The organism is Pseudoalteromonas sp. NBT06-2 (genome assembly GCF_002276045.1).
GTDB lineage: Bacteria > Pseudomonadota > Gammaproteobacteria > Enterobacterales > Alteromonadaceae > Pseudoalteromonas.
In genome coordinates this window covers 57,672-101,469 of sequence record NZ_NQMR01000015.1, presented here as the reverse complement: position 1 = coordinate 101,469, position 43,798 = coordinate 57,672, and the positions used below count along the sequence as shown (strand labels likewise).

At 32.9% G+C, this 43,798-nt stretch carries 42 protein-coding genes and 1 pseudogene (1 of these 43 running past the window's edge); 19 read left to right on the top strand and 24 right to left on the bottom strand.

Annotated elements, in window-relative coordinates:
* Positions 1 to 78 precede the first annotated feature (78 nt).
* From CJF42_RS05160 to CJF42_RS05140, 5 genes are all read left to right on the top strand, one after another.
* Positions 79 to 744 (top strand): hypothetical protein, encoded by a 666-nt coding sequence (locus CJF42_RS05160; RefSeq protein ID WP_095365654.1) that lies wholly within the window; start codon positions 79 to 81, stop codon positions 742 to 744.
* A gap of 527 nt (positions 745 to 1,271) precedes the next feature.
* The gene (locus CJF42_RS05155) at positions 1,272 to 2,033 is read left to right on the top strand and encodes a Cthe_2314 family HEPN domain-containing protein (RefSeq protein ID WP_095365653.1); all 762 of its coding nucleotides are present in this window, start codon (positions 1,272 to 1,274) and stop codon (positions 2,031 to 2,033) included.
* A gap of 24 nt (positions 2,034 to 2,057) precedes the next feature.
* Entirely contained in the window at positions 2,058 to 2,429 is a 372-nt protein-coding gene (locus CJF42_RS05150; RefSeq protein WP_095365652.1) for a phosphopantetheine-binding protein, read from the top strand.
* Positions 2,430 to 2,665: 236 nt separating this feature from the next.
* Complete coding sequence (locus CJF42_RS05145) at positions 2,666 to 3,442, top strand: hypothetical protein (RefSeq protein WP_095365651.1); 777 nt, start codon at positions 2,666 to 2,668, stop codon at positions 3,440 to 3,442.
* Between the two features lie 53 nt (positions 3,443 to 3,495).
* Positions 3,496 to 3,906, top strand: a complete 411-nt coding sequence (locus tag CJF42_RS05140) for a site-specific integrase (RefSeq protein ID WP_252097527.1) — start codon at positions 3,496 to 3,498, stop codon at positions 3,904 to 3,906.
* 184 nt (positions 3,907 to 4,090) lie between these two features.
* Here the strand turns inward: CJF42_RS05140 and CJF42_RS05135 are convergent, their stop codons facing one another.
* Positions 4,091 to 4,744 (bottom strand): excalibur calcium-binding domain-containing protein, encoded by a 654-nt coding sequence (locus CJF42_RS05135; RefSeq protein WP_095365649.1) that lies wholly within the window; start codon positions 4,742 to 4,744, stop codon positions 4,091 to 4,093.
* Between the two features lie 205 nt (positions 4,745 to 4,949).
* Between CJF42_RS05135 and CJF42_RS05130 the strand changes: the two genes are divergently transcribed.
* From CJF42_RS05130 to CJF42_RS28440, 3 genes are all read left to right on the top strand, one after another.
* Positions 4,950 to 5,525: a phage integrase gene (locus CJF42_RS05130; RefSeq protein ID WP_095365648.1), complete on the top strand. Its 576-nt coding sequence runs from the start codon at positions 4,950 to 4,952 to the stop codon at positions 5,523 to 5,525.
* Between the two features lie 182 nt (positions 5,526 to 5,707).
* Positions 5,708 to 5,905: a hypothetical protein gene (locus tag CJF42_RS28445; RefSeq protein ID WP_252097526.1), complete on the top strand. Its 198-nt coding sequence runs from the start codon at positions 5,708 to 5,710 to the stop codon at positions 5,903 to 5,905.
* Positions 5,906 to 5,979: 74 nt separating this feature from the next.
* The gene (locus CJF42_RS28440; RefSeq protein ID WP_252097531.1) at positions 5,980 to 6,195 is read left to right on the top strand and encodes a tyrosine-type recombinase/integrase; all 216 of its coding nucleotides are present in this window, start codon (positions 5,980 to 5,982) and stop codon (positions 6,193 to 6,195) included.
* A gap of 11 nt (positions 6,196 to 6,206) precedes the next feature.
* Here CJF42_RS28440 and CJF42_RS05120 read toward each other — a convergent pair whose 3' ends face one another.
* The 7 genes from CJF42_RS05120 to CJF42_RS05090 form a co-directional block, all read right to left on the bottom strand.
* Complete coding sequence (locus tag CJF42_RS05120) at positions 6,207 to 7,178, bottom strand: hypothetical protein (protein WP_095365647.1); 972 nt, start codon at positions 7,176 to 7,178, stop codon at positions 6,207 to 6,209.
* Between the two features lie 872 nt (positions 7,179 to 8,050).
* A complete protein-coding gene (locus tag CJF42_RS05115) occupies positions 8,051 to 8,311 on the bottom strand; it encodes a hypothetical protein (RefSeq protein WP_095365646.1) in 261 nt (86 codons plus the stop codon).
* A 473-nt stretch (positions 8,312 to 8,784) separates the two neighbouring features.
* A complete protein-coding gene (locus tag CJF42_RS05110) occupies positions 8,785 to 9,561 on the bottom strand; it encodes a helix-turn-helix domain-containing protein (RefSeq protein ID WP_095365645.1) in 777 nt (258 codons plus the stop codon).
* A gap of 1 nt (position 9,562) precedes the next feature.
* On the bottom strand, positions 9,563 to 10,216 hold the full coding sequence (locus tag CJF42_RS05105) for a hypothetical protein (RefSeq protein WP_141235480.1): 654 nt from the start codon (positions 10,214 to 10,216) through the stop codon (positions 9,563 to 9,565).
* A gap of 74 nt (positions 10,217 to 10,290) precedes the next feature.
* On the bottom strand, positions 10,291 to 10,488 hold the full coding sequence (locus CJF42_RS05100) for a hypothetical protein (RefSeq protein WP_095365643.1): 198 nt from the start codon (positions 10,486 to 10,488) through the stop codon (positions 10,291 to 10,293).
* Between the two features lie 460 nt (positions 10,489 to 10,948).
* Entirely contained in the window at positions 10,949 to 14,200 is a 3,252-nt protein-coding gene (locus CJF42_RS05095) for a fibronectin type III domain-containing protein (protein ID WP_095365642.1), read from the bottom strand.
* A 380-nt stretch (positions 14,201 to 14,580) separates the two neighbouring features.
* Positions 14,581 to 15,450, bottom strand: coding sequence for a hypothetical protein (locus CJF42_RS05090; protein WP_095365641.1), 870 nt, complete (start codon positions 15,448 to 15,450; stop codon positions 14,581 to 14,583).
* A 178-nt stretch (positions 15,451 to 15,628) separates the two neighbouring features.
* On the opposite strand from CJF42_RS05090, the gene CJF42_RS05085 reads away from it, so the two are divergent.
* A complete protein-coding gene (locus CJF42_RS05085) occupies positions 15,629 to 15,910 on the top strand; it encodes a peptidylprolyl isomerase (protein WP_095365640.1) in 282 nt (93 codons plus the stop codon).
* Positions 15,911 to 15,927: 17 nt separating this feature from the next.
* Here the strand turns inward: CJF42_RS05085 and CJF42_RS05080 are convergent, their stop codons facing one another.
* From CJF42_RS05080 to CJF42_RS05070, 3 genes are all read right to left on the bottom strand, one after another.
* A complete protein-coding gene (locus CJF42_RS05080; RefSeq protein WP_095365639.1) occupies positions 15,928 to 16,212 on the bottom strand; it encodes a hypothetical protein in 285 nt (94 codons plus the stop codon).
* A 239-nt stretch (positions 16,213 to 16,451) separates the two neighbouring features.
* Complete coding sequence (gene gabT, locus CJF42_RS05075; protein ID WP_095365638.1) at positions 16,452 to 17,732, bottom strand: 4-aminobutyrate--2-oxoglutarate transaminase; 1,281 nt, start codon at positions 17,730 to 17,732, stop codon at positions 16,452 to 16,454.
* Between the two features lie 71 nt (positions 17,733 to 17,803).
* Entirely contained in the window at positions 17,804 to 19,291 is a 1,488-nt protein-coding gene (locus tag CJF42_RS05070; RefSeq protein WP_095365637.1) for an NAD-dependent succinate-semialdehyde dehydrogenase, read from the bottom strand.
* Between the two features lie 109 nt (positions 19,292 to 19,400).
* Between CJF42_RS05070 and CJF42_RS05065 the strand changes: the two genes are divergently transcribed.
* The gene (locus CJF42_RS05065; protein WP_095365636.1) at positions 19,401 to 20,327 is read left to right on the top strand and encodes a LysR family transcriptional regulator; all 927 of its coding nucleotides are present in this window, start codon (positions 19,401 to 19,403) and stop codon (positions 20,325 to 20,327) included.
* A gap of 63 nt (positions 20,328 to 20,390) precedes the next feature.
* On the top strand, positions 20,391 to 21,404 hold the full coding sequence (locus tag CJF42_RS05060) for an adenosine deaminase (RefSeq protein WP_095365635.1): 1,014 nt from the start codon (positions 20,391 to 20,393) through the stop codon (positions 21,402 to 21,404).
* A gap of 91 nt (positions 21,405 to 21,495) precedes the next feature.
* Here CJF42_RS05060 and CJF42_RS05055 read toward each other — a convergent pair whose 3' ends face one another.
* Both CJF42_RS05055 and CJF42_RS05050 read right to left on the bottom strand, forming a co-directional pair.
* A complete protein-coding gene (locus tag CJF42_RS05055; protein ID WP_095365634.1) occupies positions 21,496 to 22,107 on the bottom strand; it encodes a fumarylacetoacetate hydrolase family protein in 612 nt (203 codons plus the stop codon).
* 230 nt (positions 22,108 to 22,337) lie between these two features.
* Positions 22,338 to 23,222: a LysR substrate-binding domain-containing protein gene (locus tag CJF42_RS05050; protein ID WP_095365633.1), complete on the bottom strand. Its 885-nt coding sequence runs from the start codon at positions 23,220 to 23,222 to the stop codon at positions 22,338 to 22,340.
* Between the two features lie 102 nt (positions 23,223 to 23,324).
* Here CJF42_RS05050 and CJF42_RS05045 point away from each other — a divergent pair, with 102 nt between their 5' ends.
* Entirely contained in the window at positions 23,325 to 23,639 is a 315-nt protein-coding gene (locus CJF42_RS05045) for a hypothetical protein (RefSeq protein ID WP_095365632.1), read from the top strand.
* A gap of 36 nt (positions 23,640 to 23,675) precedes the next feature.
* Here the strand turns inward: CJF42_RS05045 and CJF42_RS05040 are convergent, their stop codons facing one another.
* From CJF42_RS05040 to CJF42_RS26630, 5 genes and pseudogenes are all read right to left on the bottom strand, one after another.
* Positions 23,676 to 24,731 (bottom strand): GGDEF domain-containing protein, encoded by a 1,056-nt coding sequence (locus CJF42_RS05040; RefSeq protein ID WP_170940479.1) that lies wholly within the window; start codon positions 24,729 to 24,731, stop codon positions 23,676 to 23,678.
* 90 nt (positions 24,732 to 24,821) lie between these two features.
* Positions 24,822 to 25,025, bottom strand: a complete 204-nt coding sequence (locus CJF42_RS05035; RefSeq protein ID WP_095365630.1) for a hypothetical protein — start codon at positions 25,023 to 25,025, stop codon at positions 24,822 to 24,824.
* 220 nt (positions 25,026 to 25,245) lie between these two features.
* Positions 25,246 to 26,292, bottom strand: coding sequence for a tetratricopeptide repeat protein (locus CJF42_RS27220; RefSeq protein WP_170940478.1), 1,047 nt, complete (start codon positions 26,290 to 26,292; stop codon positions 25,246 to 25,248).
* Between the two features lie 86 nt (positions 26,293 to 26,378).
* A pseudogene (locus CJF42_RS05020) lies at positions 26,379 to 27,026 on the bottom strand (IS630 family transposase); the annotation flags it as partial.
* 12 nt (positions 27,027 to 27,038) lie between these two features.
* A complete protein-coding gene (locus tag CJF42_RS26630; protein ID WP_141235479.1) occupies positions 27,039 to 27,263 on the bottom strand; it encodes a hypothetical protein in 225 nt (74 codons plus the stop codon).
* 845 nt (positions 27,264 to 28,108) lie between these two features.
* On the opposite strand from CJF42_RS26630, the gene CJF42_RS05005 reads away from it, so the two are divergent.
* Positions 28,109 to 29,668 (top strand): HD domain-containing phosphohydrolase, encoded by a 1,560-nt coding sequence (locus CJF42_RS05005; protein ID WP_095365627.1) that lies wholly within the window; start codon positions 28,109 to 28,111, stop codon positions 29,666 to 29,668.
* Positions 29,669 to 29,695: 27 nt separating this feature from the next.
* On the opposite strand, the gene soxR is transcribed toward CJF42_RS05005, so the two are convergent.
* From soxR to trhO, 3 genes are all read right to left on the bottom strand, one after another.
* Positions 29,696 to 30,142, bottom strand: coding sequence for a redox-sensitive transcriptional activator SoxR (gene soxR / locus CJF42_RS05000; RefSeq protein ID WP_095365626.1), 447 nt, complete (start codon positions 30,140 to 30,142; stop codon positions 29,696 to 29,698).
* A gap of 287 nt (positions 30,143 to 30,429) precedes the next feature.
* On the bottom strand, positions 30,430 to 31,767 hold the full coding sequence (locus CJF42_RS04995) for an MATE family efflux transporter (RefSeq protein ID WP_353651673.1): 1,338 nt from the start codon (positions 31,765 to 31,767) through the stop codon (positions 30,430 to 30,432).
* Between the two features lie 264 nt (positions 31,768 to 32,031).
* Positions 32,032 to 33,015 carry an oxygen-dependent tRNA uridine(34) hydroxylase TrhO gene (gene trhO, locus CJF42_RS04985; protein ID WP_095365623.1) on the bottom strand — a complete coding sequence of 328 codons (984 nt, stop codon included), beginning with the start codon at positions 33,013 to 33,015 and terminating at the stop codon, positions 32,032 to 32,034.
* Between the two features lie 497 nt (positions 33,016 to 33,512).
* Here trhO and CJF42_RS04980 point away from each other — a divergent pair, with 497 nt between their 5' ends.
* Both CJF42_RS04980 and CJF42_RS04975 read left to right on the top strand, forming a co-directional pair.
* On the top strand, positions 33,513 to 34,967 hold the full coding sequence (locus CJF42_RS04980; protein ID WP_095365622.1) for a protein adenylyltransferase SelO: 1,455 nt from the start codon (positions 33,513 to 33,515) through the stop codon (positions 34,965 to 34,967).
* Between the two features lie 76 nt (positions 34,968 to 35,043).
* The gene (locus CJF42_RS04975; protein WP_095365621.1) at positions 35,044 to 35,757 is read left to right on the top strand and encodes a tRNA (adenine(22)-N(1))-methyltransferase; all 714 of its coding nucleotides are present in this window, start codon (positions 35,044 to 35,046) and stop codon (positions 35,755 to 35,757) included.
* Here the strand turns inward: CJF42_RS04975 and CJF42_RS04970 are convergent.
* Positions 35,724 to 36,197 carry a LabA-like NYN domain-containing protein gene (locus CJF42_RS04970; RefSeq protein ID WP_095365620.1) on the bottom strand — a complete coding sequence of 158 codons (474 nt, stop codon included), beginning with the start codon at positions 36,195 to 36,197 and terminating at the stop codon, positions 35,724 to 35,726. The two genes, CJF42_RS04975 and CJF42_RS04970, sit on opposite strands and share 34 nt — an antisense overlap.
* Before the next feature lie 97 nt (positions 36,198 to 36,294).
* On the opposite strand from CJF42_RS04970, the gene CJF42_RS04965 reads away from it, so the two are divergent.
* Both CJF42_RS04965 and CJF42_RS04960 read left to right on the top strand, forming a co-directional pair.
* Positions 36,295 to 37,455, top strand: coding sequence for a hypothetical protein (locus tag CJF42_RS04965; protein ID WP_095365619.1), 1,161 nt, complete (start codon positions 36,295 to 36,297; stop codon positions 37,453 to 37,455).
* Positions 37,455 to 37,883, top strand: a complete 429-nt coding sequence (locus CJF42_RS04960; protein ID WP_095365618.1) for a hypothetical protein — start codon at positions 37,455 to 37,457, stop codon at positions 37,881 to 37,883. Before CJF42_RS04965 ends, CJF42_RS04960 begins: the two co-directional genes overlap by 1 nt.
* Positions 37,884 to 37,957: 74 nt before the next feature.
* Here the strand turns inward: CJF42_RS04960 and CJF42_RS04955 are convergent, their stop codons facing one another.
* The gene (locus tag CJF42_RS04955; protein ID WP_095365617.1) at positions 37,958 to 40,087 is read right to left on the bottom strand and encodes an EAL domain-containing protein; all 2,130 of its coding nucleotides are present in this window, start codon (positions 40,085 to 40,087) and stop codon (positions 37,958 to 37,960) included.
* 178 nt (positions 40,088 to 40,265) lie between these two features.
* Between CJF42_RS04955 and CJF42_RS04950 the strand changes: the two genes are divergently transcribed.
* Both CJF42_RS04950 and CJF42_RS04945 read left to right on the top strand, forming a co-directional pair.
* Positions 40,266 to 41,489, top strand: a complete 1,224-nt coding sequence (locus CJF42_RS04950) for an ABC transporter substrate-binding protein (RefSeq protein ID WP_095365616.1) — start codon at positions 40,266 to 40,268, stop codon at positions 41,487 to 41,489.
* Positions 41,490 to 41,504: 15 nt separating this feature from the next.
* A complete protein-coding gene (locus tag CJF42_RS04945; protein ID WP_095365615.1) occupies positions 41,505 to 43,343 on the top strand; it encodes a sensor histidine kinase in 1,839 nt (612 codons plus the stop codon).
* A 99-nt stretch (positions 43,344 to 43,442) separates the two neighbouring features.
* On the opposite strand, the gene CJF42_RS04940 is transcribed toward CJF42_RS04945, so the two are convergent.
* Positions 43,443 to 43,798 carry the end of a sigma-54-dependent transcriptional regulator gene (locus tag CJF42_RS04940; protein WP_095365614.1) on the bottom strand. 1,087 nt of this gene lie beyond the right edge of the window, so only the last 356 of its 1,443 coding nucleotides appear in the window; its start codon lies beyond the right edge, outside the window — the gene reads right to left on this strand; it ends in the stop codon at positions 43,443 to 43,445.

The window sequence follows — 43,798 nt, the reverse complement described above, 5'->3', positions numbered from 1 at the left end:
AAAATAACTAAGTCTGCTCGCTTATTTATATTTTTATATAATTAAAATTATATTGCACTTCATTTTACAAGGCGAAATATGAGAACTATTGAATGTACTTTATGCGCTAAAGTTATAAATAAAGCTACAAATGAACACTTACCCCAAAGATCTTTATACCCTAAGAAAATAAGGGACAGTATTAACTTTAATACCGTTAAAGCTTGCTCTGATTGTAATAATGGTTCTTCTAAGAGTGATGAGATTTTTAAAGTATTCATAGGTTTAATTGCTAACCATGAGCATAGCAATGAATTATTTTATAGTGTTAATAAGACATTAAATAATAATAATAAGCTAAATCGAGATATTGTTAACAACTCAACATTAACAAAAGATCATGGTCACTTAATTAGTCATTGGAATGCAAGAGATTACACTGATATTGTTTTAGAATCTGCTGAGAAATGTGCGAAGGGATTTTATTTCGATAAATACAATGAGGTTCTGATAAAAAACAACTCTATTTCACCTGTTCCAACACCTTTTATTTATGAAAAACATAAGATTGAAATTGAAGAGAAGCTTCAAAGCGCAGAGTGGTTAAGTGTGAATGCTGGCACTGTTAATTTTACTTTTTTGGATATGAAAAATACTGACATTATCATTATCATTAATTTTTTCGATAGTGCTGAATTTGTATTCTGCATAAGAGATAAAGAATACAATAAAAAAGTTAATTTAGGCTTAATAAATTTAAGTTAACAGAATACCCCCAGACTGATGCGGCTATCCGCATCAAAATAACTAATGTCTGCTCGGTTTGGCCGAGCAAAATATAAAATTAAGAAAAGCCCCCGGGCTGAACTGGGGCTTTGATCTGGTAATTGCTTAACTGTACCTATGCTGCTTCGGATCAACAGTATGGGTATATACTTTATACTATTGATTTGTGTGTTAGTTATGTGCATTTTGTGAAGTTGAGAGGTATTTTTCGTTAATAAATTTAATAAATAGCATCAAAATAACTAAGTCTGCTCGCTTTTGCCGAGCAAAATATAAAATTAAGAAAACCCCCACCATTGAATGCAAGATTGTAAATGTGTCTTTGATAGACGGAATAATTCCGTCTATCACGCAACAAGAAATCTAACAATATTTATCAAAGTCTTTGATAAAATTAGAAAAGAAGAGTATTTTATTGAAATTAAAAATCATGATAAGCGGAAAAGTACGTGTTTAAATATGGTATAAATCCGCCTATTAAGCTGTTATATTTTCAAGGAAGTTTAATGCACTTAATCAATAATATGATCCTTCTTGATGAAGATAACCCTATAAGAAGAAATCTAGAGGTTGTTGACTCCAAGTTGTCTGTGAAGACTGAAAGCGACCTAGATTATTATCTTCTTTCTTGTTCCAAAGCCTATTCGTCACTTTCTACATCGATTGATAAATCGAAATTATCGATTCAACTTTTAGATTATGATTATATTTTGAAAATTGAGTCTGAGCAGCATGCCAAGAGCGAATATATTGAACTTTTCATTGAGAATTCAATTATCAGAGTACAGTCTATTTATGATCGGGTTCTGATATTTGTTAATAGACTTTTAGAGCTTGGAATTAGTAACGAAAGTATTAACCATGGCCTAATAGTGACAAATGATAATGTTAAAAAATACGGTCTGGATAGCACACTAAAAAGTTTGAATAAAACATGCAATGAGTATCGAAACATCCGCAATACAATTATCCACCATGATAGATACACTGAAGAGAACCTTGATATGCTCGGTGTGGTTCATCAAGCTGAGCACTTAAGCAGGATTGATGGGCGTAAGGCACTAATTAAAGAGGAAACATTGGATAATTTAACTTCAGAGTTCATGCTTGATTATCAAACTGATCTTCAGGAATACTTTGAGAAAATCGAAGCTAAATTAAACGCCATTTACGATAAGGCCATGATTGTATATGCCACTAAGAAAGTAGCGTACAACAAATATAACAATTCAAGCCAAGGGACGCAGCAAAGCTGCGCCCCTGCTTGAGGCGTTGGTATCAAAGAGGAAAACATGAAATATCTCAAACTTGTGTTGTATTCAGTGTTAGCAATTACGTACTCAAACTTCGTTTGGGCGAATATTTGTGATGCAGTAGACCATAAAGTATTAGATGCAATGGCTAAGACCCTCGATGTTCGCGTGGATGAAATTGCTATTGATAAGACATTCTATGCTCAAAACTTTGATACTGATGTTTTAGACCTCATAACTGTAGTTGTTAATATGGAAGAAACTATAGGGCTTGAGCTTAAAGACGAAGATGTAGTCGATCCGGTAGTTTATTTTGATGAAGAAGAGTTTGAGCCAAAAATTAAAGACAAAGTAACGGTTCGAGAGTTTCAAGAGACAGTTCACAAAGCCTGTGTTAACTCTTTGCTCTAATTGTTGAAACACCTAACAAATAAGGATAGGTGTCGCGTAGCCGTCACCTTATCTGGGTGTTGAACAAGCCCGAGCTTAGGTCAATATTAAGCAGCCGCACAAAATACCCCCAGACTGATGCGGCTATCCGCATCAAAATAACTAATGTCTGCTCGGTTAATAGTAAAAGTAGGGAGTATAATTTAACCTCTATTCAATTTAAAATACGCCTATAAAATTTATAAGAAGCATTTAATATGACTTTGGTATCAAATAAAAAAACAGCTGTTGGTATAAAAGAAGTGCCGTACTTTCTGCTTTCAGATTCGGCATTAAACATTAGAAAAAGCTTATTACTTTTTAGTTTTATAGGTATTCTTCTCTCATACTATAATATCCAATTATTGGATATTTCTTTAGCTGGTCTTAAAGTTAAAGGAATTACCTTTGATATGTTAAGTACTATATTTTTATGGGTCATTTTTTTTAAATCCTTATCTTTCATTATAAATATTTTGAACGAATACAACGCATGGAAGTTAAGCCTACCAAAAGCATTAGCTGAACAAGTAGATGATTATTTTAAGACGATGCTACCTGAACTATCTGAAAAAACAGATAAAATGTACCTCAATGACTTTGCAGGGAAATATACTGACATGTGCATTAGCCTGTCGGCATGGACTGTAAAAGAGCGATTCGAAAGCGGTAACTTTTTAACTAATATAAACATTAAAATACCCGCTAATAAAGAGATTAAAGCACCAATTGATGTAGTTTTGTGTGAATCTCAAGTTTCACAGATAGCAAAAGAAATATCAGATAAGCTTGTTTCAAGCGGGAAAGATAGGCTACATGAAGCCATTAAAAATGATGCCCTTTTAATTCATAAGTATCAAAAAACATATAAAAACTGCAGGCTACTTGATGTATGTAAAGTTTGGGGGTGGGATATATTAGTCCCTAGTTTATTAGCTCTTATTTCTTTATTTTATTTGATGGATATAAAGTTTGAATGGGCGATACTTTCATAATAAACAGCCGCACAATATACCCCAAAGTGATGCATTAAATTTAAAAACCCAGCTTGAAAACTGGGTTTTTTAGTGTTTATTACTATATTTTTATATATCTTTTGCTCGCTATGGATGATGATTTTATTGCACCTGAAATGAGATTGTTTAGCCCTAAAGGTGATCGGCTATATTTAACAGCTAACGAACGCGCCAGATTTTTAGGGGCAGCGCATCAAGAAAAACCTATCAACCGCATTTTTTGCCATGTATTACATTACACAGGATGCCGATCAAGTGAAGCGCTAGAGCTAGATTTTAGCCGTATCGCTGTTAATGATCGTGAAATCACTTTTAGAACACTTAAAAAACGAAAGTATGATCAACAAGATAGAATCAAACAACAGCAATATCGAGCAGTACCAGTACCAAAAGAGCGAATAGAACACTTAGATTTAGTATTTGGTGTGCGGGGAATTCAATAAAAAGGCAAAGATATAAACAACAAACTAGCTTCCCACAAAGACCGAAGGCTTGGAGTAAATATTACAAACCGATAAAAGAGTGCAAGAATACCAAAAGAAATCGGTCTAATTTCGTTGCTTGTACTGAAGACAAATAAAGCAAAACGCCTCTTTAAATCAGAAATATCATGGCTAATTTTACAGTTTAAAATCGAGAGTCATTTTCACAAGGTATACCATCATGATCTCCATCCATTTTTATATCAGGGCAGTTAGCTGTGAAAAAGTTAGCTTCAGCTCTTGATCTCATCTGACTACAATGTTGTCTACCATCACATTTAAATCTAGGTTTTTCAGGAAATCTAAGTTTAGGCTCATTTATAGCTTTGACATTGTAAACTAAAGGTTCAGGAAATATTAGTTCAGCCTCTGCTGTAGCTTTTGCATGAGTAGTTTGTTTAAATACTCTCTTGTGAACTACAGGTTCTGAAGATTCAAATTCATTAATAATTACAGTATCAACACTATCGTCATTTACATAATTATAAACAAAATGAGCTATACCAACGAAAACTACTAATGAGAATAGGTTACTGATCAAAGTGCCTTTAGGTTCAACTCTATTCTGAGCCATTTGTGGCTCTAAAGCTAAAACACCTTCGATCATGCAATTTATAGCTCGACTCTTACCATCGGCTTGTTTTTGAACATCAAAATATATGAAGTCTCCGACTCTTGGCTTTCGACTCATAGCTTTTAATGATGATATATGAATAAAAACATCACTCATTAATGTCTCTGATTTTACGAAACCAAATCCTCGAGAATCATTCCAAGACTTTAACTCTCCTTTCTCCATTTAATAATCCTTTATTTCTTCATCATTAAGTCAATAAAGCTAATTATATTAAATAAAAATATCAGTATCAGTATCAGTATCTAATATTTGAGTCCCGATCCCCCCTATTAGGCGATTATGGGTTAATTGGTCATGTGGTTTGGTCCGTTCCAAGAATGTAAATCCTCAAATATATATCTAGTAAATATTGCTGAGAGATTTAAGTATGAGTATTAAAAAACAATCTAACGATAAGTATTTACTAGAAATGTATCCTAATGGCCGTACTGGTAAACGTATTCGTAAAACCTTTGGGACCAAAAATGAAGCCACACGTTTTGAAACTTATACCCTAGAGCAATATAACAATACCCCTTGGAATCCAAAACAAGATAAAACCCGATTATCTGACCTAGTAGATATGTGGTATGAATTACATGCCCAAAGTTTAACGGGTGATGCACGTTCACAAAAAACACTTAAAGCAATAGCCGAGGTATGTGGCGACCCATTAGCTAAAAACTTCAATCGTGCTATTTTCACAGATTACCGCAAAGCCAGATTAGAAAAAGTAAAAGCAAAAAACATTAATAATGAACATACCTATTTAAACGCCATGTTTAATAAATTGGTACGTATGGAGCAATGGTCAGAAAACCCAATTCATGGTTTAAGGCAATTAAAATACATACGTCCAGATATGGGGTTTTTAACACCGGACGAAATTTCTGTTTTACTAGAAGAACTAGGAAAAATCCGAAATCCAGATGCACTAATATACCCAAGCCACTTCAAGATGTGAGGTTCAGGACTGCTGAGAAATTCATGATCTAGGCGCATCTTTGCATTAATGGTTACTCCCTTAAAAAAAGATGAAACAACGAGCATGATTTGCTCAGAAGTCCCTGTAAGGTTGATTTATAAATACTTTATACAGCGTTATTGATTTTGAAAAGGGAATAACCATGTTCTTCAATCAATGCCTTGCCTAAAGCATTTCTAATTCCAACTGAATCCTGCATCTTGAAGTGGTTTGGGTATATAGTATCTAAAATTTGTTTATCTACAGGTTGTCGTTGGGGTGAAACTGAAAGTTTACGTGCTGAACAAGTTACCCCACACAGATTGCGCTTTGTAAGAACTAAAGGCAACAAAGTTCGTACAGTACCTATTTCAAAATAACTGTATGACGAAATACCTAAAACTAAAGGGGGGGTTATTTTTCTAGTTGTTGGAATGCTTTTAGAAAAGCTACGATAAGAGCGGAGCTAGAATTACCAGATGGACAAATGAGTCATGTTTTACGCCATATTTTTACGAGTCACTTCATGCAAAAAGGCGTTAATATCCTAGTACTTCAACAAATATTAGGACATTCAAGCATTATCGATACAATGAAATATAGTCACTTTGCACCAACACATTTAGAAGATGCTGCTAAATTAAATCCATTAGTGACTGATATCTCATAAAGTTAATATCATTATGATAATAAGTGAAATTGTTCTATTACCTTTTGGTGCTTTTTTGCCAACGGACCAGGTTTAACTGGCGGTATTCGCATCTGGTCAGTTTCATAATTACTTTTGCTAAATTCACTGGCAAATTGTGCCGCCAATTCATGCTTTCTTGTTTGTTGAGATAAATCTGCAATCTCTGCAATATCTATAGCAGGATCACAACGATGAAACCCCTGATAACTAAAGTTTTGGTCAACATGTAAGTCACTTAAAAAAACAAGTTCATTCATTAAAGCGCGACTTAATGTATTTAAAGTCAAATCTTTGGTTTGTAAAAACAGCGTTTTATTTTTGATTTCAGGTAAAGTGCTTAAATCATTACATTCAATACCTACATCAATTAACCATAAACCGTTTTTACGTTGCTCAACATCTTTAAGGGTTAAGATGCAGTTATCGTAATTGATACAGCTCAATACATGATTTATCTGCTGTTGTGGGCTTACTCTGGTTTGTGATTGTTGAAATTGCTTATTTTCATAAAACTGTGCCATTAACGGTAAATCTATATGTGTATTAAATGGCGTAGTAACACTGTTATTAACCTTAAGTTTAAATAGCTCTCTTACTTCGTGCTCTCGAGATTTTTTTATCGCTAAAAAAACGCTTTGTATGATTTCAGATGTAGGTAACTCTGGTTCTACACGCCATTTACGACCAAGTAACAGCTTTAATTCATTAGCGCTTGAATGCTTTTTGTAATTGTCATGGCCAACAACCCCTACTTGTATATAAATACACTCACCATCTTGCGCTGCAAATACAACATAACGGGGATCATATTCAATAGCACAAATTAGCGCTTCAACACTTTGTAATGTGTGATGATAAGTTAAATAATGCTGAGGTATACAAAACTCACCATTACTTAATTTAACCATAGGTGCTTTTGACATTACTTTCTCACCTAAACGTAACTGTACTTCTTTATCCATTTTCGTATCCTTATTTTGTGTCTAATAGTAATACGAAAAACAGAACAAAATAGTTCACTGATATTTAAAAGAATATGACAACCCATTTTTTATTATCAATGCGATGGCTTATTAATTATAAGGTTTAACCGGTTGTATTTCCCAAAGTTGATTTAATAAGTATCAATCCTTCAATTGCATCTACTTGCTAGGTGTCATCACCTAAAAGGCCATCAGCAATGCTAAGCTCATCACTACGTTTGTTATTTAATTAAACAATGGAGACAATAGTAATGACACAAGCCCTCACTTGGAGTTTATTTCCTTTGCCACTAATAAATCTCTATTGCCAATAATCGACCTTATTTCCAAACGAAGTTCTTTACGCTTTTCTTCAATTTTTTTACTAATTCTTTATTAATATTAACTTTCTGACTCATCAATTCTTCAATTATAAAGTCTCGAAAACTATGATAGATCGCTCTGAAATTTCTAGGGAAATATAACCCATATTTTGAGCTGAAAACTTTATTCATTTCATGAACAAAATTTTCAGCATTCTCTGGACTTAATATGTAATCCCCATTCTCTTTTCTTATTATTTTATCATTACCTATAGAGACTGAGATAAGTTAAAAAATAGACCAAAGATCCTCAGTAACATCTATTTTTTTGTCCGCCAACTTAGTTTATTTATAGTAAAAAAGCACTTAAAAATACTGCAATAATTGACATTACTAATGGAATTAAAAACTTTTCATAAAACAACTGATAAAAAACATCAATAACAATTTATCAGTAGTTAGTTTTCATCTATATAATTAAAAAAGTATTTTTTAGCTTTAGGGAGCTTTAGTATAATAGATTAAAACATATATTTACTTTATTAACATTTAACTAAGTGATTTGTGCTGCACTTCATACAACTCAACAATACATGTAGAACATACCATGCTATATGTCGCATTATCTGTAGTAACGTGTCGCCAGCCTCCACATGTTGCGGCTTTTAACCAAGTTGATTCTGTTATTAAAATGTCTTTTGATTTTGCTTGCTCAATGCAATTACAACGTTGACATCTTACTTGAGGATTATCACCTGTATTACTAATTGATTGTATTTCTGATATTTCTATTTCTTTCAACTCTAACATTTAGCCTCCTTTTTTGTTTAGGTGATGGATCAGACATAACTGAACAAAACAAATTTTATCTATCAAATTAAGCAAAAAATAGCGGTAATTAAATTCAATAACACAGGGTTTTATTTTAACAACTCAGCAACAGGGTTTTATTCATCTATTTTTGTTGTATTTTGTGATAGTGCAGGGTTTCAATGCCCTTTATGTACAATTATCAAACAAAAATAGTAAGCGTGCATTTACGTTGTATTTTATTGTATTAAAAAAGATGAGGCTAAAAATGAAGTATTAACGGGTTTAATAAAAAACCTATTAAGTTAGTGAACAAAAATACAGACGTTTGCTTTAGCTATGGTTATTAAAATTGAAAGTTACATCACAATTATATATTTAGATCATTTTAAATAGATCATACACTTAATTAATTTGGAATAAAGGTGTTCTGTGTTTTATAAAGGAACAGGAGACACTCAACAAATAACATATCAATTAAATAGTTGGACTGATAAATCCTTACCCGAACTTAATACTTCAATGTGATTCTTATTGCTCTTAATAAATTCTTTGTATTCAGAAGGTGTTCTTTTATGTCTAGCTTTAAATGCATTTCTAAATGATTCAGCATCACTATAACCAGCCATAAACTGTACTTTTATTAACTCTATAGAAGGCAGTTTTTTAGCTGAAACATCCATTCTAGCAGCAAGATAAATATCTCTATATGTTTCATTTGCGTTCTTAAGGCAAGAGTTAAACTCTTTCGTTGTTAAAGGGAGCGCTGCAATTAAATCATTCTTTTTTAAACGAGGTGCTGCTCTATATAAATTACAATCCGAAAACATGTGTTCTACATATCTATTAATTGCATTTTTAATGATCTTCAAATCATCAGGTGTATATTTTTCATCTTTAGGGCAAGCCTTGTTATATTCTTGTCTTATTTTGTTCAGTTCACTCTCAGATAAGGGCAGGTCGATAATAGTATGAACTCGATATTCGCCTTCATCATTTTTAAAATCAGGGCTTGGATCGCCTGGTTTTTTATAGGAATACAGTAACTCACCAAGAGAAAGTTTACTGCGTTCTATATGTTCACTTGGTTCTTCTTTGATGTTGGCATTGTAAATATCTTCAACGTGAAATCCTGATTTTTCATGGAATAGAGGAGTATTATTTTTTATATTCTCAGATTTTGCTTTGCCATAAATATAAATACCAGGAATCAAGGCGATTACGATTAATAAAAAAACGACTTCAATCATATCAACCTCTCCCATAGTTTTTTGCAAAGTTAATTATTTTTAGAGGAAGGCGCGCAGTTTTATCCCACAAATTTATAGGGTTCAAGGTGTTAAATATCCTAAGCTGCAAAACGGGAGGCCAAAGCATAAGTGTAGCTATCGCAATAATAGTGTAATTGTTCAATGTACTATAAAGATTATGTAAAGCTGGTGCTTGCTTATCAAGATCTAGGGGGACGAGCTTAACCCATAACAAAAAATTTAAAACTGCTAAGAACAAATTAAGTCCAATCACGACATAAAAAAAGCGACAATATTGATACTGCATTTTTTCATATATATGAGTAGCGATATACCAAGATACAATACCAAGAAGCGCAGCCACAAGATAAATATTTTGAGCGAACGTTTTATTCTGTGGGTTATTGTCTATATGTTGATAAACAAGCAAAAAAAGTAAGCTGCTAATTAAGTCTTTAGATGTAATTATTCCAATTAAAACCGTTCTGGAAATTCGTTCTTTTTTAAAAGCACATCTTATAGATGAGACACTTAAAGCCAAAACGTGAAGAAATGTAAAAATAATGACTAAAAATGCCGCTGGGGAAAAATAATTTTTAAACTCATTTACTTCTAGAATGGTAGAGTTAAATATATCAGCAATAAGATTTATCAAAATACCTCCCATACAGTCTGTTCGGATGTATACTATCTTATTGCTAAAAATTGTTCAAACAAATCTCTCTCGGCTTATTTTTTATTAATAATCACACCGCCACCAGAGTTGCTAGGTGTGATTACAATACCACCAGAGCCTTTAGACTTAAGAATTACACCACCGCCACTACCTTGCGATTTTATAATTACACCACCACCTGTATTAGCTATGGAAGCTGAACTCGTTAATAATATTGCTGCTGATACTGCTAAGGTTACAACTAATTTCATGTGTTACTCCGATTGCGTTTAAAGAAACGGAAAATTGTCGTTTCATTTGATAAATGTGTAGTACCAGCGATATAAAGCAAAAAACAAGCCAACATTTACTTATTCAAATAACGTTATAAATAATAATGGAGGGTATATTGTTTGGTTAACTAGAAAATCAGGAGGTGTTTCTATTGCGTATATATCCCCTTTCACTTTAATTGTAGGAAGTGAATAGAACAAAGCCCTATCACTAGTTCAAAAAAATAAGCGGATTACAGGTATTTTTAAATCATATTACGAACACAACAGAATATACAATTGAACATTTTTATATCACTACAAGTTGGTTAGCCCACGCCATGACTGCTTTTGCTTTACTACAACTTATTTTCATATAAATAAAACGTATCTTCATACTAAGTCAATAAAGTTACAAATGAAAAACCTCAGCACTTAAGCAAAGGTTTTTCTTTTTGATTTAATGTTTGCTTTCAACCATAGGTATAGGTGTTTCTAATACACCAATTGGTCTTGTCGTTTTATGATTATTCATTACCTTGGATGGCGTATTACGTACCGATACAGCTACTTTCGGTGAAGAAATTGCACCTTGTACCACGTCGGCAGGTTCTATTGCATGTTTAGCTGCGATATTAGGTGCCATTAAAAAATTACCATTTTGTGAATAATTTAAATGGCGATAATATAAATAGATATTACTCCAGTCATCATAGTCTCGCATAGTGTCATATCTTGCAGTCACATAATCTGGCGCATGATAGTCATAGTTGAAGTTAAATGACGTGGCATAATTATTAATACTACCATCACAATTTAAATCTAATCCACCTTCAATATATGATTCGATATAGCTTTGCTCGGTAAAGCTTGCATGGTTACCATAAGAATAGTTTAAATTATAATCACGCCAATCTGTTTCTAAACCACCGGGTAAATTACGACGCGATACACCAACGCCATATTTCCCTTCAAGTTGTGACATACAGTTTGCATTATACTCTCTGCGTACTGATACATAATGGCGATCTGACATCATTTCATGTTCAGTAAGACCATTGCCAGTATAAGGTACACCACTTAAAGCGTAAGCGTAATTCATAACACTGGTATAGTTCGGTTTAAAGTTAGCTTCATAATTTGGATAAGCATCCGGCCAACCACCATGACTTAAGCCTAATACATGCCCTAGTTCATGCATAAATACCGATGCTTGACTATTGATCATTCTATTTAACTCAGTTTCGTTATCATCATTTAAAAACCAACGGCTTTTAGTTGCAGCTGCAGGAGATCCTAAGGCAACATAAAAATAGTAATCGAAGTAATCTGGTGCTTGACCAGAAGAGCCCTCTCCACCAGCTGCTTGTGAGCTTGCAAATAATGCATAATAAAATAACCGTGCACGTTCTGGTTTATTATCAAAATATGCCGGCATATAACTAAATACCCCAGGGTAAGTATCATTATTTTTCATACCCGGTACCGCATAGTTACCGGCGTATTCATTACGCCAATCAGATAAACCTATCCAAGGTGAATATTGAACCGCTTGCCCACCACCTAAGTTATAATTTTCAGGCCCGTAACCGTAAAGGTTACCCGTATCAAAATGTAAGCTATAACCATGCTCTGCAAATACACTTTTTACTTTATCAAACACTTCTCGTCTTGGTTGAGTGCCATGATCACCTGAGCTTGTTTTACTCATATAGTCTACTTCAATAAATACGTCAGTAACGCCTTTACGTGCACCCCAATCATAAACAGGCATGTCGAAGAATGTTTTGCCAGACTCTTCTGCACAATCAGGTATGCCATCTTTATCATTATCTAGGTGTATATTATTACAATAAGGTTGTACTGGAGATTGCTGAGTACCTAAGTTTAAATTCCAGCTCAAAGTTTTACGTGACATGTAACCACCGCTTTGTATTTCAAACTGTATTGTTTCAACATTGCTAATGCGGTTACCAAAGTGAGAATAACTATAATTAAAAGGCACGTAATTATCATTGTTATGATCTGTTGTTTTTTCAACAAAACCATATTCACCTTGGCACGTTACTTTCATTGAATAATTAGCAGGATTAAAACCACCACCTTGCACGTAAATATTTCCACTCACCGAAAAATCATCAAAAGAATCACCATAACGTGAAATATCAATGCCCCCATTAACATCTGGTAAATTACAAATTTGAACGTCTGTAATTTCAATGCTTTTTGCAGGACTATAATCACTGATTTTTGAGCCGCATACAGCAGCTACTTTTATTTGATAAGTCCCCGAAGCCAAATCATTAAATGCTTTATTGAGTCCAGATTGTTGACCTAAATCCTGCCAACTCTCATTAGTCGCTAACTGTATTTGATAATGCGTTGCCTGATTAACACTTAACCATTGTGCGTTAAATCCATCATCATTAATCGCTGTTAAATTTAAGCTTAATGGCGCTGTTAATTCACTTGGACATGAACTCACTAAATTTACACTTAGCCATTCACTTTCACTTATAACACTATCGTCACAGTCAACAACTGAAATTATGCGAACATATTGCAGGGAAGCAGAATAAAGGTTGTTTACTTCATATGAAAGGTTGTCAGTTGCCGCGATTGTTTGCCATGCGCTATTAACCCACAATTGCACTTGGTATTTGTCAGCATCAGTCACTTTACTCCAGTTAAGCGTGAATGATGTTTCAGTTACGTTACTTGCAACTAAACCCGATGCTTTGGCTAAGCTATCAGGGCAAACGTCTTGTTCTAATAATTGAACTTTGACCCAACTACCTTCACTTTTAATTGCATTATCACACCCGACTTTTGCAACAATACGTACATACTGGGCAGATAAAGGTGTTAAGCCCGTTACTTCATAAGATAAATCACTTGTATTGGCAACAGTTGACCATTCGCCATTTACCCATAATTGAATATCATAGTTATCTGCGTCTTGAACTATTTGCCAATTTATAAAGAATGAGCTTGAATCTATATCGCTAACTACCGGAGCTTCAGGTTTAGCTAAACTTGTTGGACAGGTATTAGCACCCGTTATCGGCACTGTAATGTAAGCACTAAAATCTGAACTACCACATGCATTATTAGCATTAACTCTTATGTATTCAGTCCCGATACTTAAATTAGATAAGTCATATTGATTATTGGAAGTTGTGGTGACTTGGTTCCAGCCAATAGCATCTTCCCAACGTTGTAATTGATAGCTTTCAGCGCCCTCAACTGCATTCCATTTTACTGTAAAACTGCTACCTGTTAGATTTGCTTCTATCAAACCTGTTGGCATTGTAGGATCGCTACATTGCGAAATGCCAGTCATAGTGACACCTAACCAACTACTTGGTGTACTAGCTTCACCACAAGAATTTTTTGCAGTGACATTAAAATAATAATATCCCTGAGTTAAATTATTAATCGATGCTTGATTAGTATTACTAGATACGTGTTTATAACTGCCATTAAAATAACTTTGTATATCATAGCTGCTGGCCCCTGATACTTGATCCCAAGATAAATCAACTGACGTTCCTGTATTATTATTTACTGTAAAATTAACTGGTTGATCCATTACTGTGCAATTATTTGCATATACCGGATTAAAAAAACCAAGCAGTAATAATAAACATACCGAAATAGCCCTATTAAGACCTGTTCTTTCATGCCATTTTTTATCGTTTTTACTGGCCATACCCTCATCTCCTAAATGTAGCTAAATATTAGTGTGAGTGAATAATAACCAGTTTATTTTTTCATCGTCAATAGGTTTAAAACGCGAAGTTTTAATTCTTAAATAAAGCAACAAAAATAAATTTAATCATTTATTTACAGTACATTACAAAAAAATTAGCATAAATAATTATATTTTAGAGACGCATAAACAACACCTCACGTTCCTATTACAGCTTTTGGTGCCATGAAGTTTTTTTATAAAAACTTCACTTTTTTTAGATAACTCGATGCAAACGCGTATTTTTATAACTTAAAGATACATTTTTAACTTTTAAGTTAACCAAAACCTCCTTATATAATTCAATGTAAAAGCTTTTAAATTTCTATCATTAAATCACTTTATTTAACCGTCGCTTTACTTAATTTATCTTTTAATTGAACTAAAGTTTTTATACGGTTAAACCAAAATGGTGCTCCGAGTGAAATGAATATTGTTGAAATTATCATCCCCATCCAAAAAGAAAGTAACTGCCATATCGATTTATGGTTGTGCGTTTCACCTATTTTATAAAAGTGAGATTCTCCTTCAGGTAATATCGTAAAACCATACAAAGCAGCATTTCTTTGTTCTGACATTAAACAAGATTGAATATCTGTAAATTGAATTAAATCGCTACATTGGCTATTAGACTTTACAATTTGTTGCTGTGCTTGATTAACTAAACTATCTCTATAAACTTTATTTTGGGATACTTTATTTAATACAGAAAACGTATCTAGTTGAAATAATAAAACAAAAAAACCAGCGATAATAAATGACCAAAAATGAGTTTTACGAGTAAAATGACTACTCATTTCAGTTTCTATTCTTCCAAAAAATCTATCTACTTCTTCTAATAATGTATTTAAATCCGGCTTGGTATTACAACTACTTTGTTGATGCAAGTTAGTAAATACTGCTTTAATTTCTTCATCATTAATATGCCCGCGTTCATAATTTCTAAATAATTGGTAAAACAACCCTCTTCTATTGGCTTTAATCGTTGGCCTCATTAAATCTAATAATGAAGTATTTAAAGTATCGTTTGATACCCAGTTATTATTCATTTTATTTATATGATTAGCTAACGCTGTGAGTCCTAACTTTAAATGGTCAGTTCGCCATTTAAGGTTATTTTGTAAAAATTGAATAAATGCAGTCACCACTAAACTAAACATCAGCATGACAGAGCAAAAGGCAATGAGGATCCCTAAAATATCTAAAAGCATATCTTGTTGTTATTCTTAAAATAATAATGTGGGTAGTTGAGCATTTTTAGAAAAAAAGCTCAACTTTAAACATATATATTTAACAATTAATGCTATTTCTCACCATTTATATAAATACCGTTAATCTTTTAAAAATTACTCATGTTATAATTTAAGCGTAAATATTTATGAGGTTAACATGGCACGTACAGCATCAGCTTTGCATATTTTAGTGAAGCATAAAGAACAAGCAGAAGACATACTCAAACAGCTGAATAAAGGTGCTAAGTTTCATGTTTTAGCTAAAAAGCATTCAACTTGTCCATCAGGTAAAAAAGCTGGTGGTAGTTTAGGTGAGTTTACCAAAGGTACTATGGTACCTGCGTTTGATAAAGTTGTTTTTAGTAAAGAGATTTTAACACCTCACTTAGTTAAAACTAAATTTGGCTGGCATGTAATCAAAATTTTGTATCGTACATAAAGATTAAAGCATAAAAGTTATGCTTTAATCGTCACTATAGTGATAAAACCGAGCATACTTACTATTAAGCTAATTTTAAATATTAATAACTTACGTTGCTCACGTTTAATTTCTTCAACTGTCATTTGATCTTTTTCTAAGCTATTTTTTTCAAGTCCTAGCATAAAAGCAAAAGTCACCACAGAACCAAATATAAAAAAGCTAACTAATGTAGGAATATCAAATTTTTGATGTAAGGCATAAATTAATATAAAAATTAATATAAATAAACTAAGTCTAAAATAATCAATTTTATTGCGCATTTACAGCCCTTTATCCATTTAATGCAAACACTACCTATTTTTTATACACAAAGTGCAATCTAGTTTATTTTCTTATAAAATAAAGAATTAGTTTAAAAATATTAAAAATTTCATAAATAATTATTAAATACACTATTTTTAATCAAACTATACGCTATTTTTTAAATAAAAAAGCCAATATCGATACCTGTATTGGCTACAAAATGCAGTAAAAACTATAAGAGATTGTTTTTAATATCTTAATTATTTAAACTTGAAAATAAATCTGCAAAAGAGTCTAGCCCTTCATTAGCTAATTCATCACTAATCGTTAATGCTGGTAAAAAGCGAATAACATTACCGTAAAACCCACACGCTAGTAACACCAAACCATATTCAGCGGCTTTGCCTATGATCGCTTGTGTTAACTGTGAATTAGCTTGTTCTGAATCACCATCAACTATTAGCTCCATTGCAATCATTGATCCTTGATTTCTGACATCTAAAATCAAGTCAGGATATTGTGATTTTAATACTGATAATCTTTCATTAAACAAAACACCTATTTGCACAGAACGTTCAATAAGGTTTTCTTCTTTAATTACATCAAGTACAGCAAGTGCGGCAGCACACGCAACTGGAGAACCACCATAAGTACCGCCTAAACCACCCGGTAATGGCGCATCCATTATTTCATTCTTACCAACAACTGCAGCAATTGGAAATCCACCAGCAATACCTTTAGCCATCGTCATTAAATCAGCTTCAACACCACTATGTTCAAAACTAAACATTTTACCTGTACGGCCAAAGCCCGTTTGAATTTCATCTGCAATTAAAACGATACCATGTTCATTACATATTTTTCGTAGCGCTTGTAAAAACGCCGTTGGCGCAGCATAGAACCCCCCCTCACCTTGTACTGGCTCAACAATAATGGCGGCAACATCAGAAGGTGCAATATCTACTTTAAATAAGTTTTCAATCGCCTTTAATGATTGCTTAACTGTAATATCGTGACATTCAATCGGAAAAGGTGCGTGAAAAATATCACCTGGGAAAGGACCAAATAAGTTCTTATAAGGTGTAATTTTACCCGTTAAAGCCATCGCTAAATTTGTACGACCATGAAAACCTCCATTAAAGGCAATTACACCACGACGGCCTGTATGCGCGCGCGCTATTTTTACACAGTTTTCAACAGCTTCAGCACCTGTAGATACAAAAATAACTTTTTTATCAGACTCTCCAGGCACTGCTTCAACTAACTTTTCAGCAAGCTCAACCGCTACTTCATACGGATTTACCATCACACAGGTATGGCTAAATTTATCTAGTTGCTCTTTAACCGCACTCACCACTTTTGGATGGCTATGACCCGTATTACATACAGCGATACCTGTACCAAAATCTATGTAACGTTTTCCTTCAACATCCCAAAGCTCTGAATTTTCAGCACGCTCTACATATACAGGGTATACATTACCTTGACCACGGGCGATCACTTTTGTTTTTCTTGCTTGTAAATTTGCGTTTGTCATTTTTATTTACCTAAATTCAATTCGTGTATATTAATAAGCGATATAAAGCATCATAAGCTCTGAGTGATCACTTAATTATCGGAATTGGTATTATCAAGACCACCCATGCATAAGTATTTAATTTCTAAATAATCATCTAAACCATATTTAGAACCTTCTCTGCCGTTGCCCGATTGCTTAACACCACCAAATGGTGCTGCTGCATTTGAAATTATGCCTTCGTTAATGCCTACCATACCGTACTCTAAACCTTCTGCTACACGCCAAATACGACCAATATCTCGAGAGTAAAAATAAGCAGCTAAACCATATTCAGTATCATTGGCCAATTGTATTGCTTGCTCTTCGCTATCAAATGCAATAATAGGTGATACAGGGCCAAATATTTCATTTTTAGCGATAGGCATATCGTTGGTAACATTGGTTAAAATAGTTGGTTTATAAAAGTTTTCGCCTGCCTCTAATGCTTTTCCACCAATTTTTAACTGTGCACCTACTGCAATTGAATCATTTACTAGTTTTTCAACATCACTTACTGCATTTTTAGAGATCATAGGGCCAATATTTACCCCTTCGTTTAAACCATTTCCTAATGAAAGCTTTTCAACTTCTGTGGCAAATTTTTCGGTGAACGCTTCTAACACCTCTTTTTGCACTAATATACGATTAGTACATACACAGGTTTGACCTGCATTTCTGTATTTAGAAACCAACGCTCCTTGAACTGCGGCATCTATATCTGCATCATTAAAAACAATAAAGGGTGCATTACCGCCTAATTCCATAGATACTTTTTTAATTGTGCTAGCACATTGACCTATAAGTGTTTTACCTACATCTGTTGATCCTGTAAAAGTAAATTTAGCGATATCTGGATGCTGCGTTAAAACTTTACCCATACCACGAGAGTCTTCACCAACAACAACATTAAATACACCTGCAGGTATGCCTGCACGCTCAGCTAATTCAGCCATAGCAAGCGCTGATAGCGGTGTTAATGTTGCTGGGCGAACAACAAAAGTACAACCTGCAGCTAAGGCGGCTGCAGCTTTACGAGCAATCATTGCATTAGGAAAATTCCAAGGCGTGATAGAAGCCACAACACCGACTGGTTGTTTAATAACAATGATACGTTTATCGCCTGAAGGGCTTGGGATCACATCGCCATAAATACGCTTACCTTCTTCAGCAAACCATTCAATAAATGCTGCACCGTATGCGATTTCACCTTTTGCTTCGCCAAGTGGTTTACCTTGCTCTAAAGTTAATATGCGACCAAGATCATCTTGATGTTGCATCATCAAGTTAAACCAATTTCTTAATAAACCCGCTCGTTCATTTGCCGATTTAGCTGACCAAGCTTTTAACGCATTTTTTGCGGCTTTTACTGCTAGTTCAGTTTCAACAATACCAGCATTATTGACGGTTGCTACCAATTCACCATTGGCGGGGTTAATGACAGTAAAATCACCTTCACTACTATGCCAACTGCCATTGATATAAGAAAAAGTTTTTAATAACTTTTCATCTTGTAAGCCATGATCTTGTAAATTTCGCACATTAATCTCCAATGTAAAATATTTTATCTATTGAATAACAAACTCAACTCATGTTAAATACAAAACATTAAACCTTAAGTTTTATAGCTGTAAAACATAGAGCTGAATTTTGAACAAATCTTCTATCATTCCAAAACCAATTACTGAATATGATTTACGTTTATTACGCATTTTTTTATGTGTGGTTGAGCATGGTGGTTTTGCCGCAGCAGAAACTGCTTTAGGTATTACACGATCAACCATAAGTGTTCATATGTCTAACTTAGAGTCTAGAATGAAACTAAAGCTTTGTTTAAGAGGCCGAGGTGGTTTTTCATTAACAGAAGATGGCCAAGCGGTATATCGTGCCGTAATCAGCTTATTTGATTCTTTAAATGATTTTTCGTTATTAGTTGGTACTTTAGGCAAAGAACTCAGTGGCGAACTTGTAATTTTATGTGCCGATCAACTAGATCATGCTAAACAGCAAAAAATGGCACAAGTTATTCAAGAAATTCACGATAGTTCACCCAACCTGCATTTAGTATTAGATGGGAATTCAATATCTAATATTGAAAAGTCATTACTAAAAGATAAAGCCCATATTGGTATATTTCCTGATTATCAACAAGTTGAAGGTTTAAATTATACACCTTTATGCCATGAGCCTATTTATTTATGTTGCGCCCATTCGCATCCATTTTTTAATAAAGTAGATACACAGATCACAGATAATGATTTAGCTTCAGCCCATGCAATACATCCGGGTATTGATATAGATATGTCAGGAAAAAAACAACTAACCAAGTTAAATCTCGCCGCTAAGGCTTATCAATTTGATATGCGTAAATCAATGATTTTATCTGGCAGATACATAGGCTATATGCCACAAAGTTATATTCAACATGAACTCAACATGGGTTTAATGCGAATAATCCAACCTGGCTCTTTAACTTATCAGTTTAATTTATCTTTAGTCACTAAAAAATCTCCTAGAGAAATCAATAAGGTTAAATTACTTAATGAAGTATTTAACAAAGTTTTTGCATTAAAGTAGCCGAATTGAAATTATTTAGGTATATACTCAAAGGTAAGCTTTAATTACTCGGAGTACTTGCCTATGCATAAAGTGTTCATTTCTGGTTTACCAAAAGTTGAGTTACACCTTCATATTGAGGGCTCTTTAGAACCTGAGCTGATGTTTAAGTTAGCTAAACGTAACAATGTTGATATTCCTTTCAACAGCCCAGAAGAAGTCGCTCAAGCGTATAAGTTTGATAGCTTACAATCTTTTTTAGATATTTATTATCAAGGTGCAAATGTACTTATCCATGAACAAGATTTTTTTGATTTAACATGGGAATATTTATTACGTTGTAAGCAAGATAATGTTATTCATACGGAAATATTTTTTGATCCACAAACACATACCGATCGTGGTATTGCTTTTGACACAGTGATAAATGGCATTGATAAAGCATTAAAACAAGCCAAACAACAACTCAATATTAGCAGCCATTTAATTATGAGCTTTTTACGCCATTTAGACGAAGATTCTGCTTTTAATACCTTAGAGCAAGCAAAACCTTATCAAGATAAAATAATTGCAGTGGGTTTAGATTCATCGGAATTAGGTAATCCGCCTGAAAAATTCGAACGGATATTTCAACAAGCAATAAAGCAAGGTTACTTAACCGTTGCACATGCAGGTGAAGAAGGTCCTGCTAGTTATATAAGTGATGCATTAAACTTATTAAGCATTTCACGAATCGATCATGGTGTGCGATGTATAGACGATAAAACGTTACTCGATAAATTAATATCACAACAAATACCATTAACTGTATGCCCGCTATCTAATGTTAAGTTATGTGTATTCAACGATATGACTCAACACAATATCGTTGAATTATTAAGAATGGGCGTTTGTGTTACTATAAACTCAGATGACCCAGCATATTTTGGCGGTTATATGACAAGTAACTTTTTATCGCTTGCTCAGGCTCATGAAATGAATTTAAAAGAAATAGCACAATTTACCTACAACGCCATTCAAGCAAGCTTTATTAACGATGCTGAAAAAGCACGATTAAATAAAACTACATATGAGTATGTATCTAGATTTATTGATTGAAGTTATTAACCTCTTGAGTCATGGTTTAAAATACTAGACCTCCAATAAAATAACTTACAGATGACGCCTGTGAGGACTTTTATTAATAGAGCTAAACAGCCATCCAACTCTTACTTACTAACTCTATTTCATCTAGTAATACGCGAGCTTCAAAGTTGGCTCCTGATTTAATCACTCCGACCCCTTTTGGTGTGCCGGTCATAACAATATCACCATCTTGTAAATCCATAAATGATTGTATTTCTTTTAAAATATCATCTGGTTTATACATCATTAATTCAATGCCACCAGCTTGCATTAATTCATTATCAATTTTAAGCTCTAAAGTTAAATCTGAAGGTATACAATCAATAGATACAAAATCACTAAATACTGCTGAACCATTAAATGCTTTTGCGCGCTCCCAAGGTAACCCTTTACCTTTTAGTTTGCTTTGCAACCCACGTTTAGTTAAATCTAAGCCAAAGCCTACTGCACTAAAACGTCCTTGCTGATAAATAAAACTCAACTCACCTTCATAATGTATTTTTTCTTGATAAAAAGCCGTTAACTGCTCTGATATTGCTGAATTTGGCTTTAGAAATATCACCATTTCATCTGGTATCTCATTGCCAAGCTCAGCGATGTGATCAACATAGTTTCTGCCGATACAAATGATTTTATTGGGTGTAATGGTTTTATTATCAAGCTGAACAGTTTTCAAATTTAATACCTGCTATTAGAAGAAAATGAATCAAAAAGCGCTTATCATTTTATACAATAAGCGCTGATATTTTCCTATATATTTGCAATCGCGATTATTCATCAAATTAATAATGAGACAAACGGACTTCAGATATAGGCGGGGCTTTACTTATATCAATGTAAATAATCACACGAAATATGGACAGTTAACGATAAAACAGAAGCTTTTGATTGATAATATTTTATAAACTAAGTCACCAATACATTTTTGATCCACTTTTCAAATTGTTTTACTTTGTCCCATTTAAAGTGATGTGGTAATGCAACTAAATATAAAGTACGAGGGCTATTAAAAGCGTAATTAAGTGGGTTGATTAAATGACCATTTTTTATATACTCGGCGACTAATATCTTGCTAACAAAAGCAATGCCTTGCCCTGCTACTGCACTTTGAATAATAGGCATCGAATCCGTTGTTTTAAGTTTTGATGTTAACTTATTGGCTTGAATATTATATTGCTCGCAACATGAATTAATGGCTTCTTGAATATCAGAACTAATATCTTCTAATAGTGGCAATTTAAATATATTTAAAGGATTAGCTTCATCATCCTTAAAAATTAAAGGGCTTACTACCATAACAATAGAATCATCTATTAACTTTCGACTTTCAAGTCCAGGGTAATTACCTAGCCCTCGTCTAATTGCAATATCTACATCATTATTTTCAAAACTATCAAGTCGATTATTAGGATAAAACTGTACACTTAAATGTGGGTTTAATTCTTGAAACTCACTTATTTTTGGAATAAGTAAAGTTGAAGTAACAGAATGCAAAGCCGTTATACGTAATTCATTGGCATTTGGCTCTAAAGAAACAGCATTAACACCATGGCTTATTTGTTCAAATGCTTGTTCAATATAGGGCATTAATAAAAGGCCTTTTTTATTTAACTTAGTTTGTTTACTATTTCTATCAAATAATTGGCACCCTAAATGTTCCTCTAATAAACGAATTTGTTGACTCACTGCCGCTTGTGTTACGTATAATTGCTCCGCAGCCGCTTTAAAACTTTCGTTTTTTGCCGCACTTAAGAATACATTAAGTGATTTTAGAGGAGGTAAATTTTTCATAGTTAAGAAAATCTTAATTGAGATTAAATTTATATCGTTTGAAGGATAATAAAACAAAGTTTAATTTAATAATCAAGTTAATTAAACATAAGAGAACTAATCATGAAACTGATAACGCTTATTACCTTTTATTTAATAGTATTATTTTCTGCACCATCTACAAAAGCAACAAACCACAAGCTATTCTCCGAGCAAGGCTATCCTTACGACATGCTAATAAAACGAACCGATAAAATTAAGATTATCTATAGTGAAAATGAAAAAGTGGTAAATTGTCGAGTAGAATTAAATTGGCAAGGTCAAAAAGTCACCACACAAGCTATTGAAGTTGAGCAAATAAAATTTAATGCTAAACCCTTTGCGACTTGCTTACCTAGAGCGCAAGCTAAAGTAATATTAGCTACAACCTTTAATTAAATTATGCTCACAATAGTGAGTGAATAACAAAAAACTTTATTCACTGACAATACAATTTCGGCCCTGATTTTTAGCTTTATATAAATATTTATCTGCATGTTGAAATAAGCTAATAAAATCTTCTTTATCAGGGCTAAATTGCGCTACTCCAAAACTTGCAGTTATATTAATGACGTTATTATCATAAGAAACCAATTGTGTTTCAATTGCCAACCTGATCCTTTGCGCTATTTCTAACGCCTGAGGTAAAGAAGTATTTGATAAAATGGCTAAAAACTCCTCACCACCTATACGCCCTAAAATATCCTGTTCACGGATAAATTTACTTGCGGTTTTAGCGGTATTAATTAGCACCTCATCACCGGCTGAATGTCCATAGTTATCGTTTACTTGTTTGAAGTGATCAATATCAAAAATAATAATAGAAAAAGCTGTTCCTGTACTAATTGATTTTTTTAACTCTAATTCAGAATATAAAAATGTATATCTGCGATTAGCAAGTTGGGTCAATACATCTGTATTGGCTAAACGATTAAGTTTTTTACTTGTACGTCTTTGACGATAAAAGAAAAAGAATAAAACAGCGATCAATATTGCTGCTGTTATAATTACCATATTCTTTAGTTGCTGTTCTTGTTTTGCGTTTTCGAGCTCAACAGTAGTAAACTGTTTCTCTCTTTCTAATAGTTTATTTTTTAGTAACGTTTGCTCTGTATCAAACATCACTTTATATTTTGAACGTGCTTCTTCCCTCACATCATTTTGATACGCATCAGTAAGTGTTTTTTCTTTTTTTTGTAACTCAAAAGCCGTTTTATAATCTTCTTTTAGAACAGCAATATCAATTTTCACATCATAAAGTTGAATATACATAGCAAGATTTTTTGCTTGATCTAATGTCAATATAATTTGTTCTGCTTTTAAAACTGCTTGTGATGCTAAAGTCGCTTTTTTCTCATTCACCTCAATTTGGGCTTGTACTAAGTAATGTTGAGATTTTGCGTAAGGCCCTTCTATACCTAAAAAAAGTGCATCAGCTAACAACCAAAAATCAGCCGATTTTTCGAAATCTTTTTTCTTTAAATACAACATGCTCATTCCGATATAAGCAAAATAGATTTTCGATTTGTCTTTAAATAAAAATGACAGATTTAGCATTTTATTGTAACTAGTTAACGCTTTTTAAAATTTTTTATTCCTTTTATAAACAACTGCCTGACTGTAGTGAGCTAACATTTCATCGTATTTATAGTCATTTTTTTTAAAATACACTATCGCTGCATTTTGCAATGCAATGGCTTTATTAAAATCTTTCAAATTTGCATAAACACTAGCCATATTTGTATTTAAATATGCCATATCAAGTTCATCATTTAGTTCTTGCACTATGATATATACCCAAGCCACTTCAAGATGTGAGGTTCAGGACTGCTGAGCAATTCATGATCTAGGCGCATCTTTGCATTAATGGTTACTCCCTTAAAAAAAGATGGAACAACGAGCATGATTTGCTCAGAAGTCCCTGTAAGGTTGGTTTATAAATACTTTATGCAGCGTTATTGATTTTGAAAAGGGAATAACCATGTTCTTCAATCAATGCCTTTGCCTAAAGCATTTCTAATTCCAACTGAATCCTGCATCTTGAAGTGGTTTGGGTATATGCTTTTTGATAATACTTAAGTGCCTCAACATCGTTATGATTTAAATCATACATACCAGCTAATCCACCATAGCTATCAGCTAATATTTTTGGGTCTTCAATTGCTTTCGATATTTTAATTGCTTGATGAAACAGCGCTTCACTTTCACTTGCTTTACCAATGGAATCAAGCAACATACCATGCGTTAATAAAACATTGACGCCAATTTTATTATTTAAGTCTTTCAGTAGATCTTTTGATTTATGTAATAAAGCAAAACTTTTGTCAAACTGCCCAAAATAAAAATGATATGTTGCTAAACGACGATATAAAGCAGCTAAGTCATAATCACTTATTTTATTTTTATTTTTATTTTTATTTTTATTTTTATTTTTATTTTTATTTTTATTTTTATTTTTATTTTTATTTTTATTTTTATTTTTATTTTTATTTTTATTTTTATTTTTATTTTTATTTTTATTTTTATTTTTATTTTTATTTTTATTTTTATTTTTATTTTTATTTTTATTTTTATTTTTATTTTTATTTTTATTTTTATTTTTATTTTTATTTTTATTTTTATTTTTATTTTTATTTTTATTTTTATTTTTATTTTTATTTTTATTTTTATTTTTATTTTTATTTTTATTTTTATTTTTATTTTTATTTTTATTTTTATTTTTATTTTTATTTTTATTTTTATTTTTATTTTTATTTTTATTTTTATTTTTATTTTTATTTTTATTTTTATTTTTATTTTTATTTTTATTTTTATTTTTATTTTTATTTTTATTTTTATTTTTATTTAAAAGATTTTGTACAAAATCAAAAGAAAGGTTAGGATCTTTATCGTTAAGTTTATCGTTAAGTTTATCGGCTTTATCTAACTCAGTTTTTAGCCAAGTAGGGTGTAATTCAGTAGCTAAAGTGTTGTAATTGTAAATAAGCAAAAAGCATATAAAAAACACTTGTATTACCATTAGCATTTTTTTTATATGTTTGGGTATCACCATTACGACTCAATATTAATTACAATCAACTCAGTATAGCTATATTTAAAAGTTAAAGCTCTTGGAAAAGAGTATATACCCAAGTTACTTCAAGTTGCAAAATCGAAAAGTGGGAAGTTATCAGTAATTCGACAGCTTAACTCCTTTTTTATCGTTGGTGCAGTAAATTCAAAAAACGATAAAATTTGCCGTCGAAATTCTTGTGCCGTAGAAAAATATTGGTTGTTTCTAACTTGCGCATTCATGACTTTCCACAGGCGCTCTATGGGGTTTAAATTGGGGCTGTATGGGGGAAGATAATGAAGTTGAATCTTGAGTGTTTCAACTTTTTCGATTATCTCTTTAGCGCTATGATAATCTGCTCCGTCCAGTACGACATGCAGCGTTGAAATAGTTGGATGAGTTTCTTTTATTTTCGACAGAAAATCCATGATGCTTTCTTTGTTTACATACTCATAGGGCTTTACTATCGCTTGCTCTGGAGCATTAAACGCTATCACACCAATCAGGTTGATTGGTGTTCGGCTTTCGCTTGTTTCTATTGGCTTATCAACACCTGTTTTTATCCCGCCATTTGTTATTTTTGTTGCTTTTGTGGGATGTGTCGCATCAATAAAATAAAGTCTTTCCTCCTCATCCATTGAGGCTTTTAATGCCTCATAATAAGCGACAAATTCGGCTTGTTTATCACTGCAAAATTTATGAGAAACCCTATTTGGTCGTTTATAACTAAATCCATTTCGATGTAGTCATTTATTTAAACCTGGAATTGAATAGCTGAGTTCCCATTGCTCTCGTATATAATTGGCGATTTGATACGTATGAAAATAGATATACGCTGATAGATGCTCAATAAGGACGTGTGTTTGCGCATCATTTAATAGACTCGTAGACCCTCCATTTTCAGGTGTTAGCTTATAAGCAGTAATAAAGTCAGAAATATGCCGAGAAACAGTCGTTTCATATATACCCAAGCCACTTCAAGATGTGAGGTTCAGGACTGCTGAGCAATTCATGATCTAGGCGCATCTTTGCATTAATGGTTACTCCCTTAAAAAAAGATGGAACAACGAGTATGATTTGCTCAGAAGTCCCTGTAAGGTTGGTTTATAAATACTTTATACAGCGTTATTGATTTTGAAAAGGGAATAACCATGTTCTTCAATCAATGCCTTGCCTAAAGCATTTCTAATTCCAACTGAATCCTGCATCTTGAAGTGGTTTGGGTATATACGCAAAACTTGGGCGATCATACCAATGGCCCCCTCTGAACGTAACAATATGGCTTTAATGCGCTCATACTCAAATCCGTTATGTACTTTTTGATGACGAAGCTCAGACTGCTTTAAGTTCTAAAGAGATAGATAGACTTTTCATATATCTAGATTGATCTTTTTAAAGATAAAAAGCAATCATCTTCAATGATCACAGGTATATATTCGTGCTAATTGAAAATGCAGGTTTCAAAGCTTCGGTAGGATATGAGCATAAGGCATGATTTGTAATTCATGGTTATTCCCTGATGATGAATCATCACACCGTAATTTTTTTCTACCCAAAGTTTCGTAGGGCAAGACATTGATAGCAGGGAATGTTCGCTCCCTTGTCAAAATCAATAACGTAGCATAAATCATTTTTAAACCAACCTTTAAGTGTTTCATAGACGCATAATCTCTACGTTCCATCTTATTAAAAGGGAACTGAAGCATTTTAAGTGATGTATTTTAAAATCTTTATGTCTACAGAGTTACTAAAATGAAAAACCACTTCTATACTTGTAATTGTTTCATTTTATTTGAATAGCTTGATAAGGGATGCTATGAGAAGCATTGAACATTTTGTAGAAATCGGCATTGCCTTATCTTCAGAAAAAAAACACCATGTTTTATTAGAAAAAATACTTAAAAGCGCCATGCAACTGGCCAATGCGGATGCTGGTACTATATATTCTATTTCTTCAGAAAATAAACTTGTGTTTGAAACCCTACTTAATAATACCTTAAACACACATTTAGGTGGCACCACAGGAAAACCAATAGAATATCCCAATATTCCTGTTTTTCAATTTGGTGAAATTAATAACAATGCAATGGTTGCTGTCGCAGCAGCATCCGGTAACATAATAAATATAGATGATGCATATACCTGTACTGAATATAATTTTTATGCCGCTAAAGAAATGGATAAGTTAACAGGGTATAAAACACAATCTGTTTTAACTATACCGATGAAAAATCATCAAGAAGAGATTAATGGTGTTATCCAGCTGATAAACGCAAGCGATGAAAAGGGTAAAGTCATTCCTTTTAACGATGAAGTTCAACGCGTAACTCATGCTTTAACCTCTTTAGCAGCGATAATCTTCACAAATAAACAACTCATTAATGAAATGGAACATTTATTTGCTTCATTCTCAAAGTTAATAGCTTCTGCTATCGATAAAAAATCACCTTATACAGGTGAGCACTGCCGTCGCGTTCCCGTGATTACTATGATGTTAGCAAAAGCGTGCCACAATATTAAAACCGGACCACTCAATGAATTCCATATGGAAAAAGAAGACTTCCATGAACTTAATGTTGCAGCTTGGCTCCATGATTGTGGCAAAGTAGCCACACCTGAATATATTATGGATAAACAAACAAAGCTTTCGACTGTATTTGATCGTATTGAACTGATTGAATCTCGTTTTGAAATTGCAGCCAGAGATATTTTCAACTCTAAAAAATTAAACGATATGAATAAAGCGATTGTATTAAAACAGTTAGAGATTGATAGAAATTTTATTAGCATGGCCAATACAGGTGGAGAGTTTTTTGACGATGATAAAATAAATCGTATTTATTCAATTGCAAAACAATATCAAATATCAATAAAAGGAAAAAAACAATCTGTGATCAGTGAAGATGAAATTTATAACTTAATCATTAAACGCGGTACAATAAACCCAAAAGAGCGAAAAATTATAAATGGACATATGGATGTTACGGTAGAAATGTTGGAATCGATGCCTTTCCCTAAACACTTACAACGCGTACCTGAATACGCCTGCGGACATCATGAAAAAATGGATGGCACAGGCTATCCTAAAGGATTAACTCGAGATCAAATGTCAATTCCTGCCAGAATGATGGCCATTGCAGATATATTTGAAGCACTGACAGCAAATGATCGTCCCTATAAACCACCAAAAACACTCTCCGAGACTTTAACCATTATGGGCATAATGAAACTCGACAATCATCTTGATCCTGACTTATTTGATGTATTTGTGAATGAAAAAGTGTATGAAAGGTTTGCTCAAGAACATTTATTACCTTCTCAAATTGATGAGTTTAATATAAATGATATCCCTGGTTGTGGTGATTTTGATTATTAAAAAATATTTATTGTAACAATGAGGAATTTAACTCCTATGTAATAATACTGCTCCTGTACCTTCTTCTGCAAGTTCATCGTTGGGGTTATATATAGGACAATTTTCCATAGATAGACAGCCACAACCAATACATCCCTTAACCGAATCTCTTAATTTTTGCATATAGGCTATTCTAGCATCTAACTGTTTTTGCCAATTTGCAGACAATTTAGCCCAATCCCCCTTACACGGGGTGCGTTCATTAGGTAAATCACTAAAAGTCTGTTTGATATCATCTAATTTAATCCCTATTTTTTGAGCCGCCTTAATAACAGCAATACGTCTTAAAACATCTCTTTTATAACGCCTTTGATTACCTTGATTTCGCCAACTTCGTATCAGACCTTTTTCCTCATAAAAATGTAAAGTCGATACTTTTATGCCGCAACGTTTCGCAATATAACCCACAGTTAAGTTTGCTTCTTCTAAATTCATGATGATCTCTATAGCCGTTGTTATTTTTACAGTTTAGTGAAAAAAATCATTCACCTCAAGTTAACTTGAGCTTTCAAGTTTCAGTATCAACGAAATAAAAGGATAGCAAAATTAAAAATTTCACAGATCAAACAATAATCAACACTAATATAAATTAGGATAAATTTTCAATAGCAAGGCGCTTGATTTAGCAATAGCTGGCTATTGGGATTGAAAGCAACGCAGCTATTGTATATTTAGACCATTTAGATTGATCATATATTTATTTGAATTTGTATAACAATGATTTAAACAGTTTCGCTGGCAAAGTTTTCTTTTTCGATATGTGAAACTAGTTGACTTTCATCATTTTTGGGTAAACGTAACCTAAACTCTCTACGCAATAAATAAAAGCTCACTACTGCTTGAATACACACCGTTATTACAGATAAATTCCATAGGTTTTCAATGGTAAAATCATTTTGTTGTGAAAGCCATAAAGCAGGTATTGCAAAGCAAATTAATCGCGTTGCTGTACTTATTAGTGCTGGCCAAGTATTACCTACTGATTGAAACATACCTGAACAAGTAAAAGTGAGCCCTGATGGAATAAAGTTCCAGCAAATCATTTGCAAAAACATCGCACTTATTAATACCACTTCAGGCTCATCAACAAAGCTCTGAACTAAAATTTCGGACTGAAATAAACACAAAATAGTCAGTAGTGACATTAATGAACAAGTTAAAATAGCCGACCATTTAAAAGTTTCACGTACTCTTGTGAATTTTTTTGCGCCAAAATTTTGTCCAGCAACCGCAGGGGCTGCAAATGCAAGCGCCATAGCAGGTAAAAATAGTGACTGCATAATACGAGAACCTAAACCAAAACCAGCCTGAGCATCTGCGCCAAAGCGCTGAATTAGCCAATAAATAATACCCATATAAACAAACATTAAAAAAAACTCACCACCAGCAGGTAAACCGATTGAAGAAATTTTCTTTAAACTGGGTATATTAGGGTGCCATAAAGCAAAATCGACACTAATATACTTTTCTGATTTTTTAAAATATAAACATAAAATAATTACTGCACATACAACTGAAATTGAACTGGCAAAACCTGCACCAGCTATGCCCATAGCATGACCGGTGCCCCAACCTTCAATTAATATAGGTGATAAAATAATATTAATTATGATAGAAATCATTTGCACTAACATGGTTGGTTTAATCACCCCTGTGCCACGTAATGCAGCACTGATAGACACCATTAAAAACTGTAAAGCCATACAAGGTATAAACCAGTTTAGGTAGCTTAAACCTGCAGCCACTGTTTGGAGATCTTGAGAAACCATATTTAAGTATGCACTTGCGCCAAAATATCCTGCTATACAAACAACGATACCTACGATACTTGAAGACATCATAGATTGATTGAATATTAAATTAGCATCTGTTTTATCTTTTCGCCCTACCGCATGAGAGATAGCCGCAGCAGTGCCCACATTTAAAATTTGCGTTAAAGCAAAAATTAAAAACATGGCATTTCCAGCAAGACTTAGTCCAGCTAACGCTTCGCCACCTAGTTTACCAACGAAATATAAATCAACTAAAAAATATAACGTTTGCACAAACATCCCTACCATCATAGGTATAGCCATGGTAATCAGATGTTTAGGTATTGAGCCTTGGGTAAGATCTTTCATTATTTTGGAACTCGAATTTCAATTTTTGAGGAGCTTGTATTGGCATGTCTTAATCACAATGCAAACTAAAGAAGTACTTTATAGCCTGATTGATTTATCTGCAATCATTTGTTCATTTTTAAATTGTTACAAAATAAAAAGACCACTGATTTATTATCATAAAGAATAGCGGTCTTTTTATTTAATTGATTTATTAAAAAATTTTTAGTTAGCAGATTGCTCAGCTTTTCTATCAGCCTTTTCTTGGCGACGCTCATTAATCAAGCCTTTAACTTCACCACCAATATGAGATTCACCACGTTTTTCGGCTAAAGCAATTTGACGTTCACGTTCAGCGAAACGCTCGCGTTGCTTATCTGTCACTTTTTTATGGCATCTATGACAGCTCACACCTTTTACGTAATACTCACTTTCTTTTTCAGCTTCACTTAAAGGAAAACGACATGCAAAACATTGGTCGTATTGGCCTTGCTCTAAGTCATGATTAACCGCTACACGACCATCAAAAACAAAACACTCCCCTTGCCATAATGTTTCTTCACTTGGTACTTCTTCTAGGTATTTTAAAATCCCTCCTTCTAAATGATATACCTCTTCGAAACCTTGATCTTTTAAGTAAGCAGTAGATTTTTCACAGCGAATACCGCCTGTACAATACATTGCCACTTTTTTATGTTTGTTTTTATCTAAGTTATTTTTCACATACTCAGGAAAATCACGAAAAGTTTCAGTATTTGGGTTCACTGCATGCTTAAATGTGCCGATTTCGATTTCATAGTCATTACGTGTATCTATTGTGATCACTTCAGGATCAGAGATAAGTGCATTCCAATCTTTAGGTTTTACGTAAGTACCAACTACTTGATTAGGATCGACACCTTCAATACCCATGGTGACGATTTCTTTTTTCAGTTTAACTTTTGTACGATGAAATGGGTTTTCATCATTAAAAGCAACTTTATAAGAGATTTGGCTTAAACTTGGATCTTCAGCTAAAAACTGTAAAACTTGTTCAATAGCAGCATGAGAACCGGCAATTGTGCCATTGATGCCTTCATTTGCTAATAATAAAGTACCTTTAACATCAAGACTTTCCATTTTAGCTAATAATGGCGCGCGTAAAGCCTGAAAATTTTCTAAACGAACAAATTTATATAATGCACAAATAGTAATTTGTGATGTAGACATTCTGTATTCTCCATTGAACGAACTGGAACGTAAAACCAGTGCTGTAGATTGACCCAAAAGGGTGATTAAAATATTCAACTTAATATCGATCAAATTAAGCTGGGCGCGAATTTTACCAGAGAATATATAATTTTAATAGCCTACACCGATACTCAAAGCTACCTCAATATACAGAATTCAGCGTTTCACAAATGCTTAATATCAAGGCGAAACTTGTAGAAATAGTTGTTCTCTTTTAATAAGTTGGAACGTAGTGATTTAGCGTCTATGAAATGCCTAAAACTTTGGTTTAAAAAAATTTATGACGCATTATTGATTTTGACAAGAGAGCGACCATTCCCTAATATCAATTGCTTGCCTAAATCTTTTTTAATTCCAACTGAAACTCGTATCTTGAAGTAGTTCGGGTATAAACTACTTCAAACTTACAGACAAGCCCAAAAGTGATATCATTTTATAATTAGTATCATTTAGCATTATATAAGAAAGCTTAAATTATGAAATTCTCTAACACTTACAGCCAATTAGCTAGTGCCTTCTATCAACGTATTGATCCTACCAAGGTGTCTGATCCGCAATTATTATTCTGGAACAAAAGTCTCGCTAAAAGGCTATTGATAGATGAAAAGCTGACGCTTGATCTCAACTTATTATCGCAATACTTCTCAGGAAATCAAATCCCTGATGGCGCTGAACCTATGGCTTTGGCATATTCAGGACATCAATTTGGGCATTTTAATCCGCAATTAGGTGATGGCCGAGCCCATTTGTTAGGAGAAGTCATAGCTAGCGATAACCGTCGATATGATATTCAATTAAAAGGCTCTGGCCCAACTCGCTTTTCAAGACAAGGTGATGGTCGTTGTGCCATTGGTCCGGCAGTGCGTGAATATATAATGAGTGAAGCCATGTTTGCTCTTGGCGTTTCAACTTCAAGATGTTTATCTGTCGTTACTACTGGCGAAGCCGTTTATAGAGAACAGCCCTTAGCTGGCGCTGTTGTCACTCGTGTGGCATCAAGCCATATAAGAGTGGGTACTTTTCAATATTTTGCAGCTATAGGCGATATTGAGTCTTTAGAAACCTTAACTCATTACACCATTGAGCGTCACTTTCCTCAAATTGATATTAATGCTGATGATAAAATAGAACAATTCCTAGTATGTGTAATTGATAAACAAATTGAATTGATTATTTCTTGGATGCGTGTTGGCTTTATACATGGCGTAATGAATACTGATAATACCGCGATTTCAGGTGAAACAATAGACTTTGGCCCCTGCGCCATGATGAGTAATTATCATTCTGGTACCGTATTTAGCTCTATTGATAAACAAGGCCGATATGCTTTTGGCAACCAACCTCATATTGCGCAATGGAATATGGCAAGACTCGCTGAATGTTTATTGCTATTGTTCGGCAGCAATCAAGAAAAAGCATTAAAGAAAATAGAACCTATAATAATTGCCTTTACTGAGCAGTTTGAAAGTGCTTATTTTACTATGTTAGCTAATAAGTTAGGTTTTAATGAAGTAGACAAAAAAGATCATCATTTTATAAATGAATTATTAGATCTTATGCAAAAACAGGAACTTGATTATACAAACACTTTTATTAAATTAACGCATTCTTTAAATGATGCTGATACACAAAATAACCTAAAAGAACAGTTAGGTGATTGGTACAATAATTGGCGAAAACAGCTTGAAGATAAAAGTCAAAATATTCAAGCTGCTAAAAAGTTAATGGAACAAAATAATCCATTAGTCATTCCAAGAAACCATCATATTGAAACTATATTAGCTGAATATGAAATATCAGGAAAAAGCACTATTATAGATCGCTTTCTTAAAGTATTACGCTCACCTTATAAACAACTTAGTGAAACTAATGAGTTTCAAGATGCACCGAAAGATGGCGATCACCACTATCGTACTTTTTGTGGCACTTAACAGCAATTTTAAAAACAGTTATCATGCACTTCAAATAAAGAGCGAGTTTCATTTATATACATGACAAAGAGCACTTGTGAAAATAAGTAAACGTCTAGAAAGAATCAACAATATGATCATCAATAAATATGATCATATTTGGGATTGCTGTTGTGATCATGGACAATTAGGCATCAAACTCTTAACCAAAAAGATCGCATCTAAAATTCACTTTGTTGATATTGTATCTCCTCTCATGACTGAACTTGAAACAAAATTACAACGTTATTTTAGTGTGAACCCTACATGTAAAAACTGGCAGGTATATTGTTTAGATGTTGCACAACTGCCTTTAGAAAGTACATGTAAAAAGAGTAAACAATTAGTCATTATTGCGGGTGTTGGCGGTGATTTATTAATTGAATTAGTGAATGGTATTATTAAAAGTAACCCGGAACATAATTTAGAGTTTTTATTATGCCCAGTACATCATCATTATAAAGTTCGCAAGTCCCTTAAAGCATTAGAGCTTGGCCTAATAGATGAGCAGATTATTCGTGAAAATAATCGTTTTTATGAAATATTACATGTGAGTAAAACAGCAATAAAAGCGATTAATCCTGTAGGTTCAATCATGTGGAACTTTACAAAAAAAGATCATAAAGATTACCTCTTGAAAACAATTAATCATTATCAGCGAATGGCGCAAAAAACAGATCAAGAAACGTTAAATATTCTTGCGCAATACCAATCCCTTATAGATAATGATTCACCGCTTTATAAAAGTAGTTCTCCAGTTATGGGAATATAATCAGTCGCACTGTTGATTAAGGCTGCAGCCGTTAGTTTGGCTACACCGTATACGTCACAAGGTATATTAAACTTACCTTGAACACGGTCTAATAAGATTGCAAAATCACCATCGCCTGAAACTAAAATCACTTTATCAACTTCACTTGCATAATCCATAATATCTAAAGTGATACCAACATCCCAATCGCCTTTAGCACTGCCATCAGCCCTTTGAATAAAAGGTTTCAGTTTTACTTCAAAGCCTATCGCTCTTAGGATATTTTGAAATTGTTTCTGTTTATCATCAGCACGCTCAATTGCATACGCAAAAGCATATTTAACTTCTGAGTTTTGTGTTACTTTCGCCCAAAAAGCATTGTAATCAAAGTTACGTTTATGTACATCTCTACAGGTATAATACACATTTTGTACATCTACAAAAATTGCTATTTTTTCCACATTCACCCCCCTTTATTTTACTTTTTTATGTCTCTATCTAGGAACTATTTCAAATTAATGCCTACACTTCTTTTAAAGGAATTAAAAATAAAATGATATGACAATAAAAACTAATCTATCACAATATTTAGCTGTTTATGCTTTTTCATTTATATTATGCTTTAAAGTAACCGCTCAACAACCTGAGTTTTCAGGATTTTCACGATTAGTGACAGGCGCAACAATTGGTGATAATACTAAATATGAAGCACATCATGATGACTTTACCTTTAATGCTGATAGCTTAATAGGATTACAAGTTGATATTGATATATTTTCTAATTTAACAGCTACTGCACAGCTATTAGACACATTAAATAAACACAAAAATTCTGGCTTAGAGTGGTTATGTTTAAATTACACACCCACAACTTCAACAAATATAAAACTAGGGCAATTACGGACCTCTTTTTTTACTTATAGTGATGTGCTAGATGTGGGTTATGCCTACCATTGGATTAAACCGCCTGAAGAAGTTTATGCTTCTTTTTACTTTTCCCATTTTGATGGCGTTAGTATCCAACATAATATTGTAAGTAAGTTATTCACAATAAAAGTTTCAGGTTTTTATGGTAAATTTAAAGATAAAGTCTCTTTTAATCAGCTTATATTTGAACCTAATGTAAAAAACTTCACTGGCCTCGCTTTAACAACTGAATTTAATGCTTTACATTTACGCGCCGCATACTCCCAAGGGAATGTTTCAATTCATGATGAAGACTTAGCACCGCTGATAACAAGTATACAGCAAGTCAATCAGCCAATTTCAGTAAATGCATTATTACTTGATGGTAAAATGCAATATTACCAAATAGGATTAAGTTATGATGCTTTTGATTATTTTATCAAAAGTGAATGGATTAATTTAAAACATAATTTTCATTTATTATCTGAAGGAGAATCATTTTATATTAGTGGTGGTTACCAATATGAGGACTACACCTTACACTTAACATTCGCAGATAGAAATGATGAATACAATAAATATCTGCCTATATTAACATTACCAGAAACTCCCTATTTTATTCCTTTAATACAAGGTTATAACGCCATACGGACAAGCTTAACAGAAGGCGAGCAAAATTCGTGGACTTTGGGTATTAGATGGGACTTTAAACCCGGACTTGCACTTAAGTCAGAGATTAAAAGGATCGATTATAGATCTAATATTCAAATTAATACCAGTGTTGTTGCTTTTGCATTAGAATGGGTGTTTTAATGAAATCTTTAACTAAAGTCGTTTTATTCTTTAGTTTTGCAATAACAAGTGTATTTCCTCAAGATCATATTTGGGTAATAACACAAAAGTTAGATAAAGACTTTACCTTGAGTAAACAACAAGTTCGTCAAATATACCTTGGCATCAATATAGATTTTACCGATGAGGTTACAAGTTCAGCCATCACTCTTAGCCGAAAAAACCAAGTTCGCTCACAATTTAACGCACAAGTAATCGGATTAACTGAATCTCGCATTCAATCTTATTGGGCGCACATGCGTTTTTCAAGTAGAAATAAGCCACCTAAAGAATATGACTCTGTTTCATCTTTACTTGAACACATTAAAACAACTAAAGGCAGCATAGGATATGTACCTGCCCAAACCGTATTACCAGAAAGCATAGTGGTAATTTACCCTGAAAATTAAGCCTGATATGAAACCTGACAATTAAATAATAAAACTTCACTTTCATAATCAAACCCGCTCTTTACGTCCTGCCTTTATAACTGAACTACTTTTTCATCCAAGCCAGCAAAGTGATTTTTACAATGAATTTGCTTAATAACGTTAGGCAGCTCCTCAATTGGCACTGGTTTAGAAAAGTAATAACCCTGAATTAATTCACAATTACTGCCAACTAAAAAATCATACTGCTCTTTAGTTTCAACTCCTTCAGCGCATATTTTTAAACCTAATTTTTTGGCTAAACCAATAATACTTTCAACAATTAATCGGTCTCTGTCAGATGTGAATATTTTTTTCACAAATTGTTGATCTATTTTTAAGGTATTTGCTTGTACTTGGGTTAAATAACTTAAAGAAGAATAACCTGTGCCAAAGTCATCTAAAGCGATTGAACAACCCAGTTCATCTAATGCATTAAAGAATTTACTCGATGATTCAAAGTTTTCTATATATGAAGATTCAGTTACTTCAAATTCAATAAGTTTTGTGTCACTTTTATTAAGTTTTATTAAACCTTCAATATATTGGATAAAACCTTGTTTAGTTATATCAATCGCTGAGATATTAAAAGAGGTCACAGTATAAAACCCGATACTTTCTTTTATTTTAGATAAGTCACTTAAACCTTGTTTTAATACCCAACGCGTAATGTCATGCACTCGACCACAATGCTCAGCTATTGGTATAAATTCAGCAGGAGAAATTAACCCATCAAAACTACTATGCCATCTAATAAGTGCTTCAAAACCAACAACGCCCATCAAAGGACTGACTTTAGGTTGATAATAAAGGGTAAACTCATCGCCTTGAATTGCTTTAGCTAATTCATTCGCTATCAACATATGCCTGTGTTGTACACTTTGCATTTTATCCTCAAATACAGAAAATTGACCTCTACCACCTTCTTTTGCTTTATACATAGCGACATCGGCATTGCTAATTAAAGTAGCGGCATTAAAACGATCTTTATCATTAAAGGCGATGCCCATACTTAAGCCCGAATGAATTTGCCACTTTTGAATATGAAAGTAATCAACAAAGCTATCTAAGATACGTTGCGCAATTGCAACCGCTGTTACATGACTAGGTAATTCCGTTAATATCACAATGAATTCATCTCCACCTAAACGCGCAAGTATATCGCCATCCCTTAAATGTGATTTTATTCTTTCACTTACCTGCTGCAATAAAATATCGCCAGCATGATGACCTATGGTCTCATTTACTGTTTTAAAATCATCTAAATCTAAAAACATCACCGCTATTTCATAATTTTTTCTATGAGATTTATTTAATTCTTGTTTTAATAATTCACAGAATAATTTCCTGTTTGGAAGCCCTGTTAGCTGGTCATAATTAGCTAAATGCTTTAGTGACTTTTGTTGTTTTAATAATTTAATTGTATGACGCTTATTTTCAATATCTTGTGTATTGATCATAGACAACATTTTATTAATATTTTTCCCAAGAATGGAAACCTCATCTTGACCATTATTTTCATATCTGAGTTGATAATTTTTTGTTTTACCAACCGAGGACACTAGTTGAGATAAATGAATTAAAGGTGTGATCACACCACTTTGCACCCAATGAGACAAAACAAAAATAATTAATATTATAACTAAAATCAAAGGAATAAGTTGTGTAATAAATACTTTCATATTACTCGATAATTGATTAGATAAGTCTGCAACCAATATTAAATAGCCCGATGAAAAGTTTTTATCTCCAATCAAATGAATTTCCATTAAACTAGACTGCGTATCTTCCCCTCTATTTATTATAATTTGCGACCAATTCACTCGCTCCAGATGGTTAGCAGTGGTTTGAAACTTAGGATTCAAATACTGTGTCACTATTTTATTTGATTTATCTAAAATCAATCCGTATTTAATCTGTTGATATCTTTCAAGTTTTAATAGTGTAGTTGTTAAGCCTATTAACTCTGGTTCATTTGAAGTTAAATAAGGAAATAACTCATCAGATAAATTACTACTTAATGCATACAGATTAGTTGCTAGCGCTTCTTTGTATAACTTTTGATGCTGATATAAAGTTAAAAAAGTTATTGCTAAGGCGCATAGAAACACCACAAAAAATGTGACCGATATTAACTTTGTTTTAATGCTTAAATAGTTCAAATCCATTTTAATCCAATTTTGCATTTACATTATGTAAGCCTAGCACTTTGTATTTAAATTGCTTTCAAATCCTCTAAAATTTCATGAAAAATTAATAATGAAAATAAATAAATAAATACAAAGAAATCGCTAATTCTTTATTTTTACTATAATAATTAAATTGAGTTAAAATAAATACTTCATTAATTAAGGATATAGGTACATGTTTAAAATGAATTTAAATTTATGTATTCAATTATTCATCATTATTTTTAGTTTAACGATCAAGCAAGTTCATGCTAAAAAAATTTATAACATCTATTTAGATGCCGACTTTACTGGCACTAAAGCATCTAGCTTATCTATTGTACAAGGCATTGAAACTGCCTTATCCGAAATAAAGCATCAACTTTTTGGTTACCAGTTTAAAGTAATAAAAAAAAATCATAGAGGAAATTCATTACGTAGTAAACGTAACTTAGAAAGCTATTTAAAAGACCCTAATGCATTACTGGTTTTTTCTGGTTTACATTCTCCACCACTGTTAGCCAATAAAGACTTCATAAATAAAAATCGAATTTTATTATTAGACCCATGGGCTGCCGCGGGACCAATAACACGTTCAAATACCAAAGAAAATTGGATTTTTAGACTCTCTATTGATGATCAAAAAGCCGGATATATTATTAGCGATAATGCTTTATTAGAAGGATTTAAAAAACCTTATTTATTACTTGAAGACACAGGTTGGGGTAAATCTAACGAAAAAACAATGACTCGAGCACTCGCTAAAAAAGGATTTAAACCAAGTGGAATAAAGTGGTTTAATTGGGGTTTAGGGTTAAACAATGCAAAATTAACTTTAAGAGATATCGCCTCATCTGATGCTGATGTTATTTTTTTTGTAGGTAATGCACCTGAAGGTAAAACATTTGCAAAGGCCATGAGTGAACTCAATAAATCAGAGAGGTTACCTATACGCAGTCATTGGGGGATCACAGGAGGTGACTTTGTCGACATTATTAACAATGTTATTCGACAATCTTTAGACTTACAGTTTATACAAACGAGTTTCTCTTTTAATTCCAAAGTTTCAACTAAGCATTCGCTTGCAGTTTTTAATTCTGCAAAAGCACAATTTCCAGAGCTATCAACACCCAAAGATATTAAAGCACAAACCGGTTTTATACACGCGTATGATTTAACTAAGTTACTTATTTCATCAATAAAACAATCTGGCCTTACAGGAGATCGCAATAAGGACAAAAATGCAATTCATCAAGCACTTGAATCTTTAAATACACCCGTAAAGGGTTTAATTAAAACATATATCAAACCATTTTCAGCTTATGATAAAAGGCATAATAATGCCCATGAAGCACTTACATACTCTGACTATGTAATGGCATACTATGGTACTGATAACCAAGTTATTTTAATAAAATAAACACTGAAATACTATATGAAAAAAATCACAATTTCATTTGTACTAGCACGCTTTGTATTTTTTAGCGGTCTTGCGCTTGCACTTTTAATTTCAGCGTTAGTCAGCAATCAAGTTATGAATGTTATTAACTCAGAACAAGATAAAGTGATCCTCAGAGAAATAAACCAAATCAACGATAGCTATCAAATATTTTTAAATAACCGACTTACTTTACTAAAAGAACATTCTAATTTTCCTATTATGATACAAACTTTAATGCAACCAGAGTCTAACAAAGGAAATATCTTTGACTTTATGGCAGGTTTGAGCATATTAGGTAAGAAATACCGCATGAGTCTGCTTGATTTTGAAGGTCAATTAATACATTCAACTGACCCTTCTATAAAAATAAATTATCAAGATACCCCTTGGGTAAAGTGGGTATTAAACCGTACACAAACAGACCGTGACTCTCTTACTAAAACATCAATAATAAAAGTAAACAACCAATATCACTTTTCGATTTCAGTTGCGATTGCCTATAACGGCTCTATTGAAGGTATTTTAACTTCTGAAATTCCCATTAATGATATAAATGAAGGCATAAACTCGGAACTTCGGCTTCAAGGAGTCAGTATAGAAATAATTCAAAATGAAGAAGTATTAATTACATTTGGTAACAAAATTGATGGCGAAAAAAAATCAATTTATTGGCCCGAACTCAATATATCCCTGCGCTTTTCACTAGATAAAAGCATTATAAATTCATCGCTTTACTCTTTAATGATTCAAATCAGTTTGATAATCATCTCAGCTATTTTTATAACTTCTTTTTTAGCCTACCAGTATGGTTATCGCTATTTTGTAAAACCTTTATTATCTCTGTCTCAGGCTGCCGAAAAACTTGACAAAGGTGACCATTATCAAGCTCTACATGAAGAAAGTAAAATCAAAGAGCTGTCCTCTTTATTTTTACAATTTAATCACATGGTTGATCAGGTTCAAAAAAGAGAAACTGATTTAAAAAATAGCTATGCTAAACTTGCTCAAGCCAATGATGAGCTAAAATTAAGTGAATCTCAACTTGTGCAATCAGAGAAAATGGCCAGCATAGGTTTATTAGCTGCAGGTGTCGCCCATGAAATTAATAATCCTATTGGCTATGTTAAAAGTAACTTAAATGTATTGAATGACTATATAGATAATTTAAAAGAATACGAACAAGCCGTTACAGAAGATTTAATATTAAATGAACATGTAAATTTAGCATATCAACAAAGAAAACAAGTTTTGTTAGAAAAGCATGATATTACATATTTATTCCAAGATATATTTCCTTTAATTAAAAGCACCATAGGAGGCATAGATCGCGTTGATGAAATAGTACAAAGTTTAAAAGTATTTGCCCGTGAAGAGCTGCCTGATAAAAGCTTAGTAGACATCAATGAAGGATTAAATGCGACATTAAAAATAGTGTGGAACGAACTTAAATATAATTGTGAAATTCATGTTGATTTAGCTAAGTTACCTATGACATTAGCTTATCCAAGCAAGTTAAACCAAGTGTTTATGAATTTACTCATAAATGCAGGGCAATCCATTGAAGAAAAAGGAGATATTTTTGTTAGAACACGAGTTAAAGACAAAAATATTATTATCGAAATCGAAGATACAGGATGTGGTATCGCACAAGAAACTTTAACACAAATATTCACACCATTTTATACATCAAAGCCGGTTGGCGCAGGCACAGGGTTAGGTTTATCCATAAGTCACAATATTGTGAAACAGCATAATGGTGATATATCTGTTATTTCTAATATAAATAAAGGCAGCTGCTTTAGTGTTGCTATTCCAATAATCGAATCTGAATAACAAATCCAGTTCTGAACTGTTATCTTTTTTGACTGCAAGATCAAATTGTTAGCATAAACACGTTAAATTTTCGACACCATATGTTCGATCATAGCCTTCTTAAGCTAAAGAACTTTGCTCTTGCCAAGTTTTCATTTTTCGATATAAGGTTGAAGGACTTACATCTAACATTGCAGCAGCTTTTGGAATGTTATTATTACAAAGCGCTATTGCATGTTCAATATAACATTTTTCAACTACACATAGTGGTTCAATCGTTTGCACTGAAGTCGCTTGATTTACTCGTACTTTACTATCCTCTAAACTGTTGACTCTATCAGTTTCGAGCATTGGAGATGCATAGTGACTTCGTTGTATCATTTTGTCCGAACTTTGCTCTGAACGAGGTAATGAAGGTAACATATGAGGCTCGATAACCTGAGAGTCATTCAATACTAAGGTATTTCTAACAATAT

What these genes read in the sequence shown, in the direction of transcription:
- CJF42_RS05160 (WP_095365654.1), top strand. Translation starts at nt 79, where the DNA reads ATGAGAACTATTGAATGTACTTTATGCGCTAAAGTTATAAATAAAGCT.
- CJF42_RS05155 (WP_095365653.1), top strand. Translation starts at nt 1,272, where the DNA reads ATGCACTTAATCAATAATATGATCCTTCTTGATGAAGATAACCCTATA.
- CJF42_RS05150 (WP_095365652.1), top strand. Translation starts at nt 2,058, where the DNA reads ATGAAATATCTCAAACTTGTGTTGTATTCAGTGTTAGCAATTACGTAC.
- CJF42_RS05145 (WP_095365651.1), top strand. Translation starts at nt 2,666, where the DNA reads ATGACTTTGGTATCAAATAAAAAAACAGCTGTTGGTATAAAAGAAGTG.
- CJF42_RS05135 (WP_095365649.1), bottom strand. Translation starts at nt 4,744, where the DNA reads ATGGAGAAAGGAGAGTTAAAGTCTTGGAATGATTCTCGAGGATTTGGT.
- CJF42_RS05130 (WP_095365648.1), top strand. Translation starts at nt 4,950, where the DNA reads ATGAGTATTAAAAAACAATCTAACGATAAGTATTTACTAGAAATGTAT.
- CJF42_RS05120 (WP_095365647.1), bottom strand. Translation starts at nt 7,178, where the DNA reads ATGGATAAAGAAGTACAGTTACGTTTAGGTGAGAAAGTAATGTCAAAA.
- CJF42_RS05115 (WP_095365646.1), bottom strand. Translation starts at nt 8,311, where the DNA reads ATGTTAGAGTTGAAAGAAATAGAAATATCAGAAATACAATCAATTAGT.
- CJF42_RS05110 (WP_095365645.1), bottom strand. Translation starts at nt 9,561, where the DNA reads ATGATTGAAGTCGTTTTTTTATTAATCGTAATCGCCTTGATTCCTGGT.
- CJF42_RS05100 (WP_095365643.1), bottom strand. Translation starts at nt 10,488, where the DNA reads ATGAAATTAGTTGTAACCTTAGCAGTATCAGCAGCAATATTATTAACG.
- CJF42_RS05095 (WP_095365642.1), bottom strand. Translation starts at nt 14,200, where the DNA reads ATGGCCAGTAAAAACGATAAAAAATGGCATGAAAGAACAGGTCTTAAT.
- CJF42_RS05090 (WP_095365641.1), bottom strand. Translation starts at nt 15,450, where the DNA reads ATGCTTTTAGATATTTTAGGGATCCTCATTGCCTTTTGCTCTGTCATG.
- CJF42_RS05085 (WP_095365640.1), top strand. Translation starts at nt 15,629, where the DNA reads ATGGCACGTACAGCATCAGCTTTGCATATTTTAGTGAAGCATAAAGAA.
- CJF42_RS05080 (WP_095365639.1), bottom strand. Translation starts at nt 16,212, where the DNA reads ATGCGCAATAAAATTGATTATTTTAGACTTAGTTTATTTATATTAATT.
- gabT (WP_095365638.1), bottom strand. Translation starts at nt 17,732, where the DNA reads ATGACAAACGCAAATTTACAAGCAAGAAAAACAAAAGTGATCGCCCGT.
- CJF42_RS05060 (WP_095365635.1), top strand. Translation starts at nt 20,391, where the DNA reads ATGCATAAAGTGTTCATTTCTGGTTTACCAAAAGTTGAGTTACACCTT.
- CJF42_RS05050 (WP_095365633.1), bottom strand. Translation starts at nt 23,222, where the DNA reads ATGAAAAATTTACCTCCTCTAAAATCACTTAATGTATTCTTAAGTGCG.
- CJF42_RS05045 (WP_095365632.1), top strand. Translation starts at nt 23,325, where the DNA reads ATGAAACTGATAACGCTTATTACCTTTTATTTAATAGTATTATTTTCT.
- CJF42_RS05040 (WP_170940479.1), bottom strand. Translation starts at nt 24,731, where the DNA reads ATGTTGTATTTAAAGAAAAAAGATTTCGAAAAATCGGCTGATTTTTGG.
- CJF42_RS27220 (WP_170940478.1), bottom strand. Translation starts at nt 26,292, where the DNA reads ATGGTGATACCCAAACATATAAAAAAAATGCTAATGGTAATACAAGTG.
- CJF42_RS05005 (WP_095365627.1), top strand. Translation starts at nt 28,109, where the DNA reads ATGAGAAGCATTGAACATTTTGTAGAAATCGGCATTGCCTTATCTTCA.
- soxR (WP_095365626.1), bottom strand. Translation starts at nt 30,142, where the DNA reads ATGAATTTAGAAGAAGCAAACTTAACTGTGGGTTATATTGCGAAACGT.
- CJF42_RS04995 (WP_353651673.1), bottom strand. Translation starts at nt 31,767, where the DNA reads ATGGTAGGGATGTTTGTGCAAACGTTATATTTTTTAGTTGATTTATAT.
- trhO (WP_095365623.1), bottom strand. Translation starts at nt 33,015, where the DNA reads ATGTCTACATCACAAATTACTATTTGTGCATTATATAAATTTGTTCGT.
- CJF42_RS04980 (WP_095365622.1), top strand. Translation starts at nt 33,513, where the DNA reads ATGAAATTCTCTAACACTTACAGCCAATTAGCTAGTGCCTTCTATCAA.
- CJF42_RS04965 (WP_095365619.1), top strand. Translation starts at nt 36,295, where the DNA reads ATGACAATAAAAACTAATCTATCACAATATTTAGCTGTTTATGCTTTT.
- CJF42_RS04960 (WP_095365618.1), top strand. Translation starts at nt 37,455, where the DNA reads ATGAAATCTTTAACTAAAGTCGTTTTATTCTTTAGTTTTGCAATAACA.
- CJF42_RS04955 (WP_095365617.1), bottom strand. Translation starts at nt 40,087, where the DNA reads ATGCAAAATTGGATTAAAATGGATTTGAACTATTTAAGCATTAAAACA.
- CJF42_RS04950 (WP_095365616.1), top strand. Translation starts at nt 40,266, where the DNA reads ATGTTTAAAATGAATTTAAATTTATGTATTCAATTATTCATCATTATT.
- CJF42_RS04945 (WP_095365615.1), top strand. Translation starts at nt 41,505, where the DNA reads ATGAAAAAAATCACAATTTCATTTGTACTAGCACGCTTTGTATTTTTT.